The following is a 56,834-nucleotide window of genomic DNA, read 5'->3' on the forward strand; positions in this document are numbered from 1 at the left end:
CAAGCCGACTGCCCCTGCCACCCCAAAGGTGTAGCGATCAAAGTCTGCCTCGGTATGAATTTCCCAGTCACTGGCGGCCCAATAGGCCATGCGGTCTGACATGGCTGCCGTCGCCTCCCAAATGCGGGGAGCGATCGTCGCTGGTGCTAGGACTGCCCATTCTCCAATCCGTACCGATACCTCCGGCAGCATACTTTGGTGAATGCCCCACCCCAAGGGAAAGTCTTTAATCGTTGACCCATCTACAGCGGCCTGGAGCGTTAAGCTGATCATCCGTAGCAGTTTTGCTTTGGTGGCGTTATCCAGATCAGGATGATCTTCAATTTCGTCAATGGCACGCATACACAAATATGCCGAGGCAACGGCTTCTTGTAACCCCAAGGGTAGTCGGCTAATCGGGATATAGAATGTCCGACTGGTTGCTTTCAGAATCTCTAGCGCATCACCACACAAATTCATCAGGTCACTCCTCTGTCTGAGATCTTTATACCGGATTTGCCTTCTAATGTATGAGGCCCCAACCAGATACTGTCAAGATAGCTGCCACAATGTCCAATCGTTGAGAACAATGTCAGTATTCCCTCGAAATGTCAACCATTCACTAGGAGAGTACCTTCCAGTGAGTCTACCCTGTCAGTGTATCTTGCCAGTGTATAAGGATTTTACGAGGACTTGACAGTAAGAACTCAGAATTATCAGGGAGCAGTCAAGTCAATACCCACATTTATCTACTTACCCCGGACTATGATATCCGTCGTGAACCCAGGGGCAAGGGATGGCTGACTGCTCAAGGGCTGTGATTAATCGCGATCGCCCTAGCGGATGTATTCCTTCAAGACACTGTTGCGGTTGGGATGGCGCAACTTGCGCAGAGCCTTGGCCTCAATCTGACGAATACGTTCCCGGGTGACGTTGAAGATTTGACCAATTTCTTCCAAGGTTTTCATCCGTCCGTCATCAAGACCATAGCGGAGGCGTAGGACATCCCGCTCCCGAGGACTCAGCGTATCCAAAACACTTTCCAAATCTTCCCGCAGCAGGTTTTTCGACACCTGATCCTCGGGAGTTTCGCCATCGGATTCAATAAAGTCACCCAGGCGCGAATCTTCTTCCTTGCCAATGGGGGTTTCCAGGGAAATAGGTAATTGGGCAGATTTGGCGATAAATCGCAGCTTCTCAATGGTCATTTCCATGCGAGTGGCGATCTCTTCCTCCGTGGGCTTACGGCCCATTTCTTGAGACAGCAACTTTGTCGTTTTCTTAATGCGAGAGATGGTCTCATAGAGGTGCACTGGCAGGCGAATGGTGCGGGATTGATCGGCGATCGCCCGGGTAATGGCCTGACGAATCCACCAAGTGGCGTAGGTAGAGAACTTGTAGCCCTTTTCGTGATCAAACTTCTCAGCCGCCCGAATTAACCCCAGACTTCCTTCCTGGATCAAATCTTGGAACGACAGCCCCCGATTCATATATTTTTTGGCAATGGAAACCACCAAACGGAGGTTGGACTGCACCATTTTGTCCTTGGCACGCCGACCTAAGTGCAGACGGTAGCGAAACGCTGGGAAGGGCATATTTACGGCATTGGCCCACTCCTCATCGTAGGGCTCCCGATCGAGTTGATCCATCAACCGCTCCCGAACCCGTTCCAGTTCTAGTAAGTCAGCAATCTTGCGCGCCAACTCAATTTCCTCATCGGCGCGCAAGAGGCGAATGCGACCAATTTCTTGCAAATAGAGACGGATGGAGTCTTCTGTGTAGTGTTTGCGCTTGGTCTGGGCACGACGACGGGTGGAACGCGGCTTCCCAGCCTTCGCCTCATCTTCATCAGCTTGGGGTTCCAACGGATCATCCTGATCAGCTAGATCTTCTAAATTGAACTCACCGTCATAACTCTCTAAATCAGTTTCAGGTTGATCGGGGGCTTCTAGCTGATAGGGGGTGTCGAGTACGTCGTTGGCCTGGGTCATGCCGAGTTCCTCATGCTCCTTAATTAAAACTTTGCAAAGTTAATCAACCGAATCTAGAAAAACTGGTTGATTGTGATGGATTGTTCTAAAGAATCGAGTCAGTCATAAGGCTCCTAAGCAGCCTTTGTTCTCTGGTAACGAGTTGAGCATAGGAGATTTAGCTTGTTCAACAGGCCTCTCGCTAGCCCAGTTAATGCTTAGGAATGCTCTACCCCCAAGACACAGCCTGGATAGGGTGAAGACCCCCCTGATTCTAGCGTTTCTGGCTGAAGTTGCACGGTTCGTATTCATCCTAGCGCTGGAGTAGGGGTGTGGTGCTAAGTTAGCCTTTCTTCACAACAAATGTCATCTGGGCGATGGGGAAACCTTGCTCAAATACACCTCATAACCGTTATCCTGAAGAAAAGTGGATTTGCAGAACTTTACACAAGGATTCCCTGCGGGTCATGAAATGTATCATTCACCGCCGTGCTCAATTTTCCGCCAGTCACCGCTACTGGTTACCGGAATGGAGTGATGCAGAAAATGCCCGCCAATTTGGAGCCTGCCATCGTGCCCCCGGCCATGGCCACAACTATGTCTTATACGTGGCACTGGCTGGGGATCTAGATGAATACGGCATGGTACTGAATCTTTCGGATGTCAAGCGGGTGATCAAGCGAGAAGTCACCAGTCAGTTGGATTTCTCCTATTTAAACGACGTGTGGCCAGAATTTCACCAAACGCTACCCACCACTGAGAATTTGGCACGGGTCATCTGGCACCGTCTGGCTCCCTACCTCCCGCTAGCACAGATTCAATTGTTTGAGCACCCGGAACTTTGGGCGGATTATCAAGGAAACGGCATGGAAGCATATCTCTCAGTCAGCACCCATTTTAGTGCAGCCCATCGGCTGGCTCGCCCTGACCTCAGCTATGAAGACAACTGCAAGATCTATGGCAAGTGCGCCCGACCCAATGGTCACGGGCATAATTACCATCTGGAAGTCACGGTTAAAGGTGAAATGGATCCCCGTACCGGCATGGTGGTCGAGTTGGGAGCCCTACATCAGGTGATTACCGATCAGGTGCTGGAGCCCCTGGATCACACCTTTTTGAACCTGGACATCCCTTATTTTGCAGCGATCGTCCCGACGGCTGAGCACATTGCGGTGTATATCCGAGATATCCTACAGCAGCCCATTCAAGCCTTGGGGGCAAAGCTGCACAAAATCAAACTGGTCGAAAGCCCCAATAATTCCTGCGAAGTCTATTGTACGGACGCTGCGCCTGAGTCCAGCATACTGCAACAACGCGACCGTGAACCCATGAGAATCGGGGTGGGTGTGTGACCGCTGAGGGAGAAGGGACAGATGACCAACGGCTAGAACAACTAGTGGAAATTGTGGAGACGAATACCCAGGTGATTGCCCAACTAGCTCAGGGGCAAAAGAGTCTGACCCAAATGATGGAGCAGCTGTCTCATGCCCAAGTGGGTTTGGCAGAGGCTCAGGTTAAATTGACCCAAGTGGTAGAGCGAATGGAAGTTCACGTCAATTCTACCAACGCTGCCATGGAGCGGATGGAGCGAGTGGTTGACTACTTGTTACGCCGAGATGGTGCCGTCGATGCCTCAGACTCGTCAGACTAGGATGTTGACAACTTTTAGTTGATGGCTCAAGAAGTTTAAAGAGAGTTATTTTTGAGGTTTTTTAACCGATCCAAAAGTCTTGGAATAGTCCCCAAGTTCAGGCACCATGGGGCGGTAGAGTGCCAGAAAGGTATCAGGGGTGTTAAAGTGCAGGCTGACAGGAAATCCCTAGGATGTTGCCCATGGCTATTCAGGTTCCTCGGTTGATGCCAATACTAGGGAGTACCCTGGCTTTCGTAGTCCTGACAACTGGATGTCAGCGCCTTACCAATTTGGCAGCAGGATCTGGGCAGAGATCGCCCACCAGTTCACCCATGGCTACAGCCGCCGGAGTCCCCCGCGAGTCATCGGCAGCGATGGAGAAGTGTAAAATCCAGGCACGGGAACAACTCCAACTGAGCGATGAACAAAAGGCTCAGATGAAAGCGTTAACCCGAAAAGAGTTGCAGCAAGTTGAGGCGGTGTTAGATGCCAACCAACAGCAGCAGTTGCGGCAGGCCATCAAGGCGGATCGTAACCTCAAACGGGCGATCGCGACCTTACAACTCCCCGCAGATAAACAGCAACAGGTCAGTTCCCTGCTCGAACAGTCCCAACGCCAACGCAGCGATTTACTGACCTCCGAACAAAAGCAACACTTGCGTTCAGCACTGAGAAAGTGTCGAAATGCCACGGGGTAGTCGGGCTTTACCCAGCCTTTATCTCGCGATGGTTCAGTATTAAAGTAGCGACCAAAATCATCATGGGTAAGATGACGATGTATCAACAGCGCCACGGGTTGTTCCCCCACCTCAGCGTTTGGGTGAGTCTGCTGATGTTGAGTGCCTGTCGAGCCGGGACGGACACGCCTTCCCAGGCCAATTTATCGGGGTTCGAGGTCAAGATGTTGGTGGGCAGTGCCCTCAAGGACTTTTGTACTCAGGCTGCGACTCAGTTTAATCAGCAGCAGCCCAAGTTACCAGACGGCAAGGCGTTCCATCTCACCTGTGAGGCCAAGGGGAGTGGAGATGTGGTGACAACCATCCTGACGCTGGCTGAAGCCTTAAAGGCGGGAACGGTGCCTGCCACCGATCCACAGTTTCCAACGTTGGTGTCCGTGGATGGCGAAATTTACCAGAGTCAGTTGCGCTTCCAACTCAGCCAACTGTTCCCAGGGCAGGACTACATTCCTGACATCACAGACTCGCCGCTGATTGCCAACAGTCCCATGGTGTTCATGGTGCCGGCAGATCTAGCCCCAGCGTTGCAGCGGGCGCACCCTCTCTACAAAGCCTTGACCACTGCCAGGACCTTTCAAGATCTCAATCCTACCAGCCCCCCGATTCCCCTCAATTTTGTCCAAACCGCACCGACCCGCTCCAATTCAGGTCTGCAAACCCTGGTGGCTCAGTTTGTAGAGGTTTCAGGCAAACGCCCCGAGCAACTGACGGTGGCAGATGTGAACCGCTATCAATCCCAAGTCCAGAAAATTCAAAGCAAAGTCACCCGCTATGGGGTATCGACCAATGCCCTGGCCACCGCCATGGTAAAGAATGGCCCCTTCTGGGCAGCGGTGGGAGCGGTGTATGAGTCGTCGGTGATTGCCGCCAATACCGAACGCCCCCCGGAGCAGACACCCTATGTGGCGGTGTATCCCCCATCTACCTTTGCGTCGAATATGCGGGGGATTCTACCCCAGGCTCCTTGGGTGAGTCCGGAGGAAAAAGCCGCAGCCGAGCAAGTGATTACCTTTTTGCGATCGCCCCCAGCCCAACAGATTGCCACCAATTTGGGACTGCGCCCCGGTGTTCCCGGCATCCCCCTGGGGAATAAGTTCACCGCGAATTTTGGTGTCAACCCCAATGTGCAATACGATTCCCTACGGCCTCCTAGGCCAGAGGTGGTGGCGGCCATGCTCAAGTCCTGGGAAACCTATGCCAAAAAGCCCTCTCTGGTGGTGGTGGTGGTGGACACCTCCGGCTCGATGCAGGGTAACAAAATGCCAGCGGTGCAGCAAACCCTCCAACGTTACATCAACAACCTCGGGCCTAAGGATCAGATTGCTCTGATTGATTTTGACAGCGAGATCCGACCCCCGATCCTGGCCGATGGCTCTCCCCAGGGGCGATCGCGGGGATTGGCATTTATCAGCAGTCTGGAGGCACGGGGTGGAACCCGTCTCTATGATGCCGCCCTCTATGCCCGCAACTGGCTGCAGCAGCATCGGCGACCGGATGCGATCAATGCGGTGCTGATCCTCACCGATGGCGAAGACTCCGGTTCCCAGGTGTCTTTAAACCAGTTAGGCGCAGAACTGCAAAAAAGTGGTTTTTCCAGTGATGACCGGATTGCCTTTTTTACCGTGGGGTATGGCCAGGAAGGGGATTTCAACCCCGATGCCCTGAAAAAAACTTGCCAACTTAAATGGAGGTTATTACTCTAAAGGTGATCCGGAGACGATCTCGCGCTTGATGGCGGATTTACAGGTGGAGTTTTAAGCCTATGTGCTTCTCCTTGCCCAGAATGGATGGGCCGACATGATGAGACGACTGGCAAATCCTCTCAACTATCCCCTAGCGGTTCTCGCGGGCATGATTGTGTTCGCGGGGGGAGTACGGATGGTTAAACTTCCCAGTTGGCTGATGCTACCGGTGGCGGGGGCGATCGCGATCGCCGGAGCAACCCTGTTAAAGTCACGGCAACCCCCCGTGTTGGAACTGGACAACCCGGCCCTTGAGCAGGAGTTATATTTGGCTTGTCAGCAAGCCCAAGATCTTGCTAACAAGGCTGAAACCCTGCGCTCCGAGGCCACGAAACTGCTGACCCACGCCGCCCAAGTCGAGCTCCTAGGAACCGTGCAGTATGCCTGCGATCGCACCCGAGAATTACCCCAAAAACTGCAAGATCTCACCCGGCGGCTCCAAGGGGCAGACTCCCTCCTCTCCCTGGAGGACTTACAGCAGCAACTGGCAACGGTGCAGGTGAAACTAGAGACAAGTTCTGGTGTCTCCCGGGATCACTTCCTCCAACTGGCAACCAGTCTGCAACGGAATATTGACTTAGCCCGCCAGGGTGAGGATGCCCGTCAGGCTCAGGTTGTTAGCCTTTCTACTCTGATTCAAGATGCTGCAGGCACCCTCCAGGCACTTCAGAATAAGCTGCGTACAGCCGATCTGTCCGACACCAGTCAAACCCTGGAACTCCGAGCCCTCAGTGATCAATTCAACTTCGTTCAGGAAAATGTTGATCTGCTAGTATCGAGGTGATTCAGCCACCGCCTTGCCTCCTGGAATCATCGGTTGAAGCGCCCTGTTACAACCCCAAAACCATCTGATGTGAGCCACTGGACAAGCACGCAATGGTCAGCCAGTCTTCCCTCTTCCAACCTGCCCCGGCTCGTGCCCGCTCTGTTCGCCATCGCCTCCTCACCTCCATCGGGATTTTACTGGCAGGGTTGGGCTTGACCTATGCCCCTTTCCCCCTGACGACCCGTACCGTGGTGGTGGTCAGTGGCACGGAGTTACAGGAAGTGCTACCCACCCTGAAGCAGAAATTTGAGCGGCAAAATTCTGGGATTCAACTAGAACTCAAGTTTCAAGGTTCGCGGGAGCTGATTAACCGCTATCTGGATGATCGCAACGACTTTCAACCCACCGTGTTGATTCCGGCCAACCAGGAACTCCTGGATGAACTCGGCGATCGCTGGCGCACCCAGAATGGCAGCGAACCATTCTATGACCCTCCCCGGCCGATTAGTAAAACCCGGATGGTGGGCATCGCTTGGCCCGAACGGGGGAAGGTGTTGTTCCCAACCGGAGAATTTAGCTGGCAACGATTGGAACAAGCCTTAAAAGTGGGGAACTGGAGCGCCATCGGAGGGCCTACGGCTTGGGGCAGTTTTGACCTGTTGATGGGTGATCCAGCTCGCTCCAATGGCGGGCAACTGACCATGAGTTTGTGGGCACAGGCTACTCTGGGGGGGTACAGCGCTTAACCCAGTAACCCTGAGTTCACCGCCGATTCTGTCCCTGTTTAGCTTGGTAAAACGGTCCGTGTACGAACCGCCCCGTTCCACCGATTTGGTGCTGCAAGAATTCATTACCCGGGGTGCCAATGAAGCGGATGTTGCGGTTGTGTATGAAAGTAATGTCCTCCATCGCTGGCAGCAATCTGGCACCACCCAGGAAAAACCCTACCAGATCTACTACCTGGATCCCACCATTGAAACCACCTCAACCGCTGCAATTGTGCGTCGAGGGGTTGATGGAGGCACTGCCGATGCCGCTCGACAATTTCTAGAATTCTTGACCCAAGCGCCGCAACAAGTGGTCTTGGCTCAGTATGGCTTTCGCCCTGTCAACCCTGCCGTGGATCTGAGCACAATTCCGGGGAGTCCCTGGCAACAAAATATTCCCGGAGTGCAGGTCAAACCGACTGGACAGGTGATGCCGACCCCCAATGGAGCTATCCTCACAGAAGTGCTCCGACAGTGGGAACGAGCCAATTAGAGTACTCAGATGACTCAATGATCGCTAAGTGATCACTAAATTTTGGTCGCCACCTCAGCGGACTCTGCTCCGGCGGTGGCAGCCTGTTGACGATGGAAACGAATTCCTAAGAAGACATCGTAGAGAAAACTCCAGAAACTCTTCCCTTGCAATAACCCTAGGGACTGATCACAACCCTTGGCATCTAAGAGGGGGCGGACTGCATAGTAGGCGGGCTGATAGTTGTACCAGGGAATTGAAGGCCAGAGATGGTGAATCAGGTGATAGTTCTGCCCCATGATCAACCAATTCATGATCGGACTGGGATAAATCCGGGCATTCTTCCAGCGATCGCGCTCCACATGGGGCCGATGGGGAAGGTAGTCAAAAAACAACCCCAGCATCAGACCCACCACACCGGCGGGAACAAACCAGAAATTAAAGATGTAGCCCAGAAAACCGTATTGCCAGCCCAGGAAGACAATCACAGCTACGGCTGCCCGACCGAGAAACCATTCCAGGAGTTCAAACCGACGCCACAGTTGCCGCTGGAAGAAAAAAACTTCGTGGTAAAAGAAACGGACTGGAATTAACCACAGAGGCCCACCCGTAGAAACGTAGTGATCGGGATCGTTCTCTGGATCATTGACATTGGCGTGGTGCTGCATATGCACCCGGGTGAATACCGGAAATGAAAACCCTAAAATTAAGGCGCTCCCATGCCCCAGAACCGCATTCATGATGCGATCGCGGTGAGCGACATGATGGGAAGCATCATGAATCACCGTTCCCACGAGGTGCAAGGCTGTTACATTGACCACAAAACAGCACCAGTCCGGCCAATCCCAACGCCAGTAGCCCAAAACCGAAAGGACGATCAGAGCCACAGCAATCACAAACATGATTAGGGTGGGGTTGAAGTCACCCGGAGGACCCAGTAGTTCCTTTAGTACTGTCAGGGGCTTCTCTGCCTCCGACATCGTTGCTCTACTCCTCAACATTCATCCTTGGGTAGTATACGCTACGCACACCCAGCAATTAAAGTTTTGTGAAATATTCTTATTTTATGTGGCGGAATCCCTGGAAATTGCAACCCCTGGAGTCTACCAATCATCCCGGCTCGAATCCCCCAATTCCCAGTCATCCTCCGGGGCTGCCGGGGGTGGGGGGGTACTTGGGTGGGGGTGGGGTGATCACCCGATAGTCAGCATCTACCACTGGTTTAACAGGATGTTCAACCGGCGTGGGGGGGGTCGGGGGGGCGAGGGCGGTCGGGTTTTGAGTCTCGATAGCTGTAGGAGTAGGTGGAACCGGACTGAACCGTTGTCTGGGGCTGTTGCCGGGTTTCATAGGGACTATCCGGTACATCAGCAACTGGAGCCGCTGCTGCCGCTCCCTGGTCTTCCCAATCTTCAAACTCCTCGATCTCTTCCTCAGGGGCAGATCGCCGAGGCGAGCGGTCAGTGACGGGGTTGCCGGGGCGATAACTGGAACGAGCCAGTTTCAGGGTGAGTTCCCGCATCTGCGATCGCAGAGTTTGAGCCGCCCAGACATTTGAGCCCCAGAAGAGACCGGCCAACAACAAACTCGTGATCACACCCAGGGCGATCGCCACTAAAATCCATAGCCCCAAGGGCAATGCCTGAGTGCGCATCCCTAAAAAGACCAGTGGCAAATAGGGAGACTGATTTTGCAGGATCAGGAGGGTTAGACTCCCTATCATCATCAGTAATAAACCCAAGCGAATCGCAGCCATGACATTTCCTTGATTCACCAGCAAACTGCTCCAGGCTGATCATAGATCCAGGCGCATTTGATTGGGGAGGAACATCGCTGTCCCATGGCAACAAATGGACTCATGGATAGCACATAGACCATCCACTGGGGACAGCCCACTGATTGTATAGTTACCGTCACCCCACCATCTTGCAGGGGAGTATGGGGCTAGGTCGTGTTTTATTTTTCCACCTTCCCAGTTAATCTGAAGAAATTGCATGGATCGGTTTCACAGGCAACCCTTCATCGGTCAAATTAGCACCGAATACCACGACTGGGAGTTTTTATCTATGGGTCTCAGCACCAGCGCCAGAGCGCACACCACTGCAAACACTACCCCAAGGTTGGCATCTCGTCTGGTCAATGGCGTGCTCTCGATTAAACCCAGTTTTTAATCTGGCGAAGCAGCAAGCCCGACAAATGATGATCAAACGGGCGGCAACCATTGGCATTGACTGGCCCCAGGAGGTGGCGAATCTCTGTGCCCGAGGGGGTGAAATGGCATTCTCACCCCAATGGGACGCGGAATTAGCGGCGATCGCCAATCCCTCGCTCACCTATCCTGATTATTACCTGCGCCCCTTCCATGCCTATGAGCAAGGTAACTTAAGCTGGGAGGCTGCTACAGAAGTTGAAGTCGCTGCCCATGCAGTTCATGCCCGCATCTGGCCGGATGCGGGTGCCCAGGGAGATGCGAGATTACGCCAGAGCTATCATGCTGTGGTTCAGGCTCAGGTTTCCCAGCCCCCCCAAGAGATTCTAGATCTGGGATGCAGTGTTGGCATGAGTACCTTGGCGCTGCAAGGCGTTTATCCCCAGGCCAGGGTCACGGGGGTGGATTTGTCTCCCTATTTTCTGGCGATCGCCCACTATCGTTGCCAACAACAGCAAACTCAGGCTACCTGGATTCATGCCCCGGCAGAAGCCACGGGCTTACCGACCGCTCAGTTCGATCTGGTGTCGGCCTGCTTGCTCTACCATGAGCTTCCCCAGTCAGCGGCGATCGCCATTTTGCAAGAAGCCCGTCGCCTGCTTCGTCCTGGGGGGTACCTGACGATCATGGACATGAACCCTGGCTCAGCCGTCTATGCCCAGATGCCCCCCTATATTCTCACCCTGTTGAAAAGTACCGAACCCTATCTAGACGAATACTTTGCCCTGGATTTAGAAGCCGAGATTGTGGAGGCTGGATTTCTGCCACCCACCGTAACAGCCAATAGTGTCCGCCATCGGACTGTGATTGCTCAGGTTCCACCTCTCTAGGAAAGCACCCCAGACTTCTCGCAATTGCCAACCACCCTTCAGTTACTTCAGGAGCCATGACGTGCCGCCTCAAACCTATGGGCTAGCCCTGCATACCTCTAGTCCCGAACTAGGTCTGGCACGGAGAGACGGGACGGGGCAGGCTGACAGCCAAGTCTGGAACTTGGGACGAGCCTTATCGACCCACCTGCATCTGCACTTAGCCGCAGTTTATCCAGCCCCAGACTTGGCAAGACTTGGCGTTTATCGCCGTTGCCTGCGGACCAGGAAGTTTTACGGGCACGCGCATTGGGGTGGTTACCGCCCGCACTCTGGCTCAACAGTTAGACCTGCCGCTATTTGGCATCTCTTCCTTGGCAGCCGTTGCCTGGTCTCAGCGCCAAGGGATTGATTGCGCCCTGGCAGTGACTCTACCTGCCCAGCGGGGGGAAGTCTTTGCAGGGATTTATGCTCCCACCCCCGAGGGCACAGGGTTGATCCCCCAGTTGCCTGATCGGGTTTTCACCCTGGCAGATTGGCAGCAAACCTTGATAACTTGGCCCCATCCCGTGGTGATCCTCCAGGCGGAGGGCGGACTGGGAGCCACCGTGATCAGTGTACTGGAGCTAGCTGCTCACCGCTGGCTCCAGGGCGATCGCCCCCATTGGTCAGGCGTGCTTCCCTTCTATGGACAGCAACCCGTGGCGACAACGCCAGTTAAGTCTGAAATCAACGTTGTCGGGGATCAAGGGCATCCCGCAGGCCATCTCCTAGGAGATTAAAGGCAAGAACGGTCAGGATCATTACCAAAGCTGGCGGCCAAATTAGCCAGGGCTGCAAGACCAAAATTGAGGCGTTCGTCGCCACGGACAGCATGTTGCCCCAGGAGGGATCTGGTTGCTGAATCCCGAGGCCAATGAGACTCAGCACCGACTCCGCCACAATAAAACTAGGAATCGCCAGGGTGGAGGAGATGATCACATAGGTGGCAGTTTGGGGCAACACATGGCGGAGAACGATGTACAGGGGGGTTCCCCCCATCACCTGGGCTGCCTGGACAAATTCCCGTTCTTTGATCGAAAGTACCTGCCCTCGGATCACCCGCGCCAGTCCTGCCCAACTGACAAAGGAGGTAATCAGGACAATCAGCAAAAATCGCTGGGCACTGCTGAGTCCCGGTGGTAAAACTGCTGCCAGAGCCACCAGAAGGTAGATGCTGGGAATGGTCATCAGTACCTCCACCAACCGCATGGCGATGGCATCAATCCAGCCACCAAAATAGCCGGAGAGGCCCCCCACCAGCATCCCCAAGGGGAAGGAAATTGCAATTCCCACCAAGCCAATGCTGAGGCTAATCCGCCCTCCAAACAACAAGCGACTAAACTGATCCCGAGCCTGCTCATCGGTACCGAGCAAGTTCCAGGTACCTGTTCCTGTGGTGCCAAACAGATGGCGATCGCTGCTAAAGCCAGGGAACACCACAACCTCGTCGATTTTAGGTTGGGTGAAGGACCACTGGGTGGGCAGGGGGAGGCGAATTTCCAACCATTGATAGTGCCATCCCTTGACCCAGAGGCGCAGAAATGACGGTTGCTGGCGGTTGACTATTAATTGGCGATCGCCGGTGTTCAAATCCACAGCACCTTGGGTAGTGGGGTAAACGTGGGGACCGACGAAGTGTCCAGACCCATCGTGCCAGTAGAGTTGGGTGGGGGGCAGCAGTGCCCCCTCCGATTGGGAGGTATAGGGGTCGTAGGGGGCAACAAAATCCGCCGCCATGACTAGGAGGTAGAACAGCAAGAGTACCAAGGCTCCCAGGCGAGCTAAGGGATTGAGCTTGAGTTTTTGCCACCAGTTCATAGCGGGAAATTCAGCGGTTAGGGCAGGTTGGGGGACTAGACATCCGTGGTGTTGGAGAAATACTCGCCGACTTTAAAGCTGGTATTTTCCAATTGTTTGAGGATGGAGCGGGTGATTAACTGTCCCGCTGAGACCAGGGCTTTACCGGTAATCGGGTGCAGCAGATCCTGCTCCGCCCGCCGCCCAATCAGGGCCTCAATATCTTGCAGGGAGTTAATATACATCCCTGGCGGCAACTCCACCACCACCCCATTGCTCAATACCCGAGCTTGGCAGGCTAACCGGGAGTTGGTCTTGCAGGAGGTAATGACTTCCAAGGTGCGCTGTTCTCGCCGCCCCATGGGTGAGAGTCCAACCATCCCTTCCTTAATATAGACGTGGCACGTAGCACACATGCCTCGACCGCCACACTCCTTGAGTACATCCAGATCCTTGGACATCAGGATGGAGAGCAGATTGCCATTGGTTTCAACGGATGTTTCTTGGGCAATGGGTTCGAGCTTGACAATTTTAACCATGAAAGTCTCCTGCAAAAATTAGCCGAGTGAGATGAACTTTTGAATTGCCTCTAATTGACTGTCCTGGATCACCTCCGGAAAGTTGCGAACAACCTGGGAACAGCGCTGGATAAATGCTGTGATCCATCCCTGTATCCACTGCCGCTGTTGGGCACTCAACGGCCTTTCCAATTCCGTGGGAGAACTGGTGAGGGTAATTTGGGCAGAACGTTCCACCTGAAATCGCTGGGGCCACTCCCCGGCGGGTCGACTGGATTTCCAATAGTTGACAATTACCGCTGTGCCCAAATATTGAGTGGCAAATTGACTGAGTTGATTCAGGGCCACCAGAGATTCCTGCAAGCTGACGGGGGGTAGGATGGTTGGCACGACTTTGAGGGGGGAGTGTGGGGGTCTTTGAGGGGGCGATGGGATCTGAGGCACGATCGGGGGACTGGGAGTCTTTCTGTTGCCAGTAGCTTTGCCCAGAAAGGGTGAGGCTCCCCGCTAGCAGTCGGAAGGTGGCGATCGCATTTCCCAGATCGGCTTCTAAGGCAACCCGTAGATCGGCGATCGCCTGCTGGTAGTGGGAAGCGGCCAGATTGTTATCGGTCAAAACCAGCAGAATAATTCCGTGGCTGAGCTTGTAAATGTAGACTTGGTGTCCGACAAACTGGAACTCAAAGGAGTCAAAACCCTCCGGTGTAGTACCGATTACCTGTAGAATCCCCTGCACCAATGCCTCTTTCTGCTGAAAATTGAGGGTTTGATCAATCCCGCAGAAATAGGGTCGGGCCCGACCATCCATGAGGGCGACCCCCAAGATTCCTGTTAAATTCAGAAAATCCTGAACAACCTCCTGCTTCATAGATCTTTAAGCTCTTTCGGCAAAGCCATTCTCTCTACAACTCCTGCCACAAATGATCCTGAAATAGTTTAATGATGATGTTAGATTCACGGTTTTAGAGATACTGACTCCATTTCCATTATTCAGCCCTATTCCTTCGCTGCATCATTTTCTAATTTTTCCCCTCTGGTTCCTCCGTTTAGGTTAAGCAGTATGTCTGACCTTCCTTTTACACTGGATCAGTTACGCATCCTCAAGGCGATCGCTGCCGAAGGGAGCTTTAAGCGTGCCGCAGATAGTCTCTATGTCTCTCAGCCAGCGGTGAGCCTTCAGGTACAGAACTTAGAGCGCCAGTTAGATGTTCCCCTGTTTGACCGGGGCGGTCGGCGGGCACAACTGACCGAAGCGGGTCACCTCCTTCTCAGCTACGGTGATAAAATTTTGACCCTTTGCCAGGAGACCTGTCGGGCCATTGAAGACCTTCAGAATCTCCAGGGGGGGACATTGATCATAGGTGCCAGTCAAACCACCGGCACCTATCTTCTGCCCCGGATGATCGGACGCTTTCGGCAAAGCTACCCGGACGTTGCCGTGCAGTTGCATGTCCATTCCACCCGGCGCACTTCGTGGAGTGTTGCCAACGGGCAGATTGACCTTGCCATTATTGGGGGAGAGGTTCCTGCAGAACTTCAGGACTCTTTACAGATTATTCCCTACGCTGAGGATGAACTCGCACTGATTATTCCGGTTTTTCATGCCCTCGCCCGTCCCGATACAATCCAAAAAGAAGATCTATATGAACTCAACTTCATTGCCCTGGATTCCCAGTCCACGATCCGCAAGGTGATTGACCAGGTGTTAACCCGCTCCGGGATCGATGTCCATCGCCTGAAAATTGAGATGGAGCTGAACTCGATTGAAGCAATTAAGAACGCGGTGCAATCAGGACTAGGAGCGGCCTTTGTCTCCATTGCTGCAATTGAAAAGGAATTACAAATTGGCATCCTGCACCACGCTAAAATTGATGACCTTGTGATCCACCGGACGTTATCTGTGATTGTGAATCCCAACCGTTACCGCTCTAAGGCAGCAGAGGCTTTCAGTCGCGAAGTTCTCCCCCAGTTTGCCACCATCAACCCCCTGCTGGCGAAATTGGAGTTACAGCCGTCTGCCGTTCTGGGGGCAGCATCCCCTAAATCTGTGGAACTGGACTGACCGCCCATGGATCTTTACTGCACCCGTCCGGGTTGCCCCCGCCCTGAGAACCGCTTCCATGATTTGGATGACAGTGCCACACTGAAAACGGTGCAGCAGAAGTATTGCACAGCCTGCGGGATGCCCTTGATTTTAGATTCACGCTACCTGCCCATCAACCTCTTAGGTCGGGGTGGATTTGGCGCTGCATTTCTGGGCTGCGATCGCCGGATGCCCAACCAACCCAAATGTGTGATCAAGCAATTGCAACCGCTTGGCAAACTCAGTCCCCAACAGTTAGCTCTGGCTCAAACCCTCTTCGAGCGTGAGGGCGAAGCCCTGGCTCACCTGGGAAATCACCACCCCCAAATCCCCGATCTGTTGGCATTTTTCCCGCTTGAGGTTCAGGGTTTGCAACCCGGACTGCGGGAGGAATTTTTTTATCTGGTTCAGGAATATATTGATGGCCAGACCCTAGAAGCGGAACTGACGCAGCAGGGGCCGTTCTCAGAAGCAGCGATTGGGGAAGTCTTGCAGGAAATGCTGAAAATCCTGCAATTTGTCCATGACCAAGGGGCAATTCACCGAGATATCAAGCCTTCGAACATCATGCGCCATCGCAATGGCATACTATATCTGCTGGACTTTGGGGCGGTGAAGGATGTCACAAAGGTAACGGGTACGACCTCCTCCACAGGCATTTATTCCCTAGGCTTTGCCCCCCCAGAGCAACTGGCAGGTAACGAGGTCTATCCCTCCACCGATCTCTATGCCCTTGCCGTCACCTGTATTTCACTGCTGACGGGCAAGCAGCCGACGGAACTCTTTGATGGCTACCACCATCGCTGGAACTGGCATTCCCAGGTTCAGGTGAGCCCCCGCCTCACCCAAGTGCTGGACTCAATGCTACAATCTGCGCCCAATCGCCGTCCCCAATCCGCAGCGGCTGTCCTGGCCGCCCTGGATGCTGGTCTCCCCCGGAGTACCCCCCTGACAAGTTCTTTTCCAGGCGTGATTCCCAGCCCGGTACCCGCCGCCGGCGTGCCCCCCCCCGAAATCTGCGTCTCGGCCTATTCCTCGCGCTGCTCCATCGAAGTTGCGGTTCTCGACCCTAGAACTCTTAGGGAATGCCGGGTTTATAGGGTTTGAAGGCGCACTTCTGGCGATCGCCCTAGCGAGCCTTCTCCCCACACCACTCCTGGGTTTGGGTCTATGGATGGTAACGCTCCTGGGATTGATCGTGGGGCAGTACTTCCGCATGATTGAAAGATGGGATCTACTGCTGATCAGTGTCCTGACGCTGGTGGGGGTGGTCTGGTATGCCCCAGCCCATGCAGCGGTACCTGGGACTGGTAGTGTGTTGCTGACAGTGCTGCTGCTGGCCGCCCTGGCAGGCTGTGGAGTGATCGCTGTGGTATCGCTGTTTCGCCTGATTTACAAGCTGCTGTCCCAAATCATCTAGGATCACCCGTATCTCTGAGTTGTTCCAGGCTATGTCCCAGCGCCCCAAATTAAGCCGTCAGTCCTTGCTATCCCTCGACTTCCTCGCACCGATTGGGGTGGGCTTGTTGGTGTTGTTCCTGTGGGAAACTGCTGTGCGGGTGACGGGCACCCCCAGTTACCTGCTCCCAGGCCCGCTCTTGGTGTTGCAAACCTTGGTCAGGGATTGGGAGAGCTTGTTCCCGTCTCTGTTAATTACCCTTCAGATTACCCTAGTGGCTTTTCTGAGCGCCATCGCCTCAGGGCTGATGTTCGCGATTCTATTTACCCAGAGCAAATGGATTGAGCGCAGTTTCTTTCCCTATGCCGTGATCCTGCAAACAACCCCCATTGTCGCGATCGCCCCCCTGATTATTCTTTGGGTCAGGCAACTGATTCCGGGGGAGCATTCAACCTTTATCTCCTTAGTGATTTGTGCCTGGATTGTTGCCTTTTTCCCCGTGCTATCCAACACCCTTGTGGGGTTAAATAGTGCTGACCATAACTTGACCAATCTGTTTCGGCTTTACAAAGCATCCCGTTGGCAAACCCTGTGGTATCTGCGATTCCCCAGCGCCCTGCCCTATTTTCTTGCAGGGCTGCGGATTAGTGGGGGACTCTCCCTAATTGGAGCGGTTGTGGCGGAGTTTGTGGCGGGGACTGGGGGAACTCAATCGGGAATTGCCTACCAGATTTTGATTGCCAGCTTTAATCTGCAAGTTCCCAGGATGTTTGCAGCACTCTTGATGACAACTGTCCTCGGGGTGCTGATCTTTGCTGCCCTGACTGTGTTCTCAGATTTTCTATTGCGCAACTGGCATGAAAGTGCTAACCAAACTGAAAACTGACTTCCCTCGCTGGAGTCTCGACCCTCAGGTGGCCGATTTCCTAGGGAAACTTAAGGATTTCCTCAAGTCCAGAGCCTGGGAAAGGATAGACGGTGGTTCATAAGACCGTTAGGCTAAACTTATCAACGCCATAAGGCTAAGGTATCTCAACTGGGAGGCTCTATGTCAGATTTGAATCGTGGCATCATGAAGTTTGAGGGGGCTGACTCTCCCGTAGCCATCGTCCTCTCGGCGGTGTTGGTTTTGGGGGGTGTGGGCTTGCTGATCTACTGGGCACTCCACGCCGCCTATGTGATCAGCTAGGGACGCTATTTTGATCACCGTTGCAGGTTTAAATCCGTTTTGACAATGCGGATGGCATCCTCTGGGGTGTCTGCAATTTCAACTTTTTCTGGCGCTAATTGCTGGAAAAAGTTTTTGCTTTCTGGAGAACTATTGAGCAACACGACCCGTCGCCCCGCTTTGAGTGCTAGCGCCACTTCGGAAGCCGTACCTGCCCCCATCCCACAGGCAATGATTCCCTGACTGGAAAGCACATTGATCCAGTTACGGGCACTGCCTAACCCGGTGAGGATCGGCAGGTCAATGGCAGCGGATATCTGGGTCGAGTCAGCCGTGGGCAAAATTCCAATGGTGAGACCCTGAGCAGACTTTGCTCCCTGACTGGCCGCCGCCATCACCCCAGCATCCCGTCCCCCCGTCAACAACACCCACCCTTCCTCGGCAATCAACTACCCCAATTTGTAAGCATAGGCTAGATCGCAGGCAGTTGCGGTGGCACCGGGGCCCATCACACCAATGATCATTTTAGGCATGTGATTAGATCCCAGGCGATCGCCCGGTGGTGGGACGAATATTTTCTAATATTGAATCAGATTCAATGAGACCCGGAGTTAAAAGGACACACAATGTCAGGACGACTGTTACTGGTGGATGATGAGCCTGGGTTGCGAGAAGCCGTCCAAGCCTACTTAGAAGACAGTGGTTTCACCGTTCAAGTTGCCAGCAATGCACGGGAGGGGTGGGACTCGCTACAAGCTAGCCAACCTGATCTGGTGATTACTGACGTGATGATGCCCCAAGTGGATGGCTATCAATTTCTCAAACAGCTGCGCGAAGATGCCCGATTTAGCACCTTACCCGTGATCTTTTTAACAGCAAGGGGAATGACCACAGACCGGATTCAAGGCCATAAGGCGGGCTGCGATGCCTATCTTGCCAAGCCCTTTGATCCCGATGAGTTGGTCGCCATTGTCGAAAACCTTTTGGGGCGGCGGGCGGCTATACAATCGGCTGCAGACAGCGAAGAGACCCCAGATATTGCAGACATGGCACGACAGATTTCTGAGATTCGCTCCATTTTGAGCCAGCGGGGAGAACTCCCCCTGGGACACCCTCCTAGTCCTGTGAAAATTGACTTTACTCCCCGCGAACAGAGCGTCTTAGATTTAGTAGCTCAGGGGCTGATGAACAAAGAAATTGCCCGTCGCTTAGAAACCAGTGTCCGAAATGTTGAGAAATATGTCAGTCGGTTATTTAGCAAAACAGGCACCAATAGCCGTACCGAACTTGTACGCTATGCCCTAGAACATGGTTTAATCACGAACGGAAGCTAATTGCCTGACTCTGTAAGCTTCTGTGGCAGATCCCATCGGCGAGATTTCCTGGTTCATGCCCTGACGGATAGGATCATCTTGGCCTATCTTGGGCAGTTCAACCTTAAGTTATTTAAACTTAGTTGAAGAAATTCTCATATTTACAGACATCCTCTCAGAATCCTGATATTTGTATAGCAAATCACATTCTGCACAGGGCACCTTATGAAAATCGCTAAAACTTCAACACCGCTGGGAGAGTCCCTTTCGATGATTGCGCTCTTTGCGCTCACGAGTGTTGGCATTATTTGTGTCATTGCCCTCAGCAGTGGTGCCCTCTGAGGCAACCCTCTCTCTGCCCAGTTTTGAGCCTTGGCAAGTGACATCAGACCTAAGGCTTACACTGGGTAGAGCTGGTGATCGGGCAGCAACGGGTTAGAGGCGCTGGAGAATATTCAGTCCGTGGGTATCCGTCCCGCAGGTATTCAGCAGCCGATAGGTGAGGGCTAGACCCTTGACAAGAGAGGTTTTATCGGGGCTCGGTTGCCAAGGAAGGGGATTATTGTAGGCATAATAGGTCTCGACTCCATCAATTTCCAGGTGGGCTGCCTCGGCGATCAGTTCCTGGGGCGATCGCCGATAACGAGCTGGATGGGCTAAAATCGCCAGCCCCCCTGCCAGGTGAATGGCACGGATGACAGAACTGGCGAAGGCGGCATTGCCATCGGGAGCCTCTCCCTGCAAGTAGGGTAGGAGGGCAGGGTGTTCTGGATTGAAAGCATAGCCAAGGATATGAACTTCTGTCTTCCCCAGTAAGGCTGTAATTTCCACCCCAGTCCACAGTTGCGGTAGCTCAAATTTATTGGGCTGCCGTTGCCAGAGTTCCCGGTGGTGACAGAGGTAATCTTGAGCCCGCTGATACCCACGAGTGGAATGGTGATCCGTAATCGCAAGTCCTTGCAATCCCAGGGCGATCGCCTGCTGGATTAATTGTTCAGGGGTTAACTGGCCATCGGAGCAGTGGGTATGTAAGTGAAAGTTGAAGGAACGAGGACAACTGTCTGCCTGAATGTCCTGGAAAATTCGTCGGAGGGCCAGGGAATCCTGGGCCGCTGGTTGAGCAGAAACCACCTGAGCGAAGTAAGCTGTCATGTTGCGAGCTGCGAGGTGTCACTTAAATCTTAACAAGACTTAGTAAAATCGCCAGTACCAAGGAATACCTAGCATCCCGATCCTATCCAGGCATAGCCATGGCTGGAGGAGTGTAAGCTACTGTTCGCAAGTCTGCTGCGAAAAAAGTCGCTATCCATCCAGATGCAGTGCTCACCGCCCCTTGAAGTTGCCAGAAAGGGACGCAAAATGAGAGACTCAATAACAGTCAGTGGCACAAGGTCTACCCAGCAGGATGAATATCGTTGAGTTTTTTTGAACTGAGTGCCGGACGGTGGTTTTCGCAGCGTACTAGCCACCATCTGGCCTTTAAGCAACAGGAAGGTGGAAAGTCAAATCTCACGATTGAAGTGCTGGCGAAGGATCACCCTGAGGTTGTGAAACTCTGCCAACACTACGAAGTCGATCCAACTCAGGCTCTCTGTGGGGCTCGTGTCAGTTGGGACGGCACCATGGAATGGGATGAGGAAAAACACGCGGGCTCAACAGTGCTGGTTCCGGTTGCCGACTCCTTACAAGCCCTAGAAGGACAGCTCCTCCGAGAAATGGGCTACGCTGAAAAAGCGCCGGTTGCAGGTCGTTACCTGATCAACCAAGAGGAATTGATCTTAATTACCGAGTACGAAACCATGTACTCTAAAGAGCGCCTGTGGTTTGAGAGCCCTAATGTGCGGCTTCGCCATAGCATTCTGAAGCGCTTTGGTGGTTTTAGCATGGCTTCGTTCTGTTCTGAGATCCGGATGGGGGTCACCCAGCCCAAGGCCAACACCCCTGAGGCCGCTGATGCCACGAACTCAGGCTGACGAGGAGCCTTGAGGACTAGAGGCTTTTTCAACTCCGTTGCGACTATCTTGGACTTGGAGCACTGCTTTTAGCTTGGCATAAAAGTCAGGAGACCCCGTCGCGGGTACGAAGCGGTGAATCGGACGGCTGGTGAATTCGTGGATAGGGGGAGGTAAGGTTGTTAACCCGATGTCCAGGGCTGCTGAAGCTGCTAAATCTGCTTGGGAGCCGATGGGCGGCTGTTCAATGGCGGTATCCAACTGTAAATTCTCCGGTAGCGGTTCCCCACCGATCAAGATTGGGGCAGCGATCGCCGAGGTTTTGAAGCAGGGTCGAACCCTAAACCGTGAATAATCTAAACTCACGTAGTTCGCTAACTTCGGATGGTGGGGAAAGCGACGGCAAACCAGGCGTTCAAACTCGTGACTGAAATGGTAGAAAGGTCGTCCCCGCCGCTGCCAACCGACTAAAATGTGCTCCACAGAAATGGCTTTGTACCGACCCAGGTACAGGGCTTCAATCACCGCCATACAGATCCAGGTGGGTTGGTAATCGCAGTACCAGTGATCCACGAGTTGGGAGGCCGTGGCATCACCCAACTCAAAGCTATAGTGCGTTAGCAGAGCGGTGGCATAGGCGATCGCCGAATTTTGGGTAATTTGCCAAGCAGTGGGGGGCAAATTCAGGGTTACCTCTGGAGCAGGCAGATCTGAGGATGGTGGGTAGGGATCAGTCATTGGAGCGGATCACACCTCCCTCTACGGTACGAATTTCAGACGCGGAGAAGGGGTCAGTGCCTCCTGACCAATTGAAGTCGTTAAGTAAAAAGTTCACTGAACCAATTTGCTGCACAGGGTTATAGCGGACGATGAAGCTATAGGTACGACGACTATACTCCAGAATATAGTCGGTGTTGATTTCCTGGTTCGTAATCAAATTGATAGAAGTTTGCATCCCAATGCGGATGGGGCCATAGAGTTGTTGGGAAAATCCCCAAGCGAGTTTGCGATCATCCGCAATCCGGTCAAAGAAGAAGGGGGAAAGACCATCGAAAATCACTTGGGTAAAGCTAACATTGAGGCCCGTGTAATCAAAGAACCGCCGGGAAAAATGACCAAACTGAGCGGTCATTCCCACCGTAGCATTCAGAGAATTCTGGGTATCGCCACTGCTGTAATAACTGGCAACCCCCGTCAGCCCAGTGTAGAGACCAATATAGGGAACAATGGCGACCGGACTGTAACGCAACCCTTCTTTCGGAGTGGCAGGTAAGGGTTTGCCGGACCAAAGGGTAAACCCTCGCGTCAAAGCAGCGCTGGTCTGGTAGCGTTCCAAGGTCGCCCGGTTATTATCCGAACCGGGGGGAACCAAGTTCAGTTGATCCGTATCGGCATTCACCCGTTGGACTCCGGCCTGGAAGCTCAAGTTGATCTCAGATTTTCCCAGGATGATCACCGGAGAGGTGAGCAGGATACCAATGCTCTGCTGCACAGTTTGAAATCCCAGGGAACCATTAAACAGGCGATCGCGGTAGCTGTACTCTAGGTTCAAGGCATAATTCCCCAGGTCATCCCGCAGGACACAGTCTCGACCCGTCGGTGATTCGTTGCTACTGCGGCGGAGGCTATCAATTCGCTGACGAGTCGTACAAACTACCTGGGGACGAGGTTTCGTTAGATCCTGCCGCAACCGCAAACTCGCCCGGAGATTGTTTTCAATCACATCGGGGTTCAAACTCGTCAGGGTAAACAACCCCCGGAGGCTGGTGCGATCATTGACGTTGACGTAAACCCGGTTAATCAACCCATAGAGATCAGGGTCAAAAATGCCCGTGGGGGGGGGTTGTTAATGGTCACCCCTAAGTTTTGCTGGAAGGATTCTGAGGCAAACGCTTCCTGGACAAAAAATTGGGGAATGATCGTCCATTTGACGCGGTCATTGGAGAAGGGGGTAAAGGTGCGCTGGATAAACAGCCCCCCTCTTTCTGTGGCATCATAACCAAATTCCACCAAACCAAACCCAGGATTATTGCGACGGCGGTCAAACACCATGCGCCGAAATGGCAGGGGGATTTTCACCCGTTGATCAAACACCATCTGCGCCCGTCGGGTTGTCAGTTCATCCTCAAAGGGAGAAATCGGACGCAGCCGCGCCCGGGTGGATCGGATCTCAAACTCCGGGGGAGAAAAGGGGTCATTGGTGATCCGCACGTTGGTGGCTTCCCACCCTTGGGGATTAAAGTCAACCCGGTCAGCTTCAAAGCGCAGTCGGTTCACCATCCCCCCTGCCTGGGGGATAAAGCTCTGAGTGCCACTGAATCCTTGCAAATTACTGGTTTGACCAAAACCCGTCACAATCGATAGGCGATCGGGGCTGGTGACCCGCGAAATCGGCTGACTGGCCGTAATTCGATCGCTGATGGGAGCCGCAGAGACCCCCGCAGCGGTGACATCCGTGGGTAGGGTGGGGAGCAACCGTTGGGCACTTCTGAGAAAGACTTCCCCACGGGCTCGGATCACCACCCCAGTCCCCTGGACAAAGTTATATTCAACCCGCTCACCGCGCAGGGTCCGGGAGTTTTGGGTTAAACGCAACATTCCCCTCGGCTACGGCCCGCCGATTGTTCAGGTTCACCTGCAGGCGATCGGCATCCAGAACTTGTCCCTGGAAACGCATCACCACATTACCTGCCGCCGTAAACATCTGCCGCTCATTGTCATACTCCTGGTGATCGGCGGTCAGTTCCACTACCCCCAAGGTTCCTGGTGGCTGATAGGGAAAGGGATCAGGGACCGGGGGCGTTGGTGCCGGAGCTATCTTGGAGCGGCGCAGAGTCGGTGGGGTGGGGGGGGTAGCAATGGGGGAGGGAAAGCGCTGTCCAATCAGCTCCCCGCGATCGGCGAAGGAATTCAATTGCGCCTGCTCACGGGCAACCGCCGCCAGTTCAGGAATCGTAACCAAGGTCTGGGACGGAGTCGTAGATGTCGCCAACGCCACCGTCAGAGCCTGGGTACTGGCAGCATCGGTGAGGGTAAGGTGAGGTTCTGGGATCGAGCCAATGCTGTCATGGGCGGTGAACGCTGCTGCTAGCTGATCAGTCGTCGCCGCATCGGTGGTTCTAAAATTCTCTAGCGGAGGGGCTTCAGGCTCAAGGTTCTCTGAAGCAGAGGCGGTTGGATCAAGGGGATCAATTGCAATCGCTGGCCCTAACAGATGGGCACGTTGGGCTGGATGGGCTGTCGAGAACTCATCGGTCGTCAGGACAGGCGTTGAGGCAGAGACTGGCTGAACAACTTGGGGCAGGGTGACAGTCGGCTCCGGAATAGCAGCCAGCGATCTCCCCTGCTGCGGCACCTGAACAATTGCAGCTGGTTCAGGGGGCGGAACCGGGTAAGGCATAGATCAAACCACTCACACACACACACTTCCCAAGCAGGTTCCCCATTGACCTGAAAAAGGGCAGGCACTACGGCACTGCCCTGAAGCTGGATTAGGGATCGGCGATTGCCGATTATTCCATATCCCGACGTTTGGGGTTGCGAGCCGGATCGTTGGAGAGAAATCCAAAGATAAACAACAATACAAAAAAGGAAACCACAGCGTAGACTGCAATCTTGAGTGTCAACATGTCAAAGGCTCCAGACGGATAAAAGCTGCTTTTTTCTTCCTATGCGGACAGGATAGCTTCCTCATCATACACAATAGCTTTGCAGGATGAACTCGACGGCGATGGTCAAATCTTCCAGGATATAGTCAGGCTCGTAAACCGTGAGTTGGGGGCGATCGCGAATCCCACTGAGCAAACCAATGACCTTGATCCCATAGGTTTTAGCGGCAAAGATATCCGCTTCCGTATCCCCCACCATCCAGGTGTCAGCAGCAACGGGTAACTCAGCGAGGGCACGGGCCATCAGCAGGGGTTTATCGCTGACATCGGCGGTCTTGATCGTTTGGTTACCGAGACAATAGCGGCGATCGGAAGGGAAGAACCGTCCTAAGTTGTACTGTTCCAGGGCATAGTCTAACTCCTGGGTGCGCCGCATGGTCATCACCACTAAATCGACCCCAGTCTGCTGGAGGGTCTCTAAGGCCGTGACGGCACCAGGGATCAGGGTGTCATAGCCAAAGTAGGGCTGGGTATGCACGGTCAGACGGCGCAACTGGGCAAATTCCGTCGCTTGATCCGCCGTTAATCCTGATAGCAGCCCAATTTCTCGCTCAGGCACCCGCGCCCGTTTTAACTGCCAAAATTTAGCCTTCGGCAGTTGCTGGATGGGCTGGGCTGGGAGTTGCAGTTGGGTCAAGCAAAACTGATAGACCTGGTAGTAGCGTTCCGAGACATCAACAATTGGCCCATCAAAATCAGTGATCAGTCGCAGCATTTCCCAAAGAAATGTGAACTCGTCATTGGCTATCGTAACGGCTTCTCGGGGTGGTCAGCCAGGATCACCCCTCAATCAGGCTCGATTTCACCAGGTTTGGATGGTCGGAGCATCCACCGCATGTTGGTGGGGTTGGGGGGGGTAGTTCGCAGGCCACGGGGGAATCGAGAATATTGTAGACAGTGGGTGATGGCGAGTCATCCTCTAACAAGCTGCTGTCACGGAGTTGAGCCTGGGGGGGGTACATAGGCATGGGTGACGGGATCGTAGGCTAAGACTTCTCCAGTTTCCAGATGGTAAATCCACCCATAGATCTTTAATCGGCCCTGGTATAGCCTCGAATGCACCACTGGGTAAGTCTTAAGGTTTTCAATCTGGGTCAGCACATTCTCGGCAACAATAATCTCTAGGAGATCCCTGTCAGTATGGTTGCTGTAATTTTCCTTCACCAGTCGCCGCGTAGCTTCAGCATATTTCAGCCAGTCATACATCAGGGGCATTTCCTCTTGTAATTTCCCCAGTTGTAGCAATCCCTTCATCGCCCCACAGTGGGTATGGCCACAAACAACAATTTGCTCGATCTCGAGGGAATGAATCGCGTATTCCAAGGTGGCACCTTCGCCACTATTTGTGGCCCCAAAGGGGGGAATAATATTCCCAGCGTTGCGGATAATGAACAATTCGCCGACTTCTGTCTGGGTGAGCAAATTGGGGTTAATCCGAGAGTCTGAGCAGGTAATAAACAGAACCCGGGGACGTTGACCGTTGGATAACTGCTCAAACAGTTCCAGATGGGTCGAGAAATAGTTGCTCTTAAACTCCCGAAGGCCTCGGATCAGTTTTTTCATCGCCCCCTCCGAGAGACCCCTTCCTTTAGGGAGGGGAGGGATAGGAGCGGCGAACGGAGTTCGCCAATAGGATCAAGTGTATTCACAGTTTTTTTCATATAATGTGAGGCATGGAAAAGGCTTACCGCTATCGCTTCTACCCAACCGCCGAGCAGGAATCGCTCCTGCGTCGAACGATGGGGTGTGTACGGTTGGTTTACAACCGTGCCTTGGCAGCGAGAACGGAAGCCTGGTATGAACGGCAAGAGAGGATTGACTATATCCAAACCTCTGCAATGCTGACCGAATGTAAAAAACAAGATGACCTCCAGTTTCTGAATGAGGTGAGTTGTGTTCCTTTGCAGCAAGGCTTGAGACATCTGCAAACCGCATACAAGAACTTCTTTGACGGTCGGGCGAAATACCCCAACTTCAAAAAGAAGCGTCATGGTGGCAGTGCAGAATTCACCAAGTCTGCGTTTAAGTGGAAGGATGGACAGGTCTATTTGGCTAAGTGCAATCAACCCTTGCTGATTCGCTGGTCTCGGCAACTCCCAGAAGGAGTTGAACCCAGCACCATTACGCTCAAGCTTGACCCGTCCGGTCGTTGGTTTGCGAGTCTGCGAATTGATGACCCGACCAATCAAGTACTGGAGCCAGTGGATCAAGCGGTTGGGCTTGATGTTGGAATTAGTAGCCTTGTTACCCTGAGTACAGGAGAGCAGGTTGCCAATCCGAAAGCCTTTGGCAAGCACTATCAACGGCTGAGGAAGGCTCAGAAGTCTTTGAGCCGTAAGCAAAAAGGCTCTCGCAATCGGGACAAAGCCTGTCTGAAAGCAGCCAGAATTCAAGCCAAGATTTCTGATTCCAGAAAAGACCATTTGCACAAGTTGACCACTCGACTGGTACGGGAAAACCAAACGATTGCCGTCGAGGATTTGGCTGTGAAAAATATGGTCCAAAACCATTGTCTCGCCCGTGCCATTAGTGATGCTGCATGGGGTGAATTGGTCAGGCAGCTGGAATACAAAGCCAAGTGGTACGGTCGAGACTTGGTGAAAATTAACCGCTGGTTCCCCAGTTCTAAGCGCTGTGGGAACTGCGGTCACATCGTTGAGCGATTGCCGTTGAGCATCCGGGTATGGGACTGCCCCCAATGTGGCACCCACCATGACCGGGATGTAAACGCCGCTCAAAATATTCTGGCCGTGGGACTCACGGTTGCAGTCTGTGGAGCGAACGTCAGACCTGATAGGCATAAGTCTAAAGGGCAGTTGCGAAAGTCCAGCAATGGGAAGAAACAGAAACCTAAGTCGTGAGTCTTAGGAATCCCCTTCCTTCAGGGAGGGGAGGATGTCAAAATGCAAGATTCACAGGATTGCCGCCATGGATGCAGAGGATTTCAAGGTCAATTTTGGAGACAGGGGAGCGCTGTCAAAGGTCTTGATAGCGGATGCTACTGTGTGTCGCGGCGGCGACAACGCCCATCCCTGATCAAAACAGCAGCCTGCTTCGTCATCCTCCACCGTTGATTATGGTTTAAATTACCGTTCCTCTAGAGCGGAGATCGCCACTCCGTAACCAATCTCAAGGTCCAGGGGGCATTTCCCGTCGATGATCGGCCAGCAGCGGCAGCAAGAATTGGGTTAAGGTCCAGGCATCGACACCCAGGATGGTACGTTCCTGGGCGGCTAATATGCCAGTCTGGGCGTGCCACCAAGTGGCACTCTCCACCAAGATGGCTGGATCGGCCTTTTCAGAAATCTGAGCCAGCAGCCCCCCGATCAGCCCGGTTAAGACATCGCCGCTGCCCCCCCGAGCTAAGGCAGGGGTACTTTTGGGATTGATGGCAACGATGCCATTGGGCTGGGCGATCGCCACCCTTGCACCTTTTAATAACACAACGGCTTGGAGACGACGGGCCGCCTCCTGAGCCATCTGAATGCGATCGCGACTCTGGGCAGCTAGGTCGGGAAACAGTCGTTTAAACTCTCCGGGATCGGGGGGTGAGCACCGTGAACCCTGGACGGGCCGCCAACCAAGAAACCCTGTCCAGGGTGGCAAGAATCGTCAGGGCATCAGCATCCAACACCAGCGGACAGGGGCAGGGGATCACTGCCTCGACGGCTGTGACTGCCTGTGCCGTGATCCCAGGCCCACAGGCGATGGCGCTGTACTTGCCCCCTTGTATCGCCGTGATCAAGGCTGGGTCAAGGGCGATCGCCCCCGTGGTGGTTTCGGGACAATCGATCACCAAGGCATCTGGGAGGTGAGAGAGCACCGTAGACTTCAAGGATGCGGGAACGGCTAGGGACAACAACCCCACCCCCGTGGCTCTGGCGGCCAATCCTGCTAGAATTGCTGCCCCCAAATACTGCTGCGATCCGGCGATTAGCAACAGATGCCCCATTTGATATTTGTGGGTAGCCAGGGGACGAGAGAAGGGTAGGGCGGCGATCGCCGAGGCAGTGGTAATCCGTCGCAGCACCGGTGCTTCCCCCAGCACTGCCTGGATATCTTGTAGGGGCAGATCAAAATCAATCAGCTCTGCCTCTCCGATGAACTCGAGGGCGTGGTCTTGTAAGAGTCCTCGTTTCCAGAGGCCAAGACAAAGGGTATGGGTGGCTCGCATCGCAGTGCCGAGCACCTCCCCGGAATCAGTGTGCAGCCCCGAGGGCAGATCGAGACTGATCACTGGTTGCCCCCACTGATTGACCTGATTGACTGCGGCGGCGATCGCCGTCTCCAGGGGACGTTCTAAGCCAAATCCAAACAAGCCGTCCAGGTAGAGATCGCAATTCTGGAGCGATTCGATAGCCGTGCTCAGAGGGATGCCCAAACTGGCAACATAGGCAGCATGGGTGGCGGTTAATTCCTTTTGGCGGCTAAAGGGACAATAGACCCGGAGGTCATAGCCGCGAAAGTGTAGTTCCCGAGCCACCACCAGGGCATCCCCACCGTTATGCCCTGGCCCCACCAGCACCCCCACGGTTCGGGGGGCAGAGTAGCGCTGCTGTAGCCAATGGCTGATCAGCCCCCCGACCTTTTCCATCAGCGCCGTAGCGGGCATCCCAGCGGCAAACACCCGGCCTTCAATGGCTCGCATTTGAGCTGCCGTGACAACAAACTGCTGAATCTGATCCCGTTGCAGTGGCATTACCGGTTCCTTCCTGAGCACTGCATCTAATGCCCGCCTGAATCCCAGAGCATCAGGCGCGGGAGACTTTCAGGCTGGTAGGGTGACCAGGGTTGCCTTCGAGCTTGATCCCTCGTTGGTTGGCCTGGAGATGGCGGAGAATTTTATAGATGGTTTCTTGCTGATCAGGGGCTGCCAAGCGTTCTGCCAAATCTGCCAGGGTGAGGGAGGTGGGGGTCTGCTGGAGTACCTGCATCACCTGGCGTTGCAGGTCGAGAATCGCCGCGGCGGCTTTCTTCCCAGCTTCTACTCCTGGTTGATGGTAGGCATTGACATTCACCAAAAAGCCATATAAACCAACGGCTCGTTCGTAGAGCGCAATCAGCGCTCCAACGGAGCGGGGGGTCACTTGAGGAATGGTGACCGTGATCGAATCGCGATCATTCTCATACAGGGCTTGCCGGGTGCCCTGCAACAAACCCGAGAGATAGTCCCCGGAGGTGACGCCCGGTTCTACTTCCACGGAGGGTCCCTGACGATCTGCCAATACTTCAATAAAGGTCATAAAGAAATTAAGGACACCCTCCCGCAATTGTTGGACGTAGGCGTGCTGATCCGTTGAACCTTTATTGCCATAGACAGCAATGCCTTGGTGGACAATGTTGCCATCCAGGTCTTTTTCCTTCCCCAGGGACTCCATCACCAACTGTTGCAGATAGCGGCTAAACAATAGCAAGCTGTCCTTGTAGGGGAGCACCACCATATCCTTTTCTCCTCGGCCATTCCCAGCAAAATACCAGGCAAAGGCCAAAAGCGCAGCCGGATTGTGGCGCAGCTCGGGGACGCGGGTGGCGGCATCCATTTCCTTGGCACCCGCTAGCATGGCTGAAATATCAATTCCCTGTAAGGACGCGGCCAAGAGTCCCACCGCCGATAGCTCCGAAGTTCGTCCCCCCACCCAGTCATGCATGGGGAAGGTGGCCAGCCAGCCCTCCGTGGTGGCGATCTGATCTAAGCTACTGCCTTTGCCGGTGATCGCCACCGCATGGTCAGCAAAATCAAGGTGGCGATCGCGGAAGGCGGCCTTGACCTCAACCATGCCGTTCCGAGTTTCCGGGGTACCGCCGGATTTAGAAATAATTAACACCAGGGTGCTGGGGAGGTGGTCTTGGAGTTGGGTCAGGACACGATCAATCCCGGTGGGATCAGTGTTGTCGATGAAGTGAATCTGCATCGGTGGGGCGGTGGGAGCCAGAGCCGCCGCTACGAACTGGGGGCCAAGGGCGGAACCGCCAATTCCCACCGAGAGAATGTCGGTAAATCGGGGGGCTTGGGGAGGGTGCAGCGTTCCCGTGTGGATTTTTTGAGTAAACGATGCAATCTCTTCTAGGGTCTCAACAATCTCCTGTTTCAGATCTGCATTGGGAGCCAAATCTGGATCTCGCAGCCAATAGTGCCCCACCTGGCGCTGTTCATCGGGATTGGCGATCGCCCCCGCCTCTAAAGCCGCCATTGCCTGGAAAGCACACTCAAACCGGGGTTGCATCGTTGCAACCAGATCGTCCTCAAACCGCATGCGGCTGATATCCAGATAGAATCCTAATCCCTCATGGTAGTAAAGCCAGTCCTGGTAGCGTTGCCAAAGGGTTGCCGCGTCCATCAGTAGACCTCAGATCGTCGAGACCATCCATTAGTTTAAAGGGAAAGGAGGCCAGCGCTAGAGTTTGGAGCTTAAGGAAATCAGGACATTCGTCATCTCTCCCTAAACTAAGATAAAACTGTTGCATTTTTAACCCGTCCGTCCGCCATGATCAGCTACCTGATTTTCCTGACGACCTCGGCAGCCATCTCTGCCCTGTTTGCCCTGGGTCTGAATCTCCAGTGGGGATATACCGGGCTGATCAATTTTGGTCATGTTGCCTTTATGACCTTGGGAGCTTACAGTACAGTGCTGTTGAGTCAGCAGGGGGTGCCGTTGGCGATCGCGGCCTTGTTGGGAGCAATACTGGCAGCGCTCCTGGGTTTGTTGATGGGGATGACGACTCTGCGCCTGAGCCAGGACTATCTGGCCATTGTCACCATTGGGGTCTCCGAGGTGGTGCGTCTGGTGGCCCTCAACGAAGAATGGCTCACCCAAGGTGCCTTTGGTCTCCAGAGTTTTCCCCTCCCCCTGGCCCATTTAGCAGGGGATCACTATAAGTTAGTGTTGATGCTCCTGGTATTGATGGTGCTGGGGTGCGTGTTTTGGGGATTGGAACAACTGGTGCGATCGCCCTGGGGACGAGTTCTCAAAGCCATTCGCGAAGATGAAGAAGTTGCCAGAGCCTTGGGGAAAAATGTCTTCTGGTATAAGTTGCAATCCCTGATGTTGGGCGGGGCGATCGCAGGGCTGGCCGGATCGTTCTATGCCTGGTTGATTACCTCGGTCTATCCCAGTGACTTTGAACCCCAGCAAACCTTTGATGCCTGGACGGTGGTGGTTCTGGGGGGAGCTGGCAATAATTTAGGAACCCTTCTTGGAGCGGTGATTTACTGGAGCTATTATGCCCTCACCCGGTTTGCCTTGCCAAAATTGGTGCCCCTGGATGATGCCCGCTTAGGTGCCTTTCGAATTATGGTGATTGGTTTGCTATTAATGGTACTGATGGTGTGGCGACCTCAAGGTATTTTAGGCAAAAAGGAGGAACTCACCCTTGGTCAATAACGTCTCCCCCCCCAGCGCCACTCCCCTGGCCGCAGAGACCGGGCCATTTCCCGGTGCAGGGTCTACCGCACCCCTGTTGGCAGCCCATCGCCTCTGCAAAAGCTTTGGAGGATTGAGAGCCGTGGATGGGGCTTCCATTGAAGTCAGCCAAGGGAGCATTGCCGGACTGATTGGCCCCAATGGTGCGGGCAAAACCACTTTTTTTAATTTAATTTCTAACTTCATCCGCCCTGATCAAGGTCGCGTCCTGTTTGATGGGGAACCGATTCAGCACTTGCAACCCCATCAGATTGCCCGTCAAGGTCTGGTGCGTACCTTTCAAGTGGCACGGGTGCTCTCCCGCCTATCGGTGCTGGAAAATATGATCTTTGCCGCCCAACGGCAAAGGGGGGAAAACTTCTGGTATGCTTGGTGGCCGTGCACCGAGGTGGCGCAGGAAGAACGGCAACTCCGCGATCGCGCCATGACCCTACTGGAATCCGTTGGTTTAGACCAGATGGCTCAGACCTATGCAGGAGCCCTCTCGGGGGGACAACGCAAGCTGCTGGAAATGGCTCGTGCCTTGATGACAGAACCCAAATTGGTCTTACTGGATGAACCCGCCGCTGGGGTCAACCCCACCTTAATTAACCAGATCTGTGAGTACATCCTGACGTGGAATCGCGAAGGTCTCAGCTTTCTGATTATTGAGCACAATATGGATGTGGTGATGTCCCTGTGCGATCGTGTCTGGGTATTGGCGGAGGGGCGGAATCTTGCCGATGGGGCTCCGGTGGAAGTCCAACGAAACCCCCAGGTGATGGAAGCCTATCTGGGGCAATGAGGTTAAGAATCGGATGCCCCTGGCTTTTGACAGCTAATGCCAATAATGGGTGGATAATCCAAGCAATCTTGCCAGAAGTCAGCCCCAAAGACTTGTAGCCCCTCCGGTGAGATCGAGAGCGAATGCCATTGTACTTGGGGAAATCCAGCCGTCTGTAAGGCGCACTCGTAGGTGTCTTGGCTGAGGTAGTAATCTTCAATCGAGAATACGCTCCCCTCACTGGGAAAACTGACGGTGATCGGAGTTCCTTCCCTCAAGTCCCCGGAGATTTGCTTGGTAAAGCCATATTGTTCACAAATCCCATAGGTTTCGGGGGGTTGTTCCAGATGGTTGTTGATGCTGACAAATCGCCCCCCTGGCTTGAGATTGGCAAAAATGGTTTGACACATCCCCAGCAGTTGCTCACGGGTTGGGGCATGGTTGAGTAAATAGGAGGCCACCACCTGATCAAAATCCCCGATCTGCCCCAGGGCCTGCACGTCACAGACGATGTACTCAATCCCCAGGGGCTGAGTGGCTTCTGCTTGCTGAGCGAGGGCAATCATCTGGGCTGAAATATCCACCCCGACGACGCGGGCGGCTCCCCGTTGCTTCAGCAACCGACTGTAGGTACCTTCCCCACAGGCTAAATCCAGAATCCTCTGATCGGTTACCTCACCAATTAAGTTGAGATAGGTATAGGCCTCCACATGATGGCGAAAGGGCAAGGCTCGGGACTGCTGAAACTGTGGGGCGATCGCATCATAAAAGGCACTCATCAGACACTCCTCTCGAAGCGACGGGGGGGGATCAATCTGGGCGGCGGGATCACCGGGACAACCCTGACTAGCATCAAAGCGAAATCCTGCCAAAAACAGCTGATACTCCCCAGTGGACTCAAACCTATGGGCCGAGATCGCCGCCAGAGCCGCTTGATTCAGAATCGGATAGCCAGCACTTTGGATCACATCGGGGTCCCCGACGACCTTTCCCTGGGGATCGACCACAATTCCAATCGTGGCGTTGCCTTTCAAGCGACTGGGACAGGCCAACTTGGGGTAGGGCGTTGTCAGGTCTAGTTTTTTCCAGAGCAGTTGGGAGCTTTTCGCCGTGGTTTGAGCCGCAGCTAGCCAGTCTTTGGTACTGGCAATCGCCTCTCCCTGGGTGGTGCCATTGGGATTATAGGCAAACTGCTGCTTCAGGGACTGGAGATGGGCGATCGCCGCGGGTGGAATTTGAGAGGGGCGATCGCCGGCAGGGGGAGTGACGCTGGCTTCTGGGGACGGGGTAGGGGGGGAGATGGCAGGAGCTGTCGAGGGAGTGGGGGTCGGACTCAACTCGGGAATGGGTTGAAAGGTGGGGTTGGTTGCCACCAGTGACTCAGGAGCTGAGGTTGACGGGCGACTGGCAGGCGGCGGCGTTGCAGGTGCCTTGATGGTTGGCCCCTTTGCTATCGGGGGCATCGCCGCCGCTGGGGGTAGCGTGGACGGGGGTGGCGGGGGGGTGAGGGAGAAGGTATAGGGTGCAGAATTGCCAGCACTGGGGAAGGGGGGAAACGTCCCTGGGGGGGAACCCGGAAACAGTTCCGCACCACTCCCGGTTTTGGGAATTAAGGGCTGAAATGAAGATGGGTTGCCAGCACTATGGGGGAGGAGAACCCCAGGGGAGTCCAGTTGGGGCAGTTGACGTTGCTGCTCCGGTGATAGTTGCACCACACGTACGGTTTGCGGGGTGGTGATGCGGGGGGGGTTAGCCCCCGGCCAGAGGGGCACTAGCAGCCACAACAGGCCATGAATTCCAGCAGAAGCTAGGGTTCCTAAAGCGAGGGGCTGGCGTAGGGGGGGGGTTAGGCTTCCAGAATCAGAGCATAGGACATAAGACACTCTCACGCCTCACAGTTGTCATTGGCGAATGGATTGCGAGCAGCGGCTCCACGGCACGGTTCCGTATCTATCCTAGCGGCACCAACCTGCACAATTAGCAGTGAAAAATAGGGCAAAACCAAGTGGGGGCGATCGCCCAATCCCCGATGGATCACTTGATCTGCCTGGGTTGCTCGTTCAATGACATAGCTGTGGTTCAGCAGGTTCCAGCGCTGTAATACGGGCCAGACTTGTTCGTAGACCGAGCTAACTTTCATTAAAACCAGGACATCTGCCATGTGCAGGGCTGTTTCTAAAACTGCTACCTGATAGAGCGCTGGCAGCACCAGTAATCGCTGGTCGCGAATGGTGAGCGGCAGGCCTAAAGCTGCAGTGGCAGCGAGGGGGGAGCAAACCCCTGGAATGGCTTCGAACTCCACCTCGGGGTGAAGCTGTTGGAGGGTCTGGGAGAGATAGGTAAAGGTGCTATAAAAGCTGACATCTCCCTCTGAGACAAAGGCGACATCCTGCCCCTGGTGCAGATATTGCCAAACTTGAGTCGCTGCTAGGTGCCAAGCCTGGATCAGCTGCTCTGGGTCTTGGACAAAGGGAAACGTCAACGGCAACTGCACTTGTTCTGGCTGCACCCATTGGGCGACAACTTGTTGAGCCAAGCCCGGTCGATTCTGAGTTCCGGCGGGGAAGGCAATTACAGGAACGGCCTGTAACCGTCGCAATCCTTTGAGGGTAAGTAATTCTGGATCCCCAGGCCCCATACTAATGCCGTAAAGTTTGCCTAGAGCCATGGTGCAAGGGCGATGGAGTTAACAGGTCGTCTCAGAACAACTGCCAGAATCACAGAAGGACGATCTCCGATCATGGGTCTGCCGTTTCAACGATGGCAGGGAGTCCCACGATCTCCGGGGTCAAGTCAGGATGCAACATATCTGCCATACTCTTGGTAAAACTAGCCAGGGGAACCGCCAGCAGCAACCCCAACACCCCTCCCAACTTCACTCCCACGAGGAGGGAAATCACCACCCATACTGGATTCAAGCCAGTCACCCCCCCCAGTACCCTGGGAGCGACGAAATTATCATTAATCTGGCTGATCACCAAGGCCACCCCCAATACTTCCAATCCCAAGCCAAAGTTTTGCAAGCTCACCAGAAAACTGACAGCACTAATACTAACCAGACCACCCACGGGAATCAGGGTTGCCAGACCTATACAGAGGCCAAAGAGCAGCCCCAAGGGTACTTTCAAGACCAGAAATGCCAGGGTCAAGGTGACACCCATGACACCTGCTAAGGTTACCTGCCCCACATAGTAGTTATGAAAGTTCTGATAGATCGATCGCCGGATCGAGAGACTTAATTTCTGGGGAAACCAACGAAACAGGCCATCCCACAACTGCTCCCCATAGAAAAGCAGATAGATGGTCAGTACCAGAGTAATCAGAATATTCACCACACTATCAACGGTGTTGAAGGCCAAACTCACAACTTGCCCAGTGAGCATTTGTAGCTTTCCAGAGAATTGGGCGGTCAACTGAGTCGCTAGGTTAGTCAACAGCCCCGTAACATTTTCCGGCAGACGTTGGGCGATCGCCCAGTCCCGTACCCCCAAAAGCTGCTTACTGCCCGAGTCAATCCAACTGGGGAGACGATTGGCGAGTTCCGTTAACTGTTGCAACAGTACGGGAGCCAGGGTGCTGCCCAGGGTAATTAAAATCGTGAGCACGAGGACAAAAACAATGCCAATGGCATAGCCCCGCCGGATTCCCAAGCGCTTCAGCAACAGCACTGGGTAGTCCAGAATAAAGGCCAGAAGCGTAGCAGAGGCAAAGATATTCACCAGGGGTTGGAAATAGCCGATGATCAACAACAGCAACCATCCATTCAGCACAATCAAGGGAAACACCAAGCCCCAACGTGCCCACGCAGGTAGCAGGGTACCACTGATCCTGCCGTTGATCGGGGAGGTTGCCATTTCAGGTTTGTTCGCAGATTGCACCATAGTGGTTCAGCCCGGAGTCAGATTCAGAGGAGGTCTAGCCCACTTATACCCCATTTGGTGATTTTTCACTGCCGCGCTATTTCCTCGCGACTCATTCCGGTTCCTGCATCAGCAATCACGCCCCGCCGTTTGATGGCCTGCAACACGGCAACCCCGGTGGGTAGGCTCAGGGTCTCCCGACAATAGTGCTGAGTCAGTTTTTGGGTTGCTTCCACCCCGATCGCCTGGACAATTGGATGACTAGAATTTAACTCCTTGGCACATAGAACTGCCGCCCACCCAGAGCTTCCAACAGCGAGATCGCCGCCTCCAAGCCGATCACCTGAACCAGGTCTTGCAGCGTCGGGGATAAGTCCTTCTCCCGGATATCCTCCAAGTTGCATCCCCTGGTGAATCACCACTACCGAGTCGCTTTCGACGGTTGCTCCTACCGCCAGCAACGTATCCTGCTCTTCTGGGGGAGTTCCCACTGGGTAATCTAACTGGGGATCTCGATGGCGTCACTGCTTGCAGTAAACAGCGGGATCTGCCTCAAAGCTAGAGTGAACGGTTCCCGAGAGGCCGGGAGCGGCCAACAAAAAACACACCAATTGGTTTGTTAAGGGCGGAAACGTGGTGGGGTTTGGGAATTGTTACCTATTGCTATCTTCAAGCCATTCCCGAACCTCCGTCAGCTTGCCAATGACTACATTGCTAGCGCACACCCTCTGAGGGGTTGACAGTCAGCGAGGTCAGAGGCGGCATGTCATGGATAAAAGTTTCCAAACGCATTTTCAGCACCTGCCACGATTTTTATGAAGTTTTATTGCAACTTGCGTAAAACAATCTCTGATCGACTGACTTATCTATAGAGCTGTGGAAATCCTGCGGATGCTGTAGGACTAAACCCCTTCTCTACCCAATAACGATTCAGTTTCTTTCTTCATTCCTGATCACGTACACAATCTTGGAGGTTGCTGATGACAGACTTTATAGTGACAAGTGTGATAGACACTTGGCCTTTGAAGGGTAAATCAAATCGAGTGCAGGTGAATTGACCAAGGAATTCAAGCCATCTAGCCATCACCCTTTAGAAAACCAGAGCCAATTCTTCTACGTGAGGAATAAGATCCCTTTTTTGCAAGTTATGATCCCACCATGAAGACTAAGCAACCAGATTTTATCGAATAAAAATAACTAGAATGCTTTACAGATAAAGTATTGAGCGATTTCGTGCGTAGTTTCTATATCAGGATTTTTAAAATATAGTCAATTCAGATGGGGTATGCTAACATCCCCATAACGCTTAATCCACGGGTAATTCTGGGTATTAAGCACCAATTTGCTTAGATTCCAAAATGGGATCTAAATATAGTTAGACACCAGGTACAGATTTCAGAACATCTTGATTTGTGGACGACAAGCTACTTAAAAAATACCTTGAATACGCTAACACCGAAGAGTCCTTCGCAGTTCTCTTTGTGAAAAAGCATCTCGCTCAAGCAAAAGGTTATTGGGTAGATATTGTCGATTGCCAACGCTATGAGATGTCCTCAGATAATTTGCATTTCAGATTTGTCGTAGGTGGTCTGTATAAGAGAAAGATACAACCTCAGTATCCATCAAAATCTGTATACACCATTGATGGCAAATTCGATGAACGCAGATATTACTTGATGGTACGAGCCATAACTTGGGAAACCGCACATAAGGACATTGAACAGCAGAAATCAAAAAACATAGCATCACGGAAATTTAAGATAACAGGTATAAGCTACGATAAAAATCGAAGCAAAAAAGACTTTTTTCGGGAGGATGCACCACCGGAAATAAAGGCTCTTGCAAATAATCTTAACGACCGCACAAACCCACTATGGGATAGAGCCTTGCAATACGCCAACAAGCCAGAGTTTGTTTATGAGATCAAGAAAGTTCACATCAACTAGCATGGTGCCTAACAAGCGCGTGCACACGGAACGGAGGTTTACGAGATCGGTAATGATGCAAATATCATCGCCGTCCGGTGACGCGCAGACCGTTAGCCTGCTTCGTTCTTGGTGGTGGCGGTACAGCCAACTTTCCTGTTGGTACGCAAGTTCAAAGTATTCCAGAAATCTTTTGTAGGACGAGGTTTTGCAGCAATCGACCGGGTAGTTGGAGCAAGTTATACTGAAATAGTCTTCATTACAATGATCGGGTTTGATGCCTACAGATAGCCAGTTAGGATGCTTGTATCGAATTAGCTACCACTTAACGTATCGAATGTTACAACCTATTCATCTGGTTTGTATCGATGGTCGAACCCAGAATTTGTATGTGTTGGAAGGGCAAAACGAGGAAATTGAGTTTGAAGTTACTCCAAATGGAGAGGTGCTGTGATGAGTTCAATTAACTATACAGCAATGTCTTATCAAGAACTAAGACGTTATTTCCTGACCCATCGAGATGATAATGCTGCTTTCCAAGCTTACTTAGCAAGGCGAAGGGAGCGTTCACGTCCTGTCATCACAACAGTTAACGATCCAGACTTTGATAGTAAAATTCAGGCATCTATTCGTCAGCAAATAGCAGAGTATCAGAGTGGCAACGCAGGCTAACAACCCTAGTGCAGCGGATTGACCGAAGCCGCTTGGGTGGGATGCAAAGCTCCTGGCAACCGCTGACTAGGAACGTTAGCTTGTATATCCCTAAAAAGAAATGGGGCAAGATCCAAGGCAAAAAGTATGGGAACTATGTCAAGTCGATCTTGATGCGGCGTATTGTCTTGCCCACAAAGCTCAGTGGTATTGGTATCGTTGTCAGGCTTTAGCAGCAGTTGCTTGGCACACTAAGCCTAAACCAAAATTTTTAAAGATTGCAAATGAGGCATTAGAAGCGGCCGCTGAAATACAAGAGCCAAACAGGATAGTATCTTGTTCTGCTTGGGTCATATATGCAATGGCAAATCGTAGTGATGTAAGCATCCAATCTTCTGTAGAGAAATTACTCGAAGTTATACGAAGTGAGGAAAATCCAGTATGTCAGGCAGATGCATTACTTTTACTTTTTGAGGCTGTATTCCGTAAGAAGAATATGCGAAAAATAGTTCTTTCTCCATTATTAGAAGCCTGTCAAAAAATGAAAAGTTGGAAGCAACCACGAATATTAAAGGATATTTCTCTGATTTTAGCAATCGATGATTTGACATTAGCGAATGAGGTTGTTGAAATGATTAAGAAGGAATCCATTAGGCAACAAGCGAAAGAATCTATTGATAAAGGTAAGTGGCTGGGAGCACATGAATTTTTCCCATATTATGCAAAGTGCACCAGCTAACAAGCGCTTGAACTCGGAACGGAGATATACGCTATCGGGTATGATGCAAAAATAATTTCCGTCCGGTTAAGCGCAGTCCGTTCGACCGCTTTGTTTAAGTCTTTGTGACGTAGTTCGGAAATGGTGAGGGAGACGCAATCACGAAGATAATTAGTGCACTTTAGCGTTTGCCATAACCAATTCTAAAAAGTAGGTTGTCAAATCTGAGTGGCTATTTTCTCTACCCTACATTAGATCAATTTTAAGCTGGCATAAGTCTATGTATCAATCTCAACAGCATTTGGCTCAGGAAGCAAGTAACAAAGAACCGTGGCTTGCCGTCAATTTATCTAGGATTTTGCCAGGTATAGGGCAGATTTATGCTGGGAAGGTGCTCAAGGGGTACATCATTTTGTTGAGCTATTTCCTCTTGATTGGAATCGGAGGCTGGCTAATGCTCAATTCTACAGGTAATGCTCTAATTGGCATCGCAGTCTTAACAATCGCGTTTCTGATCTTACCAATTTGGAATTTGTTTGATGCCCATTATTCGGCAAGGAGCAGGAATTCTAGAGACTTTGAATCTACTCGAAAACAAAGCAAAGATGCCTGGTTAGCCGTTTTTTTATCTGGATTCATTCCTGGGTTAGGACATGCTTATCTCAAGCAATGGTTATCTAGCATTCTTTTTCTCGCTGGTTTTATTGCAGTTTCCATGCTTGCCAGTGTGTTGAAGGGGGCGTTAGTTTTCCTTGCCTTCTACCACGTTTATGTTTCTGCTCCTGTACGTCGAGAAAGATCGCATCGAATAGTGATGCTATTTATCGCGGGATTCATCAGCATTTCAGTTGTACTTGCAATATTAGCGATCGTTATCCGACAGTTTGTAGCTGAAGCACGATACATTTCATCAGGCTCAATGCTGCCTACTTTACAAGTTAACGATCGTCTCATAATTGATAAAATGACTTATCAATTTAGTATACCTAAACGGGGTGACATTGTTTCATTTTTGCCTACAGAGGCTTTGCAGAAGCAAAATTTACACGATGCCTTTCTTAAGCGCATTATTGGGCTACCTGGAGATAAAGTTCAAGTCAAAAATGGAAGCGTGTATATCAATGATCAGCCGTTGCGTGAAGACTATATTGGCAAGGATGAAGCACCTCAGTATGAATTGGATCCGCAGGTGGTTCCGCCAAATTCTTATTTCGTTTTGGGTGATAATCGAAACAATAGCTATGACAGCCACTATTGGGGATTTGTGCCGCGCAAGAATATCATTGGAAAAGCTAGTCAGCGATTTTATCCTTTTGATCGCGCTGGTTCACTCATAGGAAAATAGGATGTATGGATCTCAATCATAAATCTAGTCGTCGTGTGCAGTCAGCGGTCGAACAATTCGGTTGCAGCGGATTGACCGGAGCTGCTTGGGTGAAATGCAAAGATTCTGGCAACCGCTGACCCGCCCCGTTAGCCTGCTTAGAAACTCAGTGTTATAAAAGATTTTTAATATAGGGGTGGTAACTTCAGAATGTGGAAACGAAGAACATTCCATGAATGCGCTAAGGAGTTAGAAACACTCAGAGAAGATTTTAGAGACGCTTACATAAATAAATCGACACTAGATCAAGAAATCCGCAGAAAAATATTACAGGAATCATCTGAAAGAGGTATTGAAATATTACGGGCGCTAGCTCTTTCAATCCGATCAGAACAGGATTTTGGTGCTATTCCTTCGATTCGTACAACTGTTGGTGCTTTGAAACGCTCTGCTAGCACCAGTGAAGTTTCGGCTACGTTAAATAGCTATCAGCCACCTTACAGTGGAAGAATTGGCTTCGAGCCTCTGCCACTTAGAGAAGCATTGAACAAAATCGCCCATGCAGATCCCTACAAGACTGGCTTTTTTGCAGATAATGCCGTCCATGATCTTATTCTCTCTGGCAATCACGGTTCCAACACTTGGATAGCTATTGTGTCGATCGCTGATCTTTGTCATGTGATTAAATCTCTTCCAGACCAAAACGTGCAATCAGTTTAAGTGATTAGCGATACAATAGCTTTATGCAGTTTAACTGTGATGAAAACAAGGCAAAACACAATCTATCAAAGCACGGAGTCTCATTTGAAGAAGCAAAAACAGTTTTTGATGATCCTCTGTATGTTGACTTCTACGATCCAGACCATTCTGAAGACGAGGAGCGTTATCTTATCGTTGGACAATCAAGCCGAGGGCGATTTTTAATTGCGTCGTATACCGAAAGGGGTGATTCAATACGCCTCATTAGCGCAAGAGAAGTGACACGAACCGAGAGAGAAGCCTATGAAGAAGGATAAGTCAGAAATGGAAGATGATTTACGAGCAGAGTATGACTTCAAGAGCCTCCGAGTCAGAAAATTAGGCTCTGGAAGAAAAAGCTTTGGCGGAACCACTGTACGGTTAGAACCTGATGTCGCAGAGATATTTCCTAGTGCTGATGCGGTTAATGAGGCGCTACGGTTCTTGATTAGAGTGATGCGGGATAATCAGGCGATCTCTCCAACGACACAGGCTAACAATTCAAATGCAGCGGACGGTTGAAAACTGCTGGTGCTGAGTTCGAGTTTGTCTGCCGCCGCTGATTTGAGCCGTTACACGTCCTGCGATTTGAAGACAATGGTTGAGGCTGTGCTTAGAGATTATCGTCCATATTTATAAACTCTACGTGTTGATATGATCAAAGAGAGATCGCTGGTCGTAGAAATTTGTAGGCTTTATGTGTTGATATAACCAAAGGGCGATCGCTCGTGGTAGAAATTTGTATGCATTACGTGTTGATATCATCAAAAGGGCGATCTCTATTGGTAGAAATTTGTAGACTCTACATGTTGATATAGTCAAAGAGCGATCGCTCGTGGTAGAGGTTTGTAGGCATTACGCGTTGATATCATTAAAGGGCGATCGCTCGTGGTAGAAATTTGTATGCATTACGCGTTGATATCATTAAAGGGCGATCGCCCGTGGTAGAGATTTGTAGGCTTTACGAGTTGAAATCGTCCAAGGGCGATCGCTCGTAGTAGAGATTTGTAGGTGCTACGGGTTGATATCATCAAAAGGGCGATCGCTGGTCGTAGAAATTTGTAGGCTTTATGTGTTGATATAACCAAAGGGCGATCGCCTGCGGCAGTGCGCGGAGCGCGATCGCGCCTTGGAAAAGACTGTCTCACGATGAAAACGAAGCTGTGATGGATTGGGACGTGCGAGGGACATTTAACGACCCCGTTCACCCGCCGCTAGTACCCTCTCGAACTCACCAACCAACTTAATGCGGTCGATGTGCAACGGGATTGTTAGGCTACTTGAGAGCCGCACGAAAGAAGTAGTTGAGATAGTATGACCTCAAACCTTCTTATTTTAAGTTAACCTATCCAACAAGGTCGGTCACGTAGCATAAATTTAAGGTGAATCAAAGCAATTAGGGATTGAATGAATCTTGTGTCCAAACCCCAGCCCAGTCTCCCCAACTTGTTTGCCCAATCACATAAGTGTAGCGATCGAACAAACGATATTCATAGATATTAGTCAGTATCGACTGCAAATCTTGTATAAATAATTGAGTGGCTTGCGACCAATCTCTCCAAGCGACCCTACGACTAGACTCAAAACGATCAAATTCATTGTGAGAAGTAATTTTAATAGCAATTAAAAGTCTTCGTAGAGCTCCCTCTCTGGTTGGATAAATCGTCCAAAGATATTGTTGGGGAAAAATTTGAAGAAATTCAGTAAACTCATTAACAAATTCTAAAGTTCTTGGATCGACCAAATCTGCTCCTTCATGCGAAAGCGGTTCCTGAACGGGCAATGAATAAAGATGCCCGTGGTAGTCAGGAACTTTGCCAATCCCTATCCAGTAATCTCCGTAGGTTCGTCCCAAAATAATATCTTCAAATTCAAAAGTAGAGATGGGCAAAGAACTAGTTATGACGACTGGTAGGTTGGCTTGCTGACCAGGATGATCTAAGCAGAACTGTTCCCAATCTGCCCCACTAAAAATTAAATTATAGATTTCAAACTCCGTCAAATAGCCATGCAAGAGGTTAAGAAACTCCCAATAGTTTTGTTTAATCTCCTGGTCTGATGGCGGTTGGTTGAGTTGATTTGTCCAAGATCGACGGACACGAGTATCGCAAGTTTCTAAAAACTCTGTTTCTGGTATAACTTGAAATTGAAACAATTGTTCAATACTAAATACACCTTGACTATCAGCCTCCCACAAAAATGTTCTGAAGGGGAACTCCCATTCAGGATTCTCACAATTTGCCTCAGCTAATCTACTAGTAGCCGCTTCAAGGCTCGCAATAAGCTCTATATTCTTAGGCTTTGGCATTTGCTCGTCACAGTTAATTGAGAACTAACTCCAGAGGGATACGGTCTTGCTCCCTCTAAAATCTATCAGCCTAACGACCCCGTTCACCCGCCGCTAGTAACCTCTCGAAATCAATGAAGCAACTCTATACGGTCGGTGTGCAACGGGATTGTTATACTGCGTTTTCAATGACTACCAGATTATTCTTCTTCCCAATCACTTAAGACTGAACCATCAGGCATGACTGTCTTCGACTTGAAACATCCACCTAGTTCGGCTTCTTCAACCGTTGCACCTTGCAGATTAGCTCCAGCAAGTGAAGCTTCGTCTAGTACCGCATTCTGCAAATTAGCATTTTGGAGATTAGCCCCGTCCAAATAAGCCTCAGCAAGAATCGCTCCTTCTAAATCTGCTTCAATAAGAATTGCTTCACTCAGGCTTACCTGTTGGCAATTTGCCTTCCTCAAGTTTGCACGACTTAAATCGGCTTTATCGAGTCTTGCATCAAAAAGAATCGCTTCTTCTAGCACCGCATCTTGTAAATTACAGCCACTTAAATCTACTCCTGTCAGTTCAGCTCGGCGCAAGTTGATACCTCGTAGATCTGCATCTTCTAAAACGTCAGTGTCATGGAACTTAGCATCTTCAAAATCCCTTTCACCATTTGCATAGCGCCTTAGTAACTGCTCTACATTCATATTCAAATATCCAAGAATTTAGGCTATCTACTTTCCGAACGGTCTGACCCAAAAGCTGAGGTATAACGGCAAAATGCAGCGGCGGCAAGCAACCTCGAACTAATCACCAGCGGCTTTCAACCGTCCGCTGCCATGAAGTGTTGGGCGGCTGACGCACACTCAGAATTTATCTTATAAAAGGTAACAAACCAAATTCTTGACGGATATCTAAGAGAGAACGATCCAGCAATGGCTCAAACTCAAGAAATGGCAGCAATTTTTGACGATTGCGAGTTTTAAACCAAATTGGAATTAATTCTAGAATTACCCCAGGAAGCACCCTCAAAATTGCTCCATATAGCCAGAGCGATCCCTTTTCTCTGATCATGTCCTCGTACATCACATCAACGGCAGGAGAGTTTTTCATTTTCAAGTACGTTTGAAACGTACACTCACTTGTCCACCAAAATAGCGGCAGAATTTTTAGCTCATCGTACATTCCCGTGTCACAAGCATAAATCACATGCCCTACATCGTGCGCTCGCAAGATTTTGCCGAAGTCTGAAGGTTGTGTCGCTGGATCAGTGACGTGAGGATTGAGAGCATAGTACTCTGCCAGACCTTCTTGCAAAGTTTGAGTACTGTACTTGTCCATATAAAGAGGTTTTGGGGCCATATAGTTTCGATACGGTACGGTATCGTAAATTATAATAGCACCTATGAACGATGCTAAGAAAAAAACACCAGGAAGACCTCGTAGCGCAGTATCTCACCAGGCAATACTGAAAGCTGCGTTGGAACTGTTGTCAGAAGTCGGCTTTGAGGCGATGAGTATTGAGGCGATCGTCACTCGTGCTGGAGTCGGCAAGACAACCATCTATCGGCGTTACAGCAGTAAAGCTGAACTAGTTGCTGATGCAATCGAGATTATTCGGGAAGAGGTATTAATCCCTGACACAGGAAATCTTTGGAGTGATATAGATGCACTCATCGAGAATGCCGCACAAGTCACCCTTACTCCGCTGGGACGGCAGAGTGTCGCCATGATTATCGGTAGTGCATCGAGCAATCCTGGGTTTGCCCAAATTTACTGGGAAAAATATCTACAACCCCGACGACAATCCTTCGCTATTGTCATCGAACGGGCAAAAGCAAGGAATGAAATTTCAAAAGACTTAGACTCAGGTTTAATTTTTGACGCGATGAGTGGCATCATGCTATACGCATTGATCTTCCCGTCTACTGAATCTTGGACAGCCTATGTTCGTCGTGCCCTAAGTTTGCTGCTTAGATGAGTTTTGATGTAATTAGCTTTGAATACTCGCAGACAACCTAGATGTGCCGTCCCCACAGATAACATGAAGTCGCCCAACTAATACTTAGCTCTCACTTTGAGGACTAAGTAAATGAGTGCTAAACACCCTGAATTGCCCATGGATTAAACGTTGTGGGAATTTTAGCATACCCCATCTGAATAGGCTATATTTTAAAAATCCTGATATAGAAACTAAGCACAAAATCGCTCAAAACTTTATCTGTAAAGCATTCTAGTTATTTTTATTCGATAAAATCTGGTTGCTTAGTCTTCATCGTGGGATCATCACTTGTAAAAAAGGGATTTTATTCCTCACATAGAAGAAAGACACCTGGTTTTCTAAAGGGTGATGCCTAGAAGATTTTATGGCGTGAATTCCTTGGTCAACTCGCCTGCACTCGACAAGTGGCGATAGTAATGGCGGTCACTGCTGTTAAGCTAATCGTCATTCATGTTTCTTAGATGATCACCTTGCGGCAAGGGCTTCAAGCCTAGTTTTCTTCAGATCTCATTTCAGCTGATCGACTCGGAATTCATGCTCCATCGCACTTTGATTCACATTGTCCCAGATCTCAATCTCAGTGATCATTAACAGCTCCGTAGTTGAAATTTAGAATTGAGGAGTCAAAATCAAAAAACTCTTCTGGATTTTGACTCCTCAATTCTTGAGCCAGAGCCTACCGCATCTGAGTCAGAATCACCATGGTACTGAGAATCCTTCGATCAGCCATTGAGTTTTTGGGTAAGTAATTGATTCGTCAATTTAGGATCAGCCCGTCCACCTGTCTGCTTCATGACCTGCCCAACAAAAAAACCCAAGAGCTTGGTTTTGCCATTTCGATATTGCGCCAGTTCTTTGGGGTTGGCAGCCATCACGGTGTCAATGGCCGTCTCTAAGGCACCTGTGTCAGAAATCTGGGTCAGCCCCTTTTGTTCGACTAAGGCCAGGGGTGATCCGCCTTGGGTCAGCAGCTCTGGCAATAAATCTTTGGCAATTTTGCTACTGATTGTATTGTTTTCAATCAACGTCACCAGTTCTGCCAAGGCTGTTGGCTGGAGCGGAATCTCAGTGATACGAAGTTTCTCAGTATTCAGATGAGCCGCAATATCCCCCATAATCCAGTTGGCAGCTGATTTAGCATTAGCTGAGGCTGCAATGGTTGCTTCAAAATACTCTGCAACCGTGCGATCATCGGTTAACACTCGGGCATCATAGGCAGACAGCCCTAGATGGGTTTCGTAACGATGCCGCTTTTGTGCCGGGAGTTCCGGCAACTCTGACTGCCATTGATGCAGCTGTGTAGTTGAAACTTCAATGGGGGGCAGATCAGGTTCTGGGAAGTAGCGATAATCGCTGGAACCTTCCTTACTGCGCATACTAACTGTTTTCTGAGTACCTTCTTCCCAAAGGCGAGTTTCTTGAAACAGGGGTTCTCCTATCTCTAGTGCCTTAGTCTGCCGTTCAATTTCGTACTCGATCGCCCGCTGAATAGCATTGAAGGAGTTCATATTCTTAATTTCGATCTTGGTGCCAAACTTTTCCTGCCCCACCGGGCGCACGGAAATATTGACATCACAGCGCAGGGAACCCTCCTGCATGTTGCCGTCACTCACCCCTAAGTAGCGCACAATGCGGCGGAGTTCCTGGGCATACTCAGCGGCTTCTTGCCCCGTGCGGAGATCGGGTTCCGAGACAATTTCAATCAGCGGTACCCCGGCGCGGTTGTAGTCCACGAGGGAGTAGGTGGATCCAGAGAGGCGCGTCTCGCTGCTGCCTCCATGAACTAGCTTGCCCGCATCTTCTTCCATGTGCAGGCGGGTAATGCCAATGCGCTTGCGTACCGGATTGCCCGCTGCATCCAAGATCTCGATTTCTAGCCAACCATGCTCCGCAATCGGCAAATCGTACTGGGAAATTTGATAGTTTTTTGGCAAGTCCGGATAGAAATACTGCTTGCGGTCAAACTTACTGTAGGGCGCAATCTGACAATTCAGCGCCAACCCTGCCTTAACGGCATACTCCAAAACCTTCTGGTTCAGCACTGGCAAGGTTCCCGGCAACCCCATACAGATCGGGTCAATGTGGGTATTGGGAGTGGCACCAAATAGCGTCGAGCTACTTGAGAAGATTTTGCTTTCAGTATTGAGTTGGCAATGGGTTTCCAGACCAATGACCGCTTCGTACTGAGTTTTGGGGGGAACAGCAGTTGTCATGAACCTGGCGACAGAAGGGACAGAGCGATTGGAATCTATTTTAGCGGAAACCATCGCTGCCTCAAGGATAACCATGACCCGGCTCCTCCATGAGCTGGAGCATACAGGCAAGATCCAGCGATCGCGGCGATCCTTTGTTCTGCTCTCAAGCTCTTTGGAGAGGATGGGTATGAGTTCTCGATAGCTCCCCCTAACTTTCACGGAGGTAGAGGCTAGGGGGAAGCAGAGACCCAGGGTTAACACCCTCAAATGGCCGATCAAGATGATCTAGACGCAGCACTGGCTGGTAGATCGACGAGCCGGTATTTGTGATCTAAATCTTGCTAGAGTTGTTTGACCTGGCTGACTAACTGAGCCACCATCTCTTTGGCACTGCCAAACAGCATCACGGTTTTGTCCTGAAAGAAAAGTTCATTCTCCACCCCTGCAAAGCCCTTACTCATGCCCCGCTTGATCACAATGGTGTGATGAGCTTTGTCTACTTCTAGAATCGGCATCCCATAGATGGGACTACTGCGATCGTGGCGAGCGGCGGGGTTGACCACATCATTGGCACCAATCACCAAGGCAACATCCGTCCGCTCAAATTCTGGGTTGATGTCCTCCATATCGTGGAGTTGGGGATAGGGAACATTGGCCTCAGCCAGCAACACATTCATATGTCCTGGCATCCGACCGGCAACCGGATGGATGGCATATTTGACCTCCACCCCCAGTCTTTCTAATTGATCGGCCAACTCCCGCACCGCATGTTGAGCTTGAGCCACAGCCATGCCATAGCCAGGAACAATCACCACCGAGCGGGCATACCCCAGCATCATTGCCCCCTCTTCTGAGTCGATACTGTGAATCGGGCGATGGTCTCCGACCAGCCTTTGGCCATCGCCCGATTCACCTCTAGCCGTTGCCGTCCCTGCCGTTGCCCCCTTGCCAAAAGCACTGAAGAGAACATTGGTAAGGGAACGATTCATCGCCTTACACATAATGTCAGTCAAGATCAGTCCCGAGGCTCCGACCAAGGCTCCCGAAATGATCAGCATGTTGTTCATCAGGATGAACCCAGCCGCACTAGCGGCCAAACCTGAGTAAGAATTCAACAGGGAGACCACCACGGGCATATCAGCGCCCCCAATGGGAATCACAAACAGAACCCCCAAGAGCAGGGAAATGCTAACTAGTCCTAGAAAAATAGGGACATTCCCTGGACTGGCTAGCAAATAACCACTGCCGGCAAGAAAAATCACCACCAAGGCAATATTGAAGGGCTGTTGGAAGGGGAACGTCATCGGAGTGCCGCTGATCAGACCCTGTAATTTTGCAAAGGCAACCAGACTCCCGGTGAGGGTAATGCCGCCAATCAAGACTCCGAGAATCGTAGTCATCAGACTGTCAACGGGCAAGGCTTCGGGGGCACCCAAAGAATGCCAGAATTCACCGATCGCAACTAGAGCCGAAGCTGCACCGCCCAGGCCGTTGAGCAACCCCACCATCTGGGGCATATCGGTCATTTCTACTTTCTGAGCCATAAAGGTGCCGATGATTGAACCCAGGAGAATACTCACCAGGATCATTTCGTAGTTGAGCACCTGCTGATTCAGCAGTGTCGCCACAATGGCGATCAACATCCCAATGGCGGCCAAGAGATTCCCTCGGCGAGCGGTGGCGGGTGAACCTAATTTTTTCAAACCCAGGATGAACAAAGAGGCTGCTGCCAAGTAACTGAGTTCAATACCCGTAGGGAGAAAATCACTCATCCTCGCGACTCCTTCTTCTTAAACATTTGCAACATCCGATCCGTTACCAAAAAGCCACCGACCACGTTAATGGTTGCCAGAACCACTGCAATTAAGCCCAGGATGACGGTTAAGTTCCACTCACGAGCACCCGCAACCAAGAGGGCTCCAACCACCGCAATTCCTGAAATGGCATTGGAACCAGACATCAGTGGTGTATGCAGGGTAGGAGGGACTTTATTGATCACCTCAAACCCCACAAAGGAGGCCAATACAAAGACAACCAGGCCTACGATTAATTCATCTGCCATTGTTTTTCCCTTATTATGCAAGCGACGGTCAAAGCCTGATCAACTTCTGACTTCTGATGTTTGCTTTGCGGCTAACTCCAGAGCCTCCTGGATCCGCTGGTGGCGAATACTGCCATCGTGGGTAATACAAGTGCTATCCACAATGTCATCACTGAAGTCCAGGTTAATGGCTCCCGCCTGAATCAGATATTGCAACAACGTCAGAATGTTCTTGGCATATAATTGACTGGCATGAACCGGCATGGAAGCTGGGAGGTTGATCGGCCCAATCAGGGTGATGCCATGACGCTGGACATCCTTGCCCGCTTCTGTCCCTGCACAGTTACCACCTTGCTCGGCAGCCAGATCCACAATTACAGACCCAGGTTTCATCGCCGCTACCATGTCCTCGCTGACGAGGAGGGGGGCTCGTTTGCCAGGGACTTGTGCCGTGGTAATCACGACATCTGCAAGTTTGACGTGCTCGGCAATTACTTCTTGGGTACGGAGCTTTGCGGCTTCAGAAATTTCTTTAGCGTACCCCCCCGCTGCCACGGTCTCTTCTTCCAATTGGACTTCAACAAACTTAGCCCCAAGGCTTTGGACTTCCTCTTTCACCGCCGGACGAATATCAAAGGCTTCCACTAAAGCTCCCAAGCGCCGCGCCGTGGCGATCGCCTGTAACCCTGCAACTCCCGCTCCTAAGACAAACACCTTGGCCGGTGCAATGGTTCCGGCTGCGGTGGTTAACATGGGGAAAAACTTAGGAAGGGCAGCGGCGGCAATCAACACCGCTTTGTATCCAGCAATGCTGGCCTGGGAAGAGAGGGCATCCATACTCTGAGCCCGGCTGGTGCGGGGGATCATCTCCATACTCAGGGTGGTGACCTTTCGCTCTGCTAACCGTTGTACCAGATGGGGATCGCCTAGGGGGTTAATGAAACTCACCAGAACACTACTCTCTCGTAGCAGATCCACTTCATGCTGCCCATCTTCCCGCTCCCGGGGGGGTCTGACCTTGAGGACAATATCAGCCGCTTGCCACAGATGGGTGCTCTCTTCAAGGATGTGGGCACCCGCTGCCTCGTAGGCGGCATCCGAGAAATAGGCACCCTCTCCTGCTCCCGCTTCCACCCATACTTCTAAGCCCTGTTTGACGAGCCGAGCTACGGCATCGGGCACTAAAGCAACTCGCCGCTCTCCAACTTCAATTTCTTTGACGACAGCTATTTTCATAAAGGCTCCTGGGACTTGTTCGTAACAATTCAGCTAGCGACGAGCTAGATAGCAATCCACCCAAGTTCTGCCCTTGAGTTGAGCAACCGTTCTCAGCAGTCAAGTCTCAAGCCTGTTTGGAATTCGGAGAGTCAGCCATATAACGCTGGTCATGGCATTGAGTTCTAAACGAACCTGACTCTGGGAATCAGTCTGAGATCTCCCTCCTTGGACTGCCATTGGGATCAACGGAAGCATCTCCTGAGTGGAGCTGAATCAGTTTCGTTGGAATAATGAATCTAGCAATTTATCGCAACTTAGTAGAAGAACTAAATCAAATGTTCCTAAATATGCCGGGGTTTTGCAGTTAATCCAATCTCTCGAACATCCTGACAATTTTGCCAAGGACGGAAGTCAAATTCGGCATCCAAAATAAACCCACCTAGTTGATCATTGCTGTAGGCATCCTAGATTGATCCCCAAACAGCCCATCATATCTTTACCTTATCTTATGGATTGATTCATCCCCATGGGCGCCTGATCCGACAAGCCTTGCCGGGAGTCTTGGGAGCATTGTGCTGATCTGCTGACAATTGCTGTGGCAGAATGAAGCGGGAAATACGACCAGTTAGCCGAAGAAAGCACAATTCTATGACGAAGTTCATTTTTGTAACGGGCGGCGTGGTTTCCAGCATTGGGAAAGGCATTGTTGCGGCTAGCTTGGGGCGACTTTTAAAGTCTCGGGATTACTCGGTTTCTATTCTCAAGCTAGACCCCTACATTAATGTCGATCCCGGCACCATGAGTCCGTTTCAGCATGGAGAAGTATTTGTGACGGAGGATGGTGCTGAGACTGATCTGGATTTGGGACACTACGAGCGCTTCACCGACACATCCATGTCTCGCCTCAACAGCGTCACCACGGGTTCGATTTACCAGGCGGTGCTGAACAAAGAACGGCGGGGAGATTACCACGGGGGAACGGTACAGGTGATCCCCCACATTACCAATGAGATCAAGGAACGGATTCATCGGGTGGCCAAGGACAAAAATCCCGATGTGGTGATCACTGAAATTGGTGGCACGGTGGGCGATATTGAATCCTTGCCCTTTCTGGAGGCAATTCGGCAATTCCGTAAGGATGTGGGGCGGCGCACGGTGCTGTATTTGCATGTCACCCTGATCCCCTGGATTCCGGCGGCGGGGGAAATGAAGACAAAGCCGACCCAGCACTCTGTGAAAGAATTGCGCTCCATTGGCATCCAGCCGGATATTCTGGCCTGTCGGTGCGATCGCCCCCTGCAACCAGGGCTGAAAGCCAAACTCTCTGAGTTCTGTGATGTCACAGAGGCTTGTGTGATCACAGCCCAGGATGCCACCAGTATCTATGAGGTGCCCCTGATTCTGGAACAGGAGGGTCTAGCGGAACAGGTACTCGACATTCTGCAACTGGAACAGCGTCAACCCGATCTGCGGCAATGGCAAACCCTGGTGGAGCAGCTGCACCGCCCTAAACAACGCCTAGAAATTGCGATCGCAGGGAAGTACGTGCGGTTGAGTGATGCCTACTTATCAGTGGTCGAAGCCCTGCGCCATGCGGCTCTCGCTATCAGCTGTGAGGTGAATCTCCGCTGGATCAATTCGGAAGACTTGGAAGCCAGCGACGCTGCCAGCCACCTCGAGGGGATTCATGGCTTGCTGGTACCGGGGGGCTTCGGCATTCGGGGGGTGGACGGGAAGATTGCTGCCATTTGCCATGCGCGGGAACAGCAAATCCCGTTTCTGGGCCTATGCTTGGGGATGCAATGTGCTGTGATTGAATGGGCACGGCATGTTGGTCAGTTAGGGGACGCCCACAGCGCTGAATTTGCTCCCGAGACAAGCAACCCGGTGATCAACCTGTTACCCGAACAACAGGATGTGGTGAATCTGGGCGGAACCATGCGCTTGGGACTCTACCCCTGCCGACTGGAAACCAACACCCTGGCCTTCAATCTTTACCAGAAGGAAGTCATCTACGAGCGGCATCGCCATCGTTATGAATTCAACAATGCGTATCGGAATCTGTTTCTGGAGTCAGGCTATACCGTCAGTGGCACATCGCCGGATGGCCGATTGGTGGAGATCATCGAGCTACCCAGTCATCCCTTCTTTATTGCCACCCAATTTCATCCGGAGTTTCAATCCCGCCCCAGCAATCCACATCCCTTATTTCGTGGCTTCGTTCAGTCGGCGCAGCGATACGCCGATCGCTCCTCTGGGAAATTACCTTTGGCTACGGACAGTGCCAGTTATGAGGCGATGGGAGAACTGCGAGGAGCTTCTTAGCACTGCTTTGCCCCTTGACACTCTGGCACATTGGCTGCAACTCCCTTGGCCGCAATCAGGAGTCTCAAGGTATCCACCTCTAAAAAGAGGTCAAATGGATGTTATTGAACTCAAGAACTACCAAAAACACTGCGTTGCTTATCCCTACTTGCTATTCTTCTCCTCCGACTTCAGCTTTACTTTATAAATTTTTTCTCGGAAATGATCCTGGATCAACTTGAAGTATCTACTATGGGAGCGGAGATACCTTCCCTAGCCTCTTTTACCCCCAGATATCTACTTCCCTAGACATTCTCCCTATATACTGGGTTCATACAATGTGGTGGACGTCTATGAAAGCGCTTGTCACTCTCAGTGTTGTCACAGCCAGCGCGACGGTTGCCCTCATGGCTCCCGCATTGGCTGGCGACATCCATGGCGCTACTGGACGGTTCTCCCCCTCCCGGTTTGTCACGTCTCCAAGGGCATCCTTGAGAGAGGTTTTCGTACCAGACACCAGCGTTCCTGTACCGCCATCTTGGCGACTGATTTTGGCGGATGGCCCCCCTCCTGATGACAAAGGTACCCCTGGAAATCGGGGAGGCTGTGGTGCTAATGGCTGTGGTGGCTATCGCTCCCAGCTTCCTCCCCCTCCAGATCCCGTCAGCAATCGGACTGAGTGCCGCAGTGCTCCCTGTGGGATTACCCCCCCACCTCTACCCGCAACGGGGGAAACCCCTGACAGTCGAGGCCGGGTGGTGGTGATGCCATTCTTAGAATCTGCCCCCCTAGCAACTAGTTCCTGGAGCTTGGAGCAGTCTCTATCTCGCACCCTGGATAGATTTTCTCTGTCCCAACCTACTCCCTGGGTGTTGAAGATGCAGGATCAGCCAGGGGTTCCAGAATCCTAATGTCAATAGCGGTCACCGCTCCATCGGGTGCAATGGTGCTCAAGGGCGGTTCCATGGCTGAAGCATTGCCAACCACGAGGGTTACCAGTTCTTCTGGCTGGAGATAGGTTTGAGCTACTCGCTGAATGTCAGCCACCGTTACGGCCTTGATACCCTGCTGATAGCGAAAGATAAAGTCAGAGGGGTAGTGGTAGTGTTCGTACCAGAGCAGACGCGATAGGGTTTGACTGGGCTCCTGAAAGTTAAACACAAAGGAATTTAAAACAGAATCTTTCGCCAAAGTCAGCTCTTGGGCACCGATGGGAGTCTGACGGATCTTGTCAATTTCAGCGCGAATCCCCTGGATGAAAGGCACCGCAGTTGTGGATCGGGTTTGTCCCCCAGCCAGAAACAGTCCGGGATAGTCATACCGAGGACTCCAGGCTGCATAGACAGAATAAGCCAGTCCCTGGCGCGATCTCAATTCATTAAATAACCGCCCCCCATGTCGTTCAGTACCTGGTTCATCACATCCAACGCTGGATAATCGGGGCTATCGAACTGCCCTCCCAGATGCCCCATTTGCACATAGCTCTGGGTGAGTTGGGGTTGGTTGACCAAAAATAGCCCCCCTGGATGGGCGGGAGAGACGGTGGTTAAATCCGCAGGTAACTGAGCCGGAGGCAAGGGTAAATGGGGTTGCCAATCTCCCAACTTCTGGGTAATTAAGGAACGAAGTGCTTTGCTGTCAAAGTCACCGACAATGCCCAAAATCATGGTTTGGGGTTGAAAGTAGCGCTGGTGGAACTGCACTAAATCGGGGCGATCAATCGCATCAAGGGTGCGATATTCTATGGTGCGACCATAGGGACTAGTGGCACCATAGATCAACTTCTGAAATTCTCGCTGGGCGATCGCCTCGGGGGTATCATTGCGTCGAGCAATCCGGCCTCGCAATTGTGTCTTCGCCAGCTGAATTTGTGCTGGGTCAAACGCAGGTTCCCGAATCACCTCTGCAAATAAACCAAAGACTGTGGTGAGATCTTCACTCAGGCTGGTAAAACTAGCCCCTCCGGCACTGTTCCCCATCAACGTTTCAACGGCGGCAGCCCGCTCCTCCAGTTGCTGGTTCAACCTCTCTACGGGATGGTGCAGGGTGCCACCACTGCGAATGACTTGACTGGTGAGTGCCGCCAGACCAACTTGATCCGCTGGTTCGAGGCGATCTCCCACTTGAAACAGTGCCAGCCCATTCACCAACGGCAGTTCATGATCTTCGATCAGGTAGACCGTGATCCCATTGGCCAATTGCCAGCGGCTATACCGGGGAATCTGCACCGTCGGTAAGGTCGGAAAGATGAGATCGGTATAGTGTTTGGCGGTGGTGGCGATCGCCGGCTGACCACTCGCCAGCAACCAACTCGCGAACAACCCCAGGAATGCCAGCACAAGCCCCACAAGGCGGGGTCGGGAACGACGATT

At 51.8% G+C, this 56,834-nt stretch carries 58 protein-coding genes and 5 pseudogenes (2 of these 63 running past the window's edge); 32 read left to right on the forward strand and 31 right to left on the reverse strand.

The features are described from left to right. A protein-coding gene (locus DO97_RS03980) for a squalene/phytoene synthase family protein (RefSeq protein WP_036531268.1) crosses the window boundary here: on the reverse strand, positions 1-459 show its 5' portion. 357 nt of this gene lie to the left of the window's left edge; only the first 459 of its 816 coding nucleotides appear in the window; it begins with the start codon at positions 457-459; its stop codon lies off the left edge, out of view. A gap of 356 nt (positions 460-815) precedes the next feature. Next, positions 816-1,970: an RNA polymerase sigma factor RpoD gene (gene rpoD / locus DO97_RS03985; protein WP_036531271.1), complete on the reverse strand. Its 1,155-nt coding sequence runs from the start codon at positions 1,968-1,970 to the stop codon at positions 816-818. A 446-nt stretch (positions 1,971-2,416) separates the two neighbouring features. Between rpoD and DO97_RS03990 the strand changes: the two genes are divergently transcribed. The 7 genes and pseudogenes from DO97_RS03990 to DO97_RS27310 all read left to right on the forward strand — a co-directional run bounded on the left by DO97_RS03990 (position 2,417) and on the right by DO97_RS27310 (position 8,087). Beyond that, positions 2,417-3,301, forward strand: a complete 885-nt coding sequence (locus tag DO97_RS03990; protein ID WP_036531272.1) for a 6-carboxytetrahydropterin synthase — start codon at positions 2,417-2,419, stop codon at positions 3,299-3,301. Further along, positions 3,298-3,600 carry a hypothetical protein gene (locus DO97_RS03995; protein WP_036531273.1) on the forward strand — a complete coding sequence of 101 codons (303 nt, stop codon included), beginning with the start codon at positions 3,298-3,300 and terminating at the stop codon, positions 3,598-3,600. Before DO97_RS03990 ends, DO97_RS03995 begins: the two co-directional genes overlap by 4 nt. A gap of 182 nt (positions 3,601-3,782) precedes the next feature. Next, complete coding sequence (locus DO97_RS04000; protein WP_156120425.1) at positions 3,783-4,280, forward strand: hypothetical protein; 498 nt, start codon at positions 3,783-3,785, stop codon at positions 4,278-4,280. Between the two features lie 77 nt (positions 4,281-4,357). Beyond that, positions 4,358-6,077: pseudogene (locus DO97_RS04005) on the forward strand (extracellular solute-binding protein). A 39-nt stretch (positions 6,078-6,116) separates the two neighbouring features. Next, a complete protein-coding gene (locus tag DO97_RS04010; RefSeq protein ID WP_239651426.1) occupies positions 6,117-6,845 on the forward strand; it encodes a hypothetical protein in 729 nt (242 codons plus the stop codon). Positions 6,846-6,937: 92 nt separating this feature from the next. Then, on the forward strand, positions 6,938-7,573 hold the full coding sequence (locus DO97_RS27305; protein WP_275574930.1) for a substrate-binding domain-containing protein: 636 nt from the start codon (positions 6,938-6,940) through the stop codon (positions 7,571-7,573). A gap of 58 nt (positions 7,574-7,631) precedes the next feature. Further along, a complete protein-coding gene (locus tag DO97_RS27310) occupies positions 7,632-8,087 on the forward strand; it encodes a substrate-binding domain-containing protein (protein ID WP_275574931.1) in 456 nt (151 codons plus the stop codon). Between the two features lie 35 nt (positions 8,088-8,122). On the opposite strand, the gene crtR is transcribed toward DO97_RS27310, so the two are convergent. Continuing rightward, entirely contained in the window at positions 8,123-9,046 is a 924-nt protein-coding gene (crtR, locus tag DO97_RS04020) for a beta-carotene hydroxylase (RefSeq protein ID WP_036531275.1), read from the reverse strand. A 68-nt stretch (positions 9,047-9,114) separates the two neighbouring features. Between crtR and DO97_RS24295 the strand changes: the two genes are divergently transcribed. Continuing rightward, a complete protein-coding gene (locus DO97_RS24295) occupies positions 9,115-9,270 on the forward strand; it encodes a hypothetical protein (protein WP_162182931.1) in 156 nt (51 codons plus the stop codon). 30 nt (positions 9,271-9,300) lie between these two features. Here the strand turns inward: DO97_RS24295 and DO97_RS04025 are convergent, their stop codons facing one another. Next, entirely contained in the window at positions 9,301-9,822 is a 522-nt protein-coding gene (locus DO97_RS04025; protein ID WP_204368466.1) for a LapA family protein, read from the reverse strand. A gap of 310 nt (positions 9,823-10,132) precedes the next feature. Between DO97_RS04025 and DO97_RS04030 the strand changes: the two are divergent. Both DO97_RS04030 and tsaB read left to right on the forward strand, forming a co-directional pair. Continuing rightward, positions 10,133-11,105, forward strand: a pseudogene (locus DO97_RS04030) (class I SAM-dependent methyltransferase). A 236-nt stretch (positions 11,106-11,341) separates the two neighbouring features. Continuing rightward, complete coding sequence (tsaB, locus tag DO97_RS04035; RefSeq protein ID WP_072016350.1) at positions 11,342-11,866, forward strand: tRNA (adenosine(37)-N6)-threonylcarbamoyltransferase complex dimerization subunit type 1 TsaB; 525 nt, start codon at positions 11,342-11,344, stop codon at positions 11,864-11,866. On the opposite strand, the gene DO97_RS04040 is transcribed toward tsaB, so the two are convergent. From DO97_RS04040 to DO97_RS04050, 3 genes are read right to left on the reverse strand one after another with little or no spacing between them, the layout of a single operon-like run. Next, complete coding sequence (locus DO97_RS04040; protein ID WP_036531277.1) at positions 11,814-12,944, reverse strand: ABC transporter permease; 1,131 nt, start codon at positions 12,942-12,944, stop codon at positions 11,814-11,816. The two genes, tsaB and DO97_RS04040, sit on opposite strands and share 53 nt — an antisense overlap. 35 nt (positions 12,945-12,979) lie before the next feature. Further along, entirely contained in the window at positions 12,980-13,462 is a 483-nt protein-coding gene (locus tag DO97_RS04045; RefSeq protein WP_036531278.1) for a 2Fe-2S iron-sulfur cluster-binding protein, read from the reverse strand. Next, positions 13,455-14,309 carry a hypothetical protein gene (locus tag DO97_RS04050; RefSeq protein WP_036531280.1) on the reverse strand — a complete coding sequence of 285 codons (855 nt, stop codon included), beginning with the start codon at positions 14,307-14,309 and terminating at the stop codon, positions 13,455-13,457. Before DO97_RS04050 ends, DO97_RS04045 begins: the two co-directional genes overlap by 8 nt. A 192-nt stretch (positions 14,310-14,501) precedes the next feature. Here DO97_RS04050 and DO97_RS04055 point away from each other — a divergent pair, with 192 nt between their 5' ends. The 5 genes from DO97_RS04055 to DO97_RS24585 all read left to right on the forward strand — a co-directional run bounded on the left by DO97_RS04055 (position 14,502) and on the right by DO97_RS24585 (position 18,112). Then, positions 14,502-15,503: a LysR family transcriptional regulator gene (locus DO97_RS04055; protein WP_036531281.1), complete on the forward strand. Its 1,002-nt coding sequence runs from the start codon at positions 14,502-14,504 to the stop codon at positions 15,501-15,503. Positions 15,504-15,509: 6 nt separating this feature from the next. Beyond that, the gene (locus tag DO97_RS04060) at positions 15,510-16,631 is read left to right on the forward strand and encodes a serine/threonine-protein kinase (RefSeq protein ID WP_239651427.1); all 1,122 of its coding nucleotides are present in this window, start codon (positions 15,510-15,512) and stop codon (positions 16,629-16,631) included. Beyond that, positions 16,579-16,944 (forward strand): hypothetical protein, encoded by a 366-nt coding sequence (locus DO97_RS25845; RefSeq protein ID WP_239651428.1) that lies wholly within the window; start codon positions 16,579-16,581, stop codon positions 16,942-16,944. The genes DO97_RS04060 and DO97_RS25845 overlap by 53 nt, the downstream gene beginning before the upstream one ends. Before the next feature lie 31 nt (positions 16,945-16,975). Next, complete coding sequence (locus DO97_RS04065) at positions 16,976-17,809, forward strand: ABC transporter permease (protein ID WP_036531282.1); 834 nt, start codon at positions 16,976-16,978, stop codon at positions 17,807-17,809. Positions 17,810-17,971: 162 nt separating this feature from the next. Beyond that, the gene (locus DO97_RS24585) at positions 17,972-18,112 is read left to right on the forward strand and encodes a hypothetical protein (protein ID WP_036531283.1); all 141 of its coding nucleotides are present in this window, start codon (positions 17,972-17,974) and stop codon (positions 18,110-18,112) included. 14 nt (positions 18,113-18,126) lie between these two features. Here the strand turns inward: DO97_RS24585 and DO97_RS04075 are convergent. Further along, a pseudogene (locus DO97_RS04075) lies at positions 18,127-18,624 on the reverse strand (SLOG cluster 4 domain-containing protein). 93 nt (positions 18,625-18,717) lie between these two features. On the opposite strand from DO97_RS04075, the gene DO97_RS04080 reads away from it, so the two are divergent. Continuing rightward, positions 18,718-19,425 carry a response regulator transcription factor gene (locus DO97_RS04080; protein ID WP_036531285.1) on the forward strand — a complete coding sequence of 236 codons (708 nt, stop codon included), beginning with the start codon at positions 18,718-18,720 and terminating at the stop codon, positions 19,423-19,425. A gap of 414 nt (positions 19,426-19,839) precedes the next feature. Here DO97_RS04080 and DO97_RS04085 read toward each other — a convergent pair whose 3' ends face one another. Continuing rightward, complete coding sequence (locus tag DO97_RS04085; protein ID WP_036531287.1) at positions 19,840-20,556, reverse strand: PHP domain-containing protein; 717 nt, start codon at positions 20,554-20,556, stop codon at positions 19,840-19,842. Positions 20,557-20,819: 263 nt separating this feature from the next. Between DO97_RS04085 and DO97_RS04090 the strand changes: the two genes are divergently transcribed. Beyond that, complete coding sequence (locus tag DO97_RS04090; RefSeq protein WP_239651430.1) at positions 20,820-21,377, forward strand: phycobiliprotein lyase; 558 nt, start codon at positions 20,820-20,822, stop codon at positions 21,375-21,377. Here DO97_RS04090 and DO97_RS20560 read toward each other — a convergent pair. The 7 genes from DO97_RS20560 to DO97_RS04115 form a co-directional block, all read right to left on the reverse strand. Then, on the reverse strand, positions 21,369-22,094 hold the full coding sequence (locus DO97_RS20560; protein ID WP_052128351.1) for a hypothetical protein: 726 nt from the start codon (positions 22,092-22,094) through the stop codon (positions 21,369-21,371). The genes DO97_RS04090 and DO97_RS20560 overlap by 9 nt on opposite strands. After that, entirely contained in the window at positions 22,087-23,160 is a 1,074-nt protein-coding gene (locus DO97_RS20565) for a DUF3769 domain-containing protein (RefSeq protein ID WP_052128352.1), read from the reverse strand. Before DO97_RS20565 ends, DO97_RS20560 begins: the two co-directional genes overlap by 8 nt. Beyond that, a complete protein-coding gene (locus DO97_RS20570) occupies positions 23,157-23,954 on the reverse strand; it encodes a DUF3769 domain-containing protein (protein WP_052128353.1) in 798 nt (265 codons plus the stop codon). The genes DO97_RS20565 and DO97_RS20570 overlap by 4 nt, the downstream gene beginning before the upstream one ends. Then, complete coding sequence (locus tag DO97_RS20575; protein WP_052128354.1) at positions 23,914-24,756, reverse strand: hypothetical protein; 843 nt, start codon at positions 24,754-24,756, stop codon at positions 23,914-23,916. Before DO97_RS20575 ends, DO97_RS20570 begins: the two co-directional genes overlap by 41 nt. Before the next feature lie 112 nt (positions 24,757-24,868). Next, positions 24,869-24,985, reverse strand: a complete 117-nt coding sequence (locus DO97_RS04105) for a photosystem II reaction center protein I (protein WP_036531289.1) — start codon at positions 24,983-24,985, stop codon at positions 24,869-24,871. Positions 24,986-25,049: 64 nt separating this feature from the next. Beyond that, on the reverse strand, positions 25,050-25,739 hold the full coding sequence (locus tag DO97_RS04110; RefSeq protein ID WP_036531291.1) for an HAD family hydrolase: 690 nt from the start codon (positions 25,737-25,739) through the stop codon (positions 25,050-25,052). Positions 25,740-25,957: 218 nt separating this feature from the next. Then, positions 25,958-26,587 carry a carbonic anhydrase gene (locus DO97_RS04115; RefSeq protein ID WP_081980608.1) on the reverse strand — a complete coding sequence of 210 codons (630 nt, stop codon included), beginning with the start codon at positions 26,585-26,587 and terminating at the stop codon, positions 25,958-25,960. A 110-nt stretch (positions 26,588-26,697) separates the two neighbouring features. On the opposite strand from DO97_RS04115, the gene DO97_RS04120 reads away from it, so the two are divergent. Continuing rightward, positions 26,698-27,885 carry an RNA-guided endonuclease InsQ/TnpB family protein gene (locus DO97_RS04120; RefSeq protein WP_036531292.1) on the forward strand — a complete coding sequence of 396 codons (1,188 nt, stop codon included), beginning with the start codon at positions 26,698-26,700 and terminating at the stop codon, positions 27,883-27,885. A gap of 34 nt (positions 27,886-27,919) precedes the next feature. Beyond that, positions 27,920-28,060 (forward strand): hypothetical protein, encoded by a 141-nt coding sequence (locus DO97_RS24300; protein WP_162182936.1) that lies wholly within the window; start codon positions 27,920-27,922, stop codon positions 28,058-28,060. 93 nt (positions 28,061-28,153) lie between these two features. On the opposite strand, the pseudogene DO97_RS04125 reads toward DO97_RS24300, so the two are convergent. Both DO97_RS04125 and DO97_RS04130 read right to left on the reverse strand, forming a co-directional pair. Beyond that, a pseudogene (locus DO97_RS04125) lies at positions 28,154-29,723 on the reverse strand (NAD(P)H-hydrate dehydratase). 52 nt (positions 29,724-29,775) lie between these two features. Continuing rightward, the gene (locus DO97_RS04130; protein WP_036531294.1) at positions 29,776-31,362 is read right to left on the reverse strand and encodes a glucose-6-phosphate isomerase; all 1,587 of its coding nucleotides are present in this window, start codon (positions 31,360-31,362) and stop codon (positions 29,776-29,778) included. A 147-nt stretch (positions 31,363-31,509) separates the two neighbouring features. On the opposite strand from DO97_RS04130, the gene DO97_RS04135 reads away from it, so the two are divergent. Beyond that, the gene (locus tag DO97_RS04135) at positions 31,510-32,406 is read left to right on the forward strand and encodes a branched-chain amino acid ABC transporter permease (RefSeq protein WP_036531296.1); all 897 of its coding nucleotides are present in this window, start codon (positions 31,510-31,512) and stop codon (positions 32,404-32,406) included. After that, positions 32,396-33,229, forward strand: a complete 834-nt coding sequence (locus DO97_RS04140; protein ID WP_081980609.1) for an ATP-binding cassette domain-containing protein — start codon at positions 32,396-32,398, stop codon at positions 33,227-33,229. Before DO97_RS04135 ends, DO97_RS04140 begins: the two co-directional genes overlap by 11 nt. Positions 33,230-33,231: 2 nt before the next feature. Here the strand turns inward: DO97_RS04140 and DO97_RS22875 are convergent, their stop codons facing one another. The 4 genes from DO97_RS22875 to DO97_RS04160 all read right to left on the reverse strand — a co-directional run bounded on the left by DO97_RS22875 (position 33,232) and on the right by DO97_RS04160 (position 37,559). Continuing rightward, positions 33,232-35,091 (reverse strand): methyltransferase domain-containing protein, encoded by a 1,860-nt coding sequence (locus tag DO97_RS22875; protein ID WP_081980610.1) that lies wholly within the window; start codon positions 35,089-35,091, stop codon positions 33,232-33,234. A gap of 2 nt (positions 35,092-35,093) precedes the next feature. Then, on the reverse strand, positions 35,094-35,876 hold the full coding sequence (locus tag DO97_RS04150) for a precorrin-2 C(20)-methyltransferase (RefSeq protein ID WP_052128355.1): 783 nt from the start codon (positions 35,874-35,876) through the stop codon (positions 35,094-35,096). 70 nt (positions 35,877-35,946) lie between these two features. Further along, a complete protein-coding gene (locus DO97_RS04155; protein WP_204368467.1) occupies positions 35,947-37,089 on the reverse strand; it encodes an AI-2E family transporter in 1,143 nt (380 codons plus the stop codon). A 65-nt stretch (positions 37,090-37,154) separates the two neighbouring features. Then, positions 37,155-37,559, reverse strand: a complete 405-nt coding sequence (locus tag DO97_RS04160; RefSeq protein ID WP_036531297.1) for a hypothetical protein — start codon at positions 37,557-37,559, stop codon at positions 37,155-37,157. Between the two features lie 921 nt (positions 37,560-38,480). Here DO97_RS04160 and DO97_RS04165 point away from each other — a divergent pair. From DO97_RS04165 to DO97_RS04185, 8 genes are all read left to right on the forward strand, one after another. Beyond that, positions 38,481-39,014, forward strand: a complete 534-nt coding sequence (locus DO97_RS04165; RefSeq protein ID WP_036531298.1) for a hypothetical protein — start codon at positions 38,481-38,483, stop codon at positions 39,012-39,014. Positions 39,015-39,270: 256 nt separating this feature from the next. Further along, positions 39,271-39,447 (forward strand): DUF6888 family protein, encoded by a 177-nt coding sequence (locus DO97_RS30045; protein WP_420805851.1) that lies wholly within the window; start codon positions 39,271-39,273, stop codon positions 39,445-39,447. Beyond that, the gene (locus DO97_RS21915) at positions 39,447-39,665 is read left to right on the forward strand and encodes a DUF6887 family protein (protein ID WP_072016351.1); all 219 of its coding nucleotides are present in this window, start codon (positions 39,447-39,449) and stop codon (positions 39,663-39,665) included. Before DO97_RS30045 ends, DO97_RS21915 begins: the two co-directional genes overlap by 1 nt. Positions 39,666-39,765: 100 nt before the next feature. Continuing rightward, complete coding sequence (locus tag DO97_RS04170) at positions 39,766-40,383, forward strand: hypothetical protein (RefSeq protein WP_036531300.1); 618 nt, start codon at positions 39,766-39,768, stop codon at positions 40,381-40,383. 259 nt (positions 40,384-40,642) lie between these two features. Then, entirely contained in the window at positions 40,643-41,707 is a 1,065-nt protein-coding gene (lepB, locus tag DO97_RS25855) for a signal peptidase I (RefSeq protein ID WP_052128356.1), read from the forward strand. A gap of 189 nt (positions 41,708-41,896) precedes the next feature. Beyond that, complete coding sequence (locus DO97_RS23660) at positions 41,897-42,406, forward strand: hypothetical protein (RefSeq protein WP_156120426.1); 510 nt, start codon at positions 41,897-41,899, stop codon at positions 42,404-42,406. A 23-nt stretch (positions 42,407-42,429) separates the two neighbouring features. Continuing rightward, positions 42,430-42,702 carry a BrnT family toxin gene (locus DO97_RS21920; protein ID WP_072016352.1) on the forward strand — a complete coding sequence of 91 codons (273 nt, stop codon included), beginning with the start codon at positions 42,430-42,432 and terminating at the stop codon, positions 42,700-42,702. Next, complete coding sequence (locus tag DO97_RS04185; RefSeq protein ID WP_036531302.1) at positions 42,689-42,946, forward strand: hypothetical protein; 258 nt, start codon at positions 42,689-42,691, stop codon at positions 42,944-42,946. The genes DO97_RS21920 and DO97_RS04185 overlap by 14 nt, the downstream gene beginning before the upstream one ends. A 386-nt stretch (positions 42,947-43,332) precedes the next feature. Here the strand turns inward: DO97_RS04185 and DO97_RS23665 are convergent, their stop codons facing one another. From DO97_RS23665 to DO97_RS04200, 4 genes are all read right to left on the reverse strand, one after another. After that, positions 43,333-43,572, reverse strand: coding sequence for a hypothetical protein (locus tag DO97_RS23665; protein WP_156120427.1), 240 nt, complete (start codon positions 43,570-43,572; stop codon positions 43,333-43,335). Positions 43,573-43,820: 248 nt separating this feature from the next. Beyond that, positions 43,821-44,732: a hypothetical protein gene (locus DO97_RS04190; protein ID WP_156120428.1), complete on the reverse strand. Its 912-nt coding sequence runs from the start codon at positions 44,730-44,732 to the stop codon at positions 43,821-43,823. 179 nt (positions 44,733-44,911) lie between these two features. Beyond that, a complete protein-coding gene (locus tag DO97_RS04195; RefSeq protein ID WP_036531305.1) occupies positions 44,912-45,409 on the reverse strand; it encodes a pentapeptide repeat-containing protein in 498 nt (165 codons plus the stop codon). A 166-nt stretch (positions 45,410-45,575) separates the two neighbouring features. Further along, the gene (locus tag DO97_RS04200) at positions 45,576-46,043 is read right to left on the reverse strand and encodes a hypothetical protein (RefSeq protein ID WP_204368468.1); all 468 of its coding nucleotides are present in this window, start codon (positions 46,041-46,043) and stop codon (positions 45,576-45,578) included. Positions 46,044-46,107: 64 nt separating this feature from the next. Between DO97_RS04200 and DO97_RS04205 the strand changes: the two genes are divergently transcribed. Beyond that, complete coding sequence (locus DO97_RS04205; RefSeq protein ID WP_036531308.1) at positions 46,108-46,683, forward strand: TetR/AcrR family transcriptional regulator; 576 nt, start codon at positions 46,108-46,110, stop codon at positions 46,681-46,683. A 743-nt stretch (positions 46,684-47,426) separates the two neighbouring features. Here the strand turns inward: DO97_RS04205 and gatB are convergent. The 4 genes from gatB to DO97_RS04225 form a co-directional block, all read right to left on the reverse strand. Continuing rightward, on the reverse strand, positions 47,427-48,917 hold the full coding sequence (gene gatB, locus DO97_RS04210; RefSeq protein ID WP_036531366.1) for an Asp-tRNA(Asn)/Glu-tRNA(Gln) amidotransferase subunit GatB: 1,491 nt from the start codon (positions 48,915-48,917) through the stop codon (positions 47,427-47,429). A 323-nt stretch (positions 48,918-49,240) separates the two neighbouring features. Beyond that, on the reverse strand, positions 49,241-50,671 hold the full coding sequence (locus tag DO97_RS04215; protein ID WP_036531309.1) for an NAD(P)(+) transhydrogenase (Re/Si-specific) subunit beta: 1,431 nt from the start codon (positions 50,669-50,671) through the stop codon (positions 49,241-49,243). Then, positions 50,668-50,961, reverse strand: coding sequence for an NAD(P) transhydrogenase subunit alpha part 2 (locus DO97_RS04220; RefSeq protein ID WP_036531310.1), 294 nt, complete (start codon positions 50,959-50,961; stop codon positions 50,668-50,670). The genes DO97_RS04215 and DO97_RS04220 overlap by 4 nt, the downstream gene beginning before the upstream one ends. Positions 50,962-51,000: 39 nt before the next feature. Next, on the reverse strand, positions 51,001-52,176 hold the full coding sequence (locus tag DO97_RS04225; protein ID WP_036531312.1) for a Re/Si-specific NAD(P)(+) transhydrogenase subunit alpha: 1,176 nt from the start codon (positions 52,174-52,176) through the stop codon (positions 51,001-51,003). 630 nt (positions 52,177-52,806) lie between these two features. On the opposite strand from DO97_RS04225, the gene DO97_RS04230 reads away from it, so the two are divergent. Next, positions 52,807-54,483 (forward strand): CTP synthase, encoded by a 1,677-nt coding sequence (locus tag DO97_RS04230; protein WP_052128357.1) that lies wholly within the window; start codon positions 52,807-52,809, stop codon positions 54,481-54,483. A 332-nt stretch (positions 54,484-54,815) separates the two neighbouring features. Continuing rightward, on the forward strand, positions 54,816-55,373 hold the full coding sequence (locus DO97_RS23670; protein ID WP_156120429.1) for a hypothetical protein: 558 nt from the start codon (positions 54,816-54,818) through the stop codon (positions 55,371-55,373). On the opposite strand, the pseudogene DO97_RS27320 reads toward DO97_RS23670, so the two are convergent. Next, positions 55,321-56,834, reverse strand: a pseudogene (locus DO97_RS27320) (M16 family metallopeptidase); it runs 9 nt beyond the window's last position. The gene DO97_RS23670 and the pseudogene DO97_RS27320 sit on opposite strands and share 53 nt — an antisense overlap.

This window comes from Neosynechococcus sphagnicola sy1 (assembly GCF_000775285.1).
GTDB lineage: Bacteria > Cyanobacteriota > Cyanobacteriia > Neosynechococcales > Neosynechococcaceae > Neosynechococcus > Neosynechococcus sphagnicola.

Bases quoted from the DNA above. Each gene is read 5' to 3' on its own strand.
- crtR (WP_036531275.1), bottom strand. From the start codon at position 9,046: ATGTCGGAGGCAGAGAAGCCCCTGACAGTACTAAAGGAACTACTGGGT.
- DO97_RS04200 (WP_204368468.1), bottom strand. From the start codon at position 46,043: ATGGACAAGTACAGTACTCAAACTTTGCAAGAAGGTCTGGCAGAGTAC.
- DO97_RS04105 (WP_036531289.1), bottom strand. From the start codon at position 24,985: ATGTTGACACTCAAGATTGCAGTCTACGCTGTGGTTTCCTTTTTTGTA.
- DO97_RS04025 (WP_204368466.1), bottom strand. From the start codon at position 9,822: ATGGCTGCGATTCGCTTGGGTTTATTACTGATGATGATAGGGAGTCTA.
- DO97_RS24585 (WP_036531283.1), top strand. From the start codon at position 17,972: ATGTCAGATTTGAATCGTGGCATCATGAAGTTTGAGGGGGCTGACTCT.
- DO97_RS23670 (WP_156120429.1), top strand. From the start codon at position 54,816: ATGAAAGCGCTTGTCACTCTCAGTGTTGTCACAGCCAGCGCGACGGTT.
- DO97_RS04060 (WP_239651427.1), top strand. From the start codon at position 15,510: ATGGATCTTTACTGCACCCGTCCGGGTTGCCCCCGCCCTGAGAACCGC.
- DO97_RS04190 (WP_156120428.1), bottom strand. From the start codon at position 44,732: ATGCCAAAGCCTAAGAATATAGAGCTTATTGCGAGCCTTGAAGCGGCT.
- DO97_RS04185 (WP_036531302.1), top strand. From the start codon at position 42,689: ATGAAGAAGGATAAGTCAGAAATGGAAGATGATTTACGAGCAGAGTAT.
- DO97_RS04155 (WP_204368467.1), bottom strand. From the start codon at position 37,089: ATGGTGCAATCTGCGAACAAACCTGAAATGGCAACCTCCCCGATCAAC.
- DO97_RS04050 (WP_036531280.1), bottom strand. From the start codon at position 14,309: ATGAAGCAGGAGGTTGTTCAGGATTTTCTGAATTTAACAGGAATCTTG.
- DO97_RS04080 (WP_036531285.1), top strand. From the start codon at position 18,718: ATGTCAGGACGACTGTTACTGGTGGATGATGAGCCTGGGTTGCGAGAA.
- DO97_RS04225 (WP_036531312.1), bottom strand. From the start codon at position 52,176: ATGAAAATAGCTGTCGTCAAAGAAATTGAAGTTGGAGAGCGGCGAGTT.
- DO97_RS04150 (WP_052128355.1), bottom strand. From the start codon at position 35,876: ATGGCTCTAGGCAAACTTTACGGCATTAGTATGGGGCCTGGGGATCCA.
- DO97_RS04065 (WP_036531282.1), top strand. From the start codon at position 16,976: ATGTCCCAGCGCCCCAAATTAAGCCGTCAGTCCTTGCTATCCCTCGAC.
- DO97_RS04110 (WP_036531291.1), bottom strand. From the start codon at position 25,739: ATGCTGCGACTGATCACTGATTTTGATGGGCCAATTGTTGATGTCTCG.
- DO97_RS21915 (WP_072016351.1), top strand. From the start codon at position 39,447: ATGAGTTCAATTAACTATACAGCAATGTCTTATCAAGAACTAAGACGT.
- DO97_RS04010 (WP_239651426.1), top strand. From the start codon at position 6,117: ATGATGAGACGACTGGCAAATCCTCTCAACTATCCCCTAGCGGTTCTC.
- DO97_RS04000 (WP_156120425.1), top strand. From the start codon at position 3,783: ATGGCTATTCAGGTTCCTCGGTTGATGCCAATACTAGGGAGTACCCTG.
- DO97_RS03990 (WP_036531272.1), top strand. From the start codon at position 2,417: ATGAAATGTATCATTCACCGCCGTGCTCAATTTTCCGCCAGTCACCGC.
- DO97_RS04205 (WP_036531308.1), top strand. From the start codon at position 46,108: ATGAACGATGCTAAGAAAAAAACACCAGGAAGACCTCGTAGCGCAGTA.
- DO97_RS04170 (WP_036531300.1), top strand. From the start codon at position 39,766: ATGGGGCAAGATCCAAGGCAAAAAGTATGGGAACTATGTCAAGTCGAT.
- DO97_RS04055 (WP_036531281.1), top strand. From the start codon at position 14,502: ATGTCTGACCTTCCTTTTACACTGGATCAGTTACGCATCCTCAAGGCG.
- DO97_RS20570 (WP_052128353.1), bottom strand. From the start codon at position 23,954: ATGTTGCGTTTAACCCAAAACTCCCGGACCCTGCGCGGTGAGCGGGTT.
- DO97_RS04220 (WP_036531310.1), bottom strand. From the start codon at position 50,961: ATGGCAGATGAATTAATCGTAGGCCTGGTTGTCTTTGTATTGGCCTCC.
- DO97_RS04040 (WP_036531277.1), bottom strand. From the start codon at position 12,944: ATGAACTGGTGGCAAAAACTCAAGCTCAATCCCTTAGCTCGCCTGGGA.
- DO97_RS04085 (WP_036531287.1), bottom strand. From the start codon at position 20,556: ATGACAGCTTACTTCGCTCAGGTGGTTTCTGCTCAACCAGCGGCCCAG.
- DO97_RS20575 (WP_052128354.1), bottom strand. From the start codon at position 24,756: ATGCCTTACCCGGTTCCGCCCCCTGAACCAGCTGCAATTGTTCAGGTG.
- DO97_RS04115 (WP_081980608.1), bottom strand. From the start codon at position 26,587: ATGAAAAAACTGATCCGAGGCCTTCGGGAGTTTAAGAGCAACTATTTC.
- DO97_RS20560 (WP_052128351.1), bottom strand. From the start codon at position 22,094: ATGACTGATCCCTACCCACCATCCTCAGATCTGCCTGCTCCAGAGGTA.
- DO97_RS04130 (WP_036531294.1), bottom strand. From the start codon at position 31,362: ATGGACGCGGCAACCCTTTGGCAACGCTACCAGGACTGGCTTTACTAC.
- DO97_RS21920 (WP_072016352.1), top strand. From the start codon at position 42,430: ATGCAGTTTAACTGTGATGAAAACAAGGCAAAACACAATCTATCAAAG.
- lepB (WP_052128356.1), top strand. From the start codon at position 40,643: ATGTATCAATCTCAACAGCATTTGGCTCAGGAAGCAAGTAACAAAGAA.
- DO97_RS23660 (WP_156120426.1), top strand. From the start codon at position 41,897: ATGTGGAAACGAAGAACATTCCATGAATGCGCTAAGGAGTTAGAAACA.
- DO97_RS27305 (WP_275574930.1), top strand. From the start codon at position 6,938: ATGGTCAGCCAGTCTTCCCTCTTCCAACCTGCCCCGGCTCGTGCCCGC.
- DO97_RS30045 (WP_420805851.1), top strand. From the start codon at position 39,271: ATGCCTACAGATAGCCAGTTAGGATGCTTGTATCGAATTAGCTACCAC.
- gatB (WP_036531366.1), bottom strand. From the start codon at position 48,917: ATGACAACTGCTGTTCCCCCCAAAACTCAGTACGAAGCGGTCATTGGT.
- DO97_RS04215 (WP_036531309.1), bottom strand. From the start codon at position 50,671: ATGAGTGATTTTCTCCCTACGGGTATTGAACTCAGTTACTTGGCAGCA.
- DO97_RS04120 (WP_036531292.1), top strand. From the start codon at position 26,698: ATGGAAAAGGCTTACCGCTATCGCTTCTACCCAACCGCCGAGCAGGAA.
- rpoD (WP_036531271.1), bottom strand. From the start codon at position 1,970: ATGACCCAGGCCAACGACGTACTCGACACCCCCTATCAGCTAGAAGCC.
- DO97_RS04230 (WP_052128357.1), top strand. From the start codon at position 52,807: ATGACGAAGTTCATTTTTGTAACGGGCGGCGTGGTTTCCAGCATTGGG.
- DO97_RS24300 (WP_162182936.1), top strand. From the start codon at position 27,920: ATGTCAAAATGCAAGATTCACAGGATTGCCGCCATGGATGCAGAGGAT.
- DO97_RS04195 (WP_036531305.1), bottom strand. From the start codon at position 45,409: ATGAATGTAGAGCAGTTACTAAGGCGCTATGCAAATGGTGAAAGGGAT.
- DO97_RS04135 (WP_036531296.1), top strand. From the start codon at position 31,510: ATGATCAGCTACCTGATTTTCCTGACGACCTCGGCAGCCATCTCTGCC.
- DO97_RS04045 (WP_036531278.1), bottom strand. From the start codon at position 13,462: ATGGTTAAAATTGTCAAGCTCGAACCCATTGCCCAAGAAACATCCGTT.